Below are 57,671 nucleotides of genomic sequence, written 5' to 3'. Positions count from 1 at the left end.
CTGGACGACGTCGCCGCGGCCAAAGGCCGGCACCAGACCAAGCGAAACGGCAAAGACAAGGATCAGCAGAATGCCAACGACAAAACTCGGCAGGGAGACACCGATAATGCTCACGAACTGCAGGCCCTCCGAATACCAGCGGCCGCGATGGATCGCCGTCAGAACGCCGAGCGGAATGCCGATCAGCAGCGACAGGACCGTGGCCACCAGAGCCAGTTCGATGGTGGCAGGGAAACGTTCGGCGATCAGCGTCATCACGTCCTGGCCGTTTCGGTAGCTGATGCCGAAATCGCCTTGGGCCGCGTTGACGACGAAGCGCACATACTGGCTCAGGAACGGATCGTTCAGACCGAGCTTTTCGCGCAGTTCGAGCCGGTCGGCCTGCGACATCTGTTCGTTGGCCATCAGTTCGACCGGGTCGCCGGCGAAACGAAAGATCATGAAGGCCATCAGCGCGACGGCAAGCATGACCAGTACGGCATTAGCCAGCCGCTTGATGAGAAAGACAATCATTGGGTTTCCCGCTCAATGAGAAACCCCGACAGAGCAGGCTCTGCCGGGGCAATGTGGGCTCAATCACCGATACGGGTCAGCCAGTGGCGCGGCTTGTTGTCGGCGCGGATGGTGACGTCGGTCACTTCCTTGGACATCGCCCATGCCATCGGCTGCTGATGCAGGGGGATCATGATGACCTGATCCTTGGCAAATTTCAGCGCTTCGGTTTCGATTGCCAATCGCTTGTCGCGATCCATTTCGACGGCGGCCTTCTTCACCATCGCGTCGAGTTCGGGATAGGACCAGCCGCCATAGTTGGCGACGCCGGCCGCACCTTCGCGGGTCGAAAGCACCTGGATCAGGATCGAATAGGCATCGAGCGTCGGCTCGTTGGCCCAGCCGATCATGAAGGCGTCGGACTTGCCGCCGGCGCGCTTCGGCGCCTGCACAGCGCGCGGACCGATATCGAGCGTCGGCTTGAGGCCGACACGCGACAGCATCGAAACGAGCGCGCTGCAGACGTCTTCCTCGTTGACGCTTTCGTCGTTCATGCAGACGAGCGTGAACTCGGTGCCGACAGCGCCCGCTTCCTCCAGCAGCTTCTTCGACAGTTCCGGATCATAGGCGGTCGGCACGTCGAGTTCGGCGCTGTAGCCCGGGATTTCCGGCGCGACCATGGTGCCGGCCACGTGCGACTTGCCGCGCATGACGCGCTTGAAGATCAATTGCCGGTCGATCGCGTGATCGATCGCCTGGCGGACCTTGATGTCGTTGAAGAAGTTTTCGCGGCCGTCAGCGAGCTTGTCCTTACGGTTGAAGACGAGGTGGATCGTGCGCAGGTCGGAGCGCTCGACAACCTTGATGTTCGGATCGCTCTTCAACCGATCGAGATCCTGCACGGGCGCGCCGTCGGTAAGGTCGATCTCGCCCGACAGGAGGGCGGCGACGCGGGTCGCGGCCGACGTGATCGGCGTGAATTCGATGCGATCGAGATTGTGCTTCGGCGTATCCCACCAGCCGTTATTCTTGACGAGCACGGTCTTGCTGTCCGGCACACGCGCTTCAACGATGAACGGCCCGGTGCCGTTGGTGTGATAGGTGGTGTAACCCTCGACCTTGCCGCCGACATCGGTCGGCAATTCGGATTTGTTCTCGATCAGCCAGTCCTTGTCGAACATGAAGATGTTGGTCATGTCGTTGAGGAACAGCGGGCTCGGCGAATTCACTTCGATGTCGACGGTGTAGTCGTCCACCTTCGTCGTGGAGACATAGGCCGGAATGTTGCCGCGCAGGGGCGACGTCGGGTGGCTGACGCGTGCCATCGAGGCAAGGACGTCGTCGGCGGTAAAATCGGCGCCGTTCTGGAACTTCACGCCCTTGCGCAGGTGAAAGCGCCAGACCTTTTCGGAGACCAGTTCCCACTTGGTGGCGAGTGCCGGCTCAACGACGAATTCCGGCGTGTAGCGCGCCAGGCCCTCATAGACGTGATTGAGGAAAGCCAGGTTCGACGTGCTGCCGTAGGAATATGGGTCGAGCGAGAAGATATCCCGCGGGCTGCCCCAGCGCAGCGTTTCGGCCGATGCCGTCGAGGCGAGAAAGGCGAATGCCAACCCCGCAAGGAGATGCTTTCTCAGTTTCATGTGGTTCCCTCTGTTTTTCTCATCCGTCGCCGTGCCGACCCTGTCGGTCCGCGATCCCTCGATCGCTGAGGCTGACAACGCTAGATTTGAAGTTGTTGGCGTTAATGTCAACTATTTTGTCGACAATTTTGTTGGCAAGAATTAGCGAATGCCGTTTTATGGGGAAAAGCGGAGCGAATTCAGCGGCTTTGAAGCGGCGGCCTCTTGCAGACCTGACGCGCGAAGCGGGTTGCCAGCCTACTTTTCCCGGCAGGGTGCCGTTAACGAAAGGCACGATGGGCTGAGCGAAGAGCCATCTCGGCAGACCGCATGCGGCCGCGAAACAAAAACAGCCCGCCCCGCCATGGTCGGATGACCGGACGGGACGGGCTGTAACTCGTTCGAAACGGCCGAACGATCGCGAATCTCGGGCTGGCTCAGCTTTCGCGAAAAGCTCGACTGACCTGATCCATCAGCGGCTTGATGAAATAGGACGCAACACTGCGCTCGCCCGTGGTAATGAACGTTTCGACCGGCATGCCGGGCATCAGGGAGACATTGCCAAGCCTTTGGATCTCTTCCGGCGTGATCGCGATGCGGGCGACGTAGAAGCTTACACCGGTCCGTTGGTCGACTGACACGTCAGCGGACACCCGTTCGATCGCGCCAAAAATTTCCGGCGTCGTCTTCTGGCTGAAGGCGGAGAAACGCAGGATCGCCCTCTGCCCGGAATAGACCTGATCGATATCCTGCGGCGCGACCTTGGCGTCCACGACGAGCTTGTCGATGTCCGGCACGATCATCATGATCGGCTCGCCCGGAGCGACCACGCCGCCAACGGTGTGAACGGCGAGCTGGTGCACGATGCCGTTCTGTGGCGCAACGATATCAACACGCTTCAGCTGATCTTCGGCCGCAACCTTGCGCTCGACATACTCGCCGATCCGGGCATCCATTTCACGCAGGTCCGTTCCGACCTCTTCCGCCCATTGCTCGTCAACCTGAATGATTGCAGCGATGTCTCGGCGATCTTTTCGTGCACACCGGCGACGCCGGCCAGCAGCCTGCCCATCTCGCCGTCGATATCGGTTGCCTGGCGCTCGAGCGTGCTGAGACGGCTCTTTTCCATCAGCCCTTTGTCGTGCAGGAAGGTGTAACGACCGAGTTCTTCTTTGATCAGGATTCGCTCGCGGCTGCTGGCGGTCCGCTCGGCCTCCATGCCGCGGATCTCGTCGTTCAACTGCTGCACGCGCCGCTCCAGTTGTCGCTTCTTGCTCTCGCGCACATCCCTGCGGCTTTCGTAGAGACGTTGCTCAGCATGCATCATCGCAGCAACGTCCGGATCCCCAGCGCGCGACACGAGCGTTTGCGGGAAGGCATTCCTTCGTGCCGATCGATGATGCAAAAGAGATCATCGACGAATATGCGATCTGCCTGGCGGAGCGCCGCCATTTGCCGCTGATCCGCGGTTTCATCGACGAGGCAAGCCGCCTGTTGCCCGACGTTGGCGAGACGTTTCGCATGCCGCTTCCTTCTCAGAAAGCTATAGCAAAAACAATCAACTCGGCGTCATCTATGACACAATAGATTAAAACTTCCGTTCGTTGACGTAACGGTAGCCTCAGAGCTTGGCGGCAGCGCCGAAGCCCGTGAGAAAAGACGTCAGATTGTCGGCCAGCGCATCGCAGAGATAGCCGCCCTCCTGAACGATGGCCGTCGGCAGGCGCAAGTCGGCGATCGCCGCGCCGATTCTTGCAAAGCCTGATGTCGACACCGACAGGCCACCGAAGGGGTCGCCCTCGAAGGCATCGAGGCCGAGCGCCACCACCAGCGCGTCCGGCGCGTAGGCGCGGATCCGGCGGAAGGCGACGTCGAGGGCCGCAAGGAATTCGGCGTCGCCGGACTTGCGCTCCAGCGGCAGATTGAGGTTGTAGCCAAGGCCGGACCCCTCGCCACGCTCGTCGGCGTGTCCCCAGAAGAAGGGGTAGAAGCGCACGGGATCCGCATGGATCGAGACCGTCAGCACATCGGCGCGATGATAAAAGATACCCTGCGTGCCGTTACCGTGATGCAGGTCGATATCGAGGATCACGACACGCGCCGCATTCGACAGAAAGCGCTGCGCCGCAACGGCGGAATTGTTGAGGAAGCAGAAGCCGCCGGCGACGTCGGCAAAGGCATGATGTCCGGGTGGGCGGCAGAGCGCATAGGCGGCGCGATCGCCAGCCATCACGGCGTCAACCGCATCGACCGCGCTCCAGGCGCTCCAGCGCACGCTCTCCCAAGTTTCTCCGGAGATCGGACATGCGGTGTCCGCCATGTGATATCCGGCCTGCCCCACCGCGGAAGCCGGGTATCTGCCATCACGAGCCAGCGGGTGAATGTTCGGGATCACTTCTTCAGAGGCTTCGGCGATGCGTTGCCAGCGGGCGTAGATATGCTCGAGGAAATCGAGATACTCGGGCGTATGCACCGCGGCAATCGGGCCAAGCCCGTGATCACGCGGGCGAAGCATCGTGCATCCGGCGTCGCGAGCGCCGATCAGCAACCGCTCGACCCGCTCGGGCTGCTCCGGGTTCGGCTGCGGCGCACCACTCGAAAGGAAAGCCTTCGGATCGTGTCGCTTCTGTTCCTGCGCGTAGAATGCTTTCATCGTGTCTCCAATTCCTGCGTCGTCAAACATTCAGCCTTCAGCGAGCGCCACGAAGGCCTCGCCATAGGCGGCATGCGCGCGATCTTTCGTCTGCCAGATGATGCCGAGACGCTCGTAAAGGCGCTGCGCCGGCACGTTCTCTCCGTCGACTTCCAGCCGCAGATAGTCTCCGCCGCGCGCCTTGGACCATGTCGCCACTTCGCGAAGCAGGCGCTCGCCGATACCAAGGCCACGGAAGCGGTCATCGACATACAGGTCCTGCACGAAGACGCCCGGCCGCCCGCGCCAGGTCGAGAAGATCGGAAAGAACAGGCAAAGGCCGGCAAAGCCTCCATCCACCTCGGCAATTAAACTGCCGAAAGCAGCGTCCGGACCGAAGCCGAACCGGCGGTAGTCGTCCACTGAACAGGTGACTTTATCCGCCATATCGAGCCCACGCCCCATCGCCAGGATCGCCCTGTGTATGGCGCCGGCGTCCTCGATTTTACCCGCTCGAATGCGGATATCCGCGATCATGCTCTGCGTCGTCGTCACTTCTATCCCCTTTCACTGCCGGCGGCCGACGACCGCAGGCAAAGCGTGCCCGAACCGCCGGCGTCAGAATGCCACCTGATCTCCGCCTTTGAGGCCGAGAAGATCACGCGCCTCCTTAGGGCTGGCAACCTCCAGTGACAAGGCGTCGAGAACCGTGCGGATACGGTGAACCTGTTCAGCGTTGCTGGTCGCAAGTTGACCGCGGCCATTGTAGAGGCTGTCTTCCAGTCCCACACGCACGTTGCCGCCCATCGCCGCCGCCATGGTGATCATCGGCATCTGATGCCGGCCGGCGGCAAGTACCGAGAACGAGTAGTCGTCGCCGAAGAGCTTGTCGGCGATCCGCTTCATGTGCGTCAGGTTTTCGGGGTCGGCGCCGATGCCGCCCAGAATGCCGAAGACGAACTGAATGAACAGATGGCCGGAGACCAGTCCACGGTCGCGGAAATGCGCCAGCGAATAGAGATGGCCGACGTCGTAGCATTCGAATTCGAACCGCGTTCCGCATCCCTGACCCAGCCGGGTGAGGATGAACTCCATGTCGGCAAAGGTGTTCTTGAAGATCGAGCTGCGGGTCGCCTCCAGCAGTTCCGGCTCCCAATCGTGTTTCCAGGTGGTCGGTTTGTCCAGCGCCGGAAACAGGGCAAAGTTCATGGATCCCATGTTGAGCGAGCACATTTCCGGCTCAGCGCGCAATGACGCCGCCAGGCGATCTTCAAGCGCCATCAAGGACGAGCCGCCGGTAGAGATGTTCACGACGGCGTCGGTCGACTGCTTGATGCGCGGCAAAAACTGCATGAACAGCGAAGGGTCGGCGGACGGGCGTCCGTCAGTCGGGTTTCGCGCATGCAGATGCAGGATCGAGGCGCCCGCCTCGGCCGCTGCGATTGCCTCTGAGGCGATCTGGTCCGGCGTGATCGGCAGGTGGGGTGACATGGTCGGCGTGTGCACCGAGCCCGTCACCGCGCAGGTGATGATGACCTTCCTGCGCGACGTCTTGGTTTTCGTCATGATGTCGATCTCAGCGGTTGGCGGGAAGGTTGAGCTCGTCGGCAAGCTGCTCGAGCACGTCGCCGAGGATGGCGACGATCTCGCCAATCTGCTCCCTGGTGATGATCATCGGCGGGCAGACCAGGAAATGATCGCCTTCGACGCCGCCCCGGGTGCGGCGGGAATAGATAATCAGCCCGCGCTCATAGGCGAGATCGACGACCCGCTGATGCGCGTTCAATTCCTTCGGCAGGGGCTTCATCGTCTCAGCGTCCGAGACGAACTCGGCTGCGAGCAGCAGCCCCTTGCCCCTGACATCACCGATGAACGGGAAGCGCTCGGAGAGCGCGACCAGTTCGGCCTTGAGCGCGTCGCCCATAGCGGCTGCATTGTCGATGAGGCCGAGCCGATCAATCTCGTAGAGCACCGCAAGCCCGGCAGCGCAGGCAAGCGGATTGCCGGCATAGGTGAAGCCATGCTGGAAACCGCCGGCGTCGAGCACCGGCTGAACCAGCCTCGACGGCGCGGCCATGGCGCCCAGCGGGCAATAGCCGGAAGCAAAGCCCTTCGACAGCGCGATCAGATCCGGTCTGCAGCCCCAATGGTCGCCGCCGAGGAATTTTCCGGTGCGACCGGCTCCGCTCATGACCTCGTCGTGGATCAGCAGAATACCGTATTTGTCGCAGATTTCGCGGATGCGCTTGTAGTAGCTGTCGGGTGCGACCAGGGCGCCGGTCGACGCACCGCCAATCGGCTCCATGATGAAGGCCAGCACGCTTTCAGGGCCTTCGGACTGGATCCTGTCTTCCAGCATGTCGGCATATTTGATGCCGCGTTGCTCCATCGAGAGATTGTCGCGATCGAGATAGGCGGTCGGCGCCGGCACTTTCGGCATTTCGCGCATCATTGGCGAGAACGGATCGGAGAACGCCGCATAGCCGGTGACCGCCAGAGCGCCGAGCGTGCCGCCGTGGTAGGACGGGAAACGGGAGATCACCTTCCAGCGATCCTTCTGGCCGGTCGCAACCGCCCATTGGCGGGCGAGCTTCAGGCAGGATTCGACCGCTTCGGACCCGCCGGAGACGAAGAAGATCTTGTCCATGCCTTCGGGCAGCTTTTCGGCAGCGCGACGGGCCAATTCTTCCGCCGGTTCGTTTTCGAAGTGAAGGCGATAGGCGAAGGTCACGCGATCCATCTGCCGTTTCATCGCCTCGAGCACGTTGCGATTGCCGTGGCCGATATTGACCACCATCGCACCGCTCGAACCGTCGATTACCCGACGGCCATCCTGGTCCCAGAGGTAGATGCCCTCGGCCCGGTCGACCAGCGGCCGGCGAAGACGCGACTGGTAGAACAGGTGTGAAGCGGGCCGTTCGTTGGAAGCTGTCGTCTTGAGCATGTCCGGTCTCTGTCAGCGTTTGAGGTAACGGTTAAGAACATTGGCGGTGACGCGCTCGACCATCGCGTCGCCACGTTTCAGGGCTGCTACCCATTCGCAGCTGCCGGCGTGGAACACCTCGCCCTTGCCGCGCGGGAAATTGACGATCATGCCGCAGCCGCGCTTGATCCGATCGACGGCCACCTCGTCGGCATCGCCGATCAGCGTTTCGGCGACGAACTTCGCGTCCGCGTCGGAGAGGAACTGGTCGTCGGCGGGAATGTCGGCACTCTCTTCCTTCAGCGACGACATGCCGAGCGCCAAAATTTCCAGGCCGTCCGGGGCGCCGCTATCTGGCGTCGCTTCCGGCAGGCCACCCCGGATGACGTAGTCGAGGCCGTCGACCTCGTAGCCGAAGGCATGACCTTCCGCCCCGAGGATGTCGCCATAATAGATGCCGGTTCCGGCAAAGGCCCAATGCTCCGGCCGGTAGACCGGGAAGCCGCGGGCGCCGCGCGGGGCGCAGCCGCCCCAGCCGACATAGAGCCCACGCGTGGCATTGAGCCCGAAGGTCGAGGCGCCGGGGCGGCCGATCTCCGCCGCTTCCCAGGAACCGGAGGTTCGTGTCGGATCGGCGGAGCGGTAGGCCGGGTCTTCGGCGCGCGAACGATATTTGTAGCACACCTGCCGCTTGCCGCCGTCCTCCAGGCGCGTCTGCCACATGAAGTTGCCGGCAAAGCGCGCGGCATGGCCGCCCCGCTCGACATAGGTGTCGACCGCGTCGCGCATCTCCCAGGTCCAGTATTCGTCGTGACCGACGAAGACGACGCAATCGTAGCCGTCGAGGATTTCCGGGTTGAAATGCAGTTCGTGCTGGCTGGCGAGATCGACGGCATAACCTTCACGCTCGGCCCAGCGGAAGAAATGGCTGTCATAGCTCGCCCAGCCGGAAGAGGCATATTTCTTGGAGTAGCCGTTGGCATAGGCCCATTCCATATGCGGGTAACGTGGCGCCACTGCCATCGGCGAGTAGATCTCGAGCGGCACCCGCGGCGCATCGGCTGGCAGCTCTACGAAGCCGCGGCAGAACGGCCGCTCGATGCTGACCGTCGTTGCATACTGGTCGCGGTTTGGGCCGGTGATGCCCTGGTAGTGGTTCGAGCCACCCCAGGTATTATAGGACGTCCAGGATCCCGTCGCCGCCACCTGCAGTACGCGACCCGGCTTGCGGCCGGCCTCGGGACGGACGATGAAGAGGTGGTGACAGCGAGTGGGCGCCCCGTCGCGGCCTTCGGCTGTCAAGGTGATGCGATAGGCACCGGAGGACCAGTCCTCGCCCACTTGGAATTCAAAGGTCGTCTCCCAGCCGCAGCCGACCACCGAGCATTGATCCGGCGTATCCTGCCACCGCGCGGCGATGCCCTGCCGCTTCACAACCGCCGTCTCGACGGCGCCGTCGCGCACGATTTCCAGCCAGAACTGGGCTGCGGTCGAGCTTACCTGAAGCCGGACGGTTGCACCCGGCGGGTAGGCATAGGCGTCGGTGCAACACCAGATTTCGCCACGCTCGCCGTCCATTCCGGGGTATTCGTAGTAGTGGCCGAGCACCGCCTCGCGGCGCTGCTCCGGCGTCAGCCCGAAATCGGGGAACTGATTGCTGGTCGTCTTCATCGCATCCATCACGCCGCCAGATACTTCTTCAAGAAGGCCCGCGTGCGCTCCTGTTTCGGCTCGCGGAAGATTTCACCCGGTGCGCCCTGCTCGACAACGACGCCGCCATCCATGAACAGCACGCGGTCGGCGACCTCACCGGCAAAGCGCATCTCATGCGTGACGATCAGCATGGTCATGTGCTCGGCAGCGAGCTGCTTCATTACCGCATTGACCTCGTCGACGAGCTCGGGGTCGAGCGCCGAGGTCGCCTCGTCGAAGAGCATGACCTTCGGCTGCATCGCGAGCGCCCGGGCAATGGCAACCCGTTGCTTCTGACCGCCGGAAAGCCGCGAGGGATAGGCATCGACCTTTTCCGCCAGCCCGACTTTCGACAGGAGCTCGACGGCAAGCTCGCGTGCAGCAGCCTTCGCCATGCCCTTCAGGATGATCGGCCCCATCGTGACGTTTTCGATCACCGTGAGGTGCGGGAACAGATTGAAGTGCTGAAACACCATGCCCATCTGCTGGCGAACCGCATTGATGTGGCGCTCGAAGGCCTGACCGCGCAGGTTCTGGTTGACCTGGACACCGTCGAGCCAGACCTCACCGCCGTTGAGCGTTTCGAGATGATTGATCGAGCGCAGGAGCGTGCTCTTGCCGGAGCCGCTTGGGCCGATGATGGCGACGATCTGGCCGCGGGAAACCGACAGGTCGATGCCCTTCAGGACCTGAAGTTCGCCATAGGCCTTGCGGGCACCCTTGACTTCGACCATGGGTCGCTGGGCGGTCATCGTGATACCTCCACGTTCTGTTCGACCCGGCGCAGACCCGCTTCGAGGACGAGGTTTAGGATGTAATAGAGTGCTGCGACCGTGATGTAGAACTCGAACGGCCGGAAGGTCTCGCTGATCGCGAGCTGCGCGGCGTGGACCAGTTCGGCAATGCCGATGATCGACACCAGTGACGATTCCTTCAAAAGCACGATCAGGTTGTTGCCCATGGCCGGAATGGTGTTGCGCACGGCCTGCGGCACGATGAAGTAGCGCAGGGTCTGAAAGCGGCCGAAGCCGAGGCTGCGCGCACCTTCCGTCTGGCCGACGTCCACCGCCACGATACCGGCGCGCAGAATGTCGGCGTTATAGACGGCGAAATGCAGGCCCAGGCCAATGATGCCGGCGACAAGTGCCGGAATCTTGAAACCGAGCTGCCCGAGCCCGTAGTAGATCAGGAACAGTTGCAGGAGCAGCGGCGTGCCCATGAAGAGCCACATGAAGGCGCGCACCGGCAAAGCCACCGCCTTCGGCGCATAGAGCACAACCAGGGCGAAAACGACACCGAAAACGAAGCTGATGGCGGCGGCCGAGACGGTAAGGACGACAGTCCACCAGACTCCCATCCAGAGGATTTCGGCATAGGGCGGAACGACGCTGAAATCGAGACCTTGCATGTGCGCCTCTCCCTCAGGCTATGTCGTAGCGCCGGTCGATGAGATCGACCATCCGCGCGACGACATAGACGATGAGCATGTAGAGCACGGCGGCAACGCCGAAGATCTCGAACGGCTTGTAGGTCGAGCCGATATAACGCTGGGCAGTGTAAGTGAGCTCGACCACGGATATCGTCGATACCAGCGCCGACCCTTTCACCAGAGCCACGGCATTGACGCCAAGTGGCCGGATCATCAACCTTGCCGCCTGCGGCAACACGACCTTGCGCATCGTCTGGAACCGGCTGAAGCCGATCGAACGTGCAGCCTCGGTCTGGCCGCGATCGACCGACAGGATCGCGCCGCGAATGGCTTCGGCCATATAGGCGCCGATGTTGAGGCCGAGCCCGATCACGCCGGCGGCGAAGGGTTCCAGGTTGATGCCGATCTGTGGCCCGCCGAAATAGAGGACGAAAAGCTGGATCAGGCACGGCGTGCCGCGAAACAGGCTGACATAGGCGGAACCGAAGGCGCGCAAAGGCAGAGAGCGCGACATCTTTGCCGCCGCCACGAGAAAGGCGACGACAAGCCCGAGGGTCAGCGAAAGTACCGATATCTCGATCGTGATCCACGCCGGTTCCACGAAGAACGGGAAGACGCGCTGCAGCAGCGAAAAGTCCATTGGAAAACTCCGGGGGGAGAAAGCGACGGTCTCCGGCCGCGACCGTCAGCGGGCGGCCGGAGACGTTAGAAGCGAGGGACTAGCGAATGTCGCTGCCGACCCATTCCATGGCGATCTTCTCGTAGGAGCCGTCTGCCAGCATATCCTCGAGCGCCTTCTGCATCGCAGCCTTCAGTTCCGGGTTGTTCTTGCGGATGGCGATGCCGATGGCGACGCTGCCGCCTTCGATGTCTGGCGTTTCGAGCCGACGGACCTTCTCACCGGTTTCCTTGACGGCAACCATGACAGGAATGTTGTCGACGACGATCGCATCGACGCGGCCGCTCTTCAGTTCCATCATCAACTCGGGCAGGCCCTTGTAGGTGCGCACGTCCCAGCCGCCCTGTTCTCGGGCCCACTTCTCGTGGGTTTCGCCGAGCGTCACGCCCAGCGTCTTGCCCTTGAGTTCGTCGAGTTTCTGAACGGCGGAGCCTTCGGCGACGAAGACGGCGCGGCCGGCATGATAGTACGGGCCGACGAAATCGACGACCTTCTCGCGCTCCGGCGTGATGGTCATGGAGCCGACGACCGTGTCGTATTTGTTGGCGAGCAGGCCCGCGATGATGCCGTCCCATGCCGTCGTTACCAGCGTGCCCTTGACGCCGACGCGTTCAGCGATCGCCTGGCCGATCGAGGCGTCGAAGCCGACGACCTGGTTCTGTTCGTTGACGAAGTTGAAGGGCGGATATTGCCCGCTCATCGCGATCTTCAGTTCGCCCGCAGACTTCACGGCTTCGAGGTCGTCGGCGCGCGCCGAAACTGCGGAGAAAGTTGCGGCAATGGTCAGGGTAGCGGCCAAAAGGCCGGAGAAAATGGTCTTCATGAAATGTTCCTTGCTCCTCTGGACGAATGCGCCTTCTTGTGCGCTTGGGACGGGCATCGAGGCGCCTTCCGAATTTCATGATTGCCTTTGCATCAGCATTGCGCAAATAGATAATGGGAATAGAGGGCATAGATTTCAGGAATGGTAACACCTCGATCTGAACGGCTCGTGTGGGAGCTCGACTGGAACCTTCTGCGCACCTTCGTGGTGATCGCGGAGGTGAAAAGCATTACGCGTGCGGCGGAGCGGCTGAACCTGAAGCAGCCGAGCGTCAGCAACGCGTTAAAACGGCTGGAGGACCGGGTCGGGCGCCGGCTCGTCGAGCGCGACGCGACACGCTTCGACTTGACCGAAGTCGGCCAGCTTCTCTACGAGCAGGCGGTCGAAGTCTTCGGGACCATTTCCCAGCTGCCGCAACTGGTGCGCGGGGTCAGCGACGATGTGACCGGGCATGTGACGATCGCCGTCGCGAGCCATGTGGTGTCGCCGATCTTCGACCGCGCACTGATGGAGTTCCACCGCAACTATCCGCGCGCGACGCTGAACATCTCGGTGGCCGCAAGCGGCGAAGTCACGCGCCAGGTGCGGGAGAAACGGGCTTCCTTCGGCCTATGCCTCGTCAGCGTGCGCGACCCGGCGCTGGATTATCTCCTGGTCTTTCGAGAGTTCTTCGGCTTCTTCTGCGGGCCGCACCACCGGCTGTTCGGGGCGAAGGGTTTGAAACTCGGCGACCTCAAGGGCGAAACGTCCGTCTCGTTTCATACCGATCATATCGCCGACGCACTGCGACCCGTTGCGCTTCTGCGCAGCGAAGCCAAGCTTAACGCCAATGTCGTTGGCGTCTCCTCCAGCCTTGAAGAGGTTCGCCGCATGATCATAGCGGGCCTCGGCGTCGGTCCTTTGCCGCTGCATGTGGCGCGCCGCGACGTGGCCGATGGTGTGCTGTGGCGGCTGCCGCCTTATGAAGCACCGCCTGCCATCGACATCTTCATGCTGACAAATCCCGACAAGGCGATGAACCGCGCCGAAAAGGCCTTGATCACCGGGCTGCAGATGCTGATCGCGGAAACCCCGGTCGAAGAGCGGATCTACCCGGACTGACGAACCGTCGGCCAATGACAGATCACGCTTGAAGCAATGCTTCTGCACGGGCGCGAGCCGTCGGCTCCAAAGCCATTGCCGTGCGCGCCGAAAGATCGAAGCGAACGGTCACGGTTCGGTTGACGGCATGGACAACGTCATCCAGCGTGCCCGACATGATCTGCTCGAAGGTCACCGAGGAACGACCAAGCTTGACGACCCGCGAACGGATGGTGATCAGCGTGCCGGCCTTCGTTTCGTGCTTGTATTCCACTTCCGACCGCACGTCCGCCCAGCCCTTGACCGGCTCGCTTTCAACATCGAGCCCGGCAATATGGCCGAGCAGCTGGAAGCTCGCATCATCGAACATCGCCGCATAGTGGCGGACGTTCATGTGCCCCATCGTGTCGCACATCCACGGATGCGCAACGCCGACATAGGTGGTCAAAGGCTGGCTTGGCATCTGCGGACCTCGCTGAAGGATATGTCTGGACGAAACGGCTGAGAGATAGCGGATGACAAAGCCGCCTGTCCATGCCGTGCCCTCGCCAACTGCTCCTGCGAGCGGCTCAGACAGGTATGGAAATATCGGTGGGTAAGGGCCGGCCACGCGAACACACCCCCTAGGCGCTCACCTGCGACCTCCCTAGGCTGCGCTCCCCAGACGAACTGGGAAATCTGCAAGGAGCATGATCGTGAAAGTATATCTGGCCGGGCCCGAGGTGTTCCTGAGCAATGCCGTGGAGATCCAGGCGCGCAAAGCCGAACTTGCTCGTGCCGCCGGCTTTACGCCGCTCGTGCCCGGCGACCTGGAAATTCCGCCGGCTGAAACCAAGCATGCCCGCGGCGTCGCCATCTACGGTGTGGATGAAGGCATGATGCTGGCCAGCGACATGATCATCGCCAATCTGACGCCGTTTCGCGGCATCAGCGCCGACGTCGGCACGGTCTTCGAGCTCGGCTTCATGTGCGGCCGTGGCCGCCATGTCTATGCCTACACCAATACCTCGCGAAGCTATTATGACCGCATCCTCCACGGCCATTACGGTGGCAAGGCCGCGATGCGCCCGGACGGCCGCATGGCTGGACCGGACGGCTTGAGCATTGAGGATTTCGACATGGCCGACAATCTGATGCTCGATGGCGGCATTTTGGCGCGGGGCGGAACCTTCGTGAAGCGCGAGGTGGCCGAAGCCGACCGCCTGACCGACCTCGAGGCATTCAAAGAGTGCCTGGCGATCGCCGCCAAGCGTCATCTCAGCTGAGTAATCGCCTTCGCTCAGTCGACCGGGCAAGGCCAATTGGCCGGAATGGATAGCCCGGCCGGCAGTTTGGTGGCACTGTCGCCGCATGTCAGGTTGACCTGCTCCTGCTCGAGCCCGGTCGCGGCAGACAGGTCCACACCTTCGATACGCGTCAGGAACATGAACGCATCGGTGAAGTCGATCGGGCCTTCGAAGGTGGAGCCGCTGAATGTGGCGCGCGACAGGTTGGCCATCGGGAAACGTGTGCCCGTCAGAACCGCCTTCTCGAAATTGGCGCGCCCGAGTTCGGCCTTCTCGAAGTCGGCGCCCGTCAACTTGGCGCCGCTGAAATTCGTCCGCTGCAGCTCGGAACTATTGAAAGAAGCGCCTTCCGCCGAGATGCCGGCGAAACTGCTTCGGTAGGCCTCGACCTTGGCGAAATTCGCCTTGTCGGCTCTGGCGCCGGCCAATGACGAACGCACCAGTGTCGCCTTTTCCAGGTTTGCCGCCGTAAGATTGGCGTCCCTCAGATCCGTCAGGGTAAAGTCGGTACTGACGAGATTGCCACCCTCGAGGTCGATGCCACCGAGCATCAATTGTTTCTTGTTGCAATCGCTCCAGTCGACGCCCGGCGCCGACGTCCCCTTGCAGTTCGCGGCATAGGCAAGGTTTGAGAGGGTGAGCGTCACCAGGAATGCAGACAATCCGATGGCCGAACGCTTGCCGCAGGCGCGCACGACGTGTTTGATCCCGACTGTGTCGCCGAACCCACCCTCCCCGGTTGCGACAGATGAACGAATGGGCTTTGGCTTGGGGATCTGCATGGCGCTGCTCCACGGCCCTTAACGTGGACCGGTTCTGTTGCATTTCTCATTTGCGCGCCTCGGCGGCGAAAATAGCCGCAGGATGGCGCGTCACGGCTTAAGCGTATGACATTGTTGCTGTTCGCGCAAATGACAGCCGCGCGATATGGCAAACAAGATTCGCGCTGATGACAAGAGACTGAAACCTATCTGTCTCGACGGCCACGCGCGTCACGACGGGACATTGGCCACCCGGTGCGCACTCAAGACAATTGCAACCGCGTGTCTGCAATAAGCGCCCGGTTCTGAAGTCTCCGGGTAAGTTGAACGTCCAGAAGCTCCCAGGTTTTTTGCAACAACGGAAACGGCGCAACCGTTTCTACCGCTCTCCACACCGATGCGGAGGCGACGAGCAAGCTGGCCCCGCTACGAGATACAGCAGCTTGCGCCAATGTATGAAAACATGCAATATCCATACAATATTGATTTGAGGTGGTGCCATGACCAGGGACGCATCGGATACAACCTGGCTACCGGCGATCCGGAAGGCAAACGGACCGCTCTATATCGCCATTGCCGACGCCATCGCCGCTGATATCGCCGAAGGTCGCCTGTCCGAAGGCACGCGGCTGCCGCCCCAGCGCGCGCTCGCCAGCGCCTTGGGCATCGACTTCACCACGGTGAGCCGGGCCTACAATGAGGCCCGGCACCGCGGATTGGTGGAAGGGCGCGTCGGCCAGGGTACTTATGTCAAGGCGCGAAGGATGAAGGGTCTGCAGCCGGCAGCCGATGGCCTTGTCGACATGAGCATGAATCTGCCGCCGCTTTTCGACGACGCCGCACTGACGATGCGGTTGTGGAGCGACATCAGCAGCCTGCAGGGCGAACACGGCCTCGACCTGTTGATGCGGTATCAAGCGGCAGGCGGCGCACTGCACAATCGCGCAGTCGGCGCAGGCTGGCTGCGACCGCGCCTCGGAGAAATTCCGCCCGAGCGCGTGCTGCTCTGCGCGGGCGCGCAAAGCGCCCTACTCGCAGCGATCAGCAGCCTTGTAAAGCCTAGCGAGGCGATCGCGTCGGAGGCCATTGCCTATCCCGGCCTGCGGGCGCTCGCCGCCCATCTCGGCATCGAACTCATCGGTGTTGCCGTCGACAGAAATGGTATGATTCCAGAGCAGCTTGAAGCCGTTTGCAGAAGCAGAAAATTAAAGGTGCTTTATTGTAATCCCACGCTTCACAACCCGACCACATCGACGCTGTCGCTTGAGCGCCGCAAGGCGATCGTCGCCATTGCGCGCAGCCATGGCGTGACGATCATCGAGGATGACGCCTATGGCGCGCTTCCAGTTTCTACGCCGACACCATTGGCGGCCCTTGCGCCGGATCTCGTCTACCACGTCGCAGGTCTCGCCAAGTGCCTGTCGCCGGCGTTGCGGATTGCCTATCTCGTCGTTCCGGATCGCCAAAGCTGCGTTCGCCTGGAGGGCGCGATCCGGGCGACGAGCGGCATGGCTCCTCCCTTCAATGCCGCGGTTGCGACACGCTGGATCGAAGACGGCACAGCAGGCGAAGTCCTTAGCGCCATCCGCCATGAGGTGACGATCCGGCAGGCGATGGTCAGCCGCTTGCTGCCAAAGAACATTGTTCAGACGAACCAGGAAGGCTTCCACCTGTGGCTACACCTGCCGCCACCCTGGACGCGAGGCGATTTTTCCGGCCGGTTGCGGGCATCGGGCATCAGTGTCGTTGCCAGCGATGCCTTCGCGATCGGTCCAGCGCCGGAGGCGGTGCGCCTCGGCCTTGGCGCCGCCCGAACGCACGAGGAGTTACAGCGCAGCCTGATGACGATTACGGACCTGCTCGAGCAATCCCCAACCGCATCAAGCCTCGTTGTGTGAGCCCTTGCGATTGCCGCCGGCGAAATTGTCGCAGCAATGTATGCATACAATAAATTGACAATGTATGGTTTTGGGCGCTTTAATCCCTGCAGGCCTGAGGCGGCACGCAACGTCCGTCGACCGCACCCAGGCATATCAGCAGGCGCACTGGCAAAGGCTGCGCCGCAGACGCCTGAAAGGAACGCATATGTCTTCGGATCACGATTGGCCTCCCATTCCCCCGATGCAAACCGGCCTGCGCGGCCGTTGTCCGCGATGCGGCCAGGGGCATCTGTTCGAAGGTTTCCTCAAGATGCGCAAAAAGTGCGAGGTCTGCGATCTCGATTACTCCTTTGCCGACCCGGCTGACGGCCCCGCCTTCTTTGTCATTTGCTTCGGCTGTGTGCCGAGCGTCCTGCTCGGCGTCTGGCTGGAGGTGCAGTATAGCGCGCCGCTGTGGATGCACCTTCTGGTGACCGGCCCATTCATGTTGCTGACGTGCATTCCACCCCTTCGGCCACTCAAGGGATGGCTGGTCTCAAGCCAGTTCTTCTACAAGGCAGAGGAAGGAAAGCTGGTGCGCAGGCAGGTGGAACCACCGCTCGCCCCGACCCAATAGGGGTCGGTCGCCGGATTGACGTTAAGCATCAGATGGTCCGCCGTGGCGGCGGGGACGAATACGAACACGGCGCAGGCAATGCCCGCGCCTTGTTCGGTTGGCCCTCAATGAGGCTGAGCGATACGGCATGGGCCCTACCGTCAAAGCCGTTGGCTCGCCTCATGGCGCTGAGCCGTCGGCCACGGAACGGCCGCCGGGGGCGAGGCATCTGCCAGGACCGTGCACTAATACATAATTCTTTAAATCGGAATCGATTTAAGGAATTATGCAGCGATTCAAAGTGTTACAGCGACCTTGGCGCGTCTTAAAAGACGCGCGGCGCTGTATGCCGGCCCGTTCCCCTCAATCTCAGATCATTGCACTGCCGGGGTCGGTTCGCCGAGCGAAAGCATCAGGCGGTTTGCCCAGTTGAAGAAGGCGGCGCCGTGGATGACGTCGGCGATCTCGAGTTCGTCGAGGCCGGCTGCAGAAAGCCGTTCGATGTGGTCGTCACCGAATGTGGGTGGCGTCGCCGTCAGCGCCACCGAGGCCGCAACGATCGCGTTCCAGCGTTCACCGAGATCGGCATTCACACCCTCATCAAGCAGCTTCTGCACGTCGTCGCCACGCTTGGAATGGTGCGAGGCGAAACGTGAATGCACGGAGGCGCAGAAGATGCAGCCGTTCGACCGGGACGCGGCCGTCGCTGCAAGTTCGCGCTCGGCACGCGGCAGGCCCGTGCGGGTGTTGTAGAAGATATCCTTATCCGTCTTCGTTCTCGCTTCGAGAACCGCGGGATCGCGAACGAGCAGGCGGAAATAGGGCGACTTCGCCCGCGATGGCTCGACGAGGCCGACAAGATGCGCCTCCGTCAGGTCGTCCTCCGCAAGCGGCTCAAGCCACGGCGTCCAGCCGATCTCGGCCTGCGTGAACTCGACGGGGCGATTTTCGATCGTAGGCGTGATGATGTGGTCAGTCATGAAAAACGTCCTTCTGAGGCTCAGGCGGCTGCACGCCTGTTGGATGCGGCCAGCAGACCGAGGCCGGCGATCACCCGGATCTGGAACGCGACGAATGAGACGAGCTGCGACAGCGTCACGATACCGTTCGTCGTCCAGCCGGCATCAAGGAGCGCCTGCAGCGCCTTGGGACTTGCGTCGCGCAGGTGGAAGACAAGCAGATGGGCATGTTCCAGCGCTGCGGCGAGCTTTGCTCCAAGCGCTTCGCGACCGGCGTTCGACACCTGGTAGATCGGGCCGGATGCATCCTCGACGCTCAAAGGGCCGGCTGGATATTGCCCATAGGGCCCGACGGCCTGGGCTGCGCCGATCTCGGCCTTCAACACCTCGACCGGCCAGCGGTTTGCTTCGCTTTCTTGCAAGGGACTGACGTAGAACTCGAAGATATCCGGTTGCCGATGCAGCCCGGCGACGAAGCTGGCGATTGCCTGGCGTTCGACCAGCGAAACATCGCCGAGATCGTCGGGTTCAAAAAGTGCGAGATAGCTCTTCTGCGCCTGCTCGCGCGTTTTCGGACGCAGGGTGCGGATACGATCGAGCGATGAGCCCGGCTTGATGCCGGCCAGCAGATCGATGATATCGGGTGTCGATGTGGTCACGATAAGTCTCCTTCCTTCAATTCCGCGGCGTTGCAGGCGTCGCTGCAGCGATTGACGCGGTCAGCCGACAGCTCCGAGACGGCGGGGTGCGAATTTTTCCTCCGGTGCCCATCCGAGCGCCGGCGCGACCCTGGTCGCGATCAACTCGATCGAGCGCAGGATCAACGGGTGCGGCGGATCGATGGAGTGCACCTGGAAGACCAGGTCGGTGACGCGATTGAGGGTCGTGTCTCCGCGAAGGCTTTCGATCACATCGTCGGGCGTGCCGACATGGACATCGAAGGCGGCGATCAGCTCGGCGAGCGAATTGCCGGTCGGCTTGTGGCCCGCTGCAATCAGCCGTTCCGCGCCGCGGTGCAAGCCGATTTCGGCGAGGCGCAATGCCTCGGCGCGGCTGTCGGCCACGAAGAGACTGCGGGATCCGAGAATTCGGGGCGCGCGGTCCCGCGGCAATGCCGCGAGATAGGCGTCGATGATCGGATTCTGAAGTTCGGCGAGTGGCGCATCCGGGCGCGTCGGGGGGCGGGGCTGGGTGCGGGACAGCATCAGGCCGTCTCCGGCGCGTCCTGCCCTCTGCCCACCGGCGACCGAGAATGTCGCCTGCCAGATCCGGTCGAGCAATTGCGGTGCCGTCGGATAAAGCTGGTCGCCGCCCGCAAGGCTACGCCCCGCCCAGGCATCGAGAACCATGCGCAGATGCCGCGCAAAAATGTCTCCGCGCTCGGCGCTCTCAAGACCGAACGCCGTAAAGGACGACGGTGTGCCGCCGGTGCCGAAGCCGATTTCGACACGACCGCAGGAGAGAAGGTCGAGCACCGCCGCATCCTCTGCGACGCGGATCGGATTTTCGAGCGGCAGGGTTATGACGCCTGTGCCGAGCCTGATCCGCGACGTCTGCGCAGCCACATGCGCCAGAAAGACGAGCGGCGCCGGCAGGCCGCCTTCGTCGGCATGGAAGTGGTGCTGGGCCACCCAGGCGGTATCAAAGCCGAAGCGTTCGGCGGTGGCGATCTGCTCGGCCGCATAATGATAGCGCGCGCCGGCGGGAACGTCGTCGAGGAGACGCGTAAAGAACCCAAGTCGCTTACGTGGCGTCGTCTTTGTCATTTTCTGTCCTGTCATTCATTCCCGCGTCGTCAGACGAGGGCTGCTCGATTTTGTCCGGGAATGGCGTTGATGAGATCGCGGGTGTAGTCGCTGCCCGGCCGTTCGAAGACGTCCTCGACCGCTCCTCCGTCGACCAGACGGCCGTCCTTCAGCACGGACACCGTGTCGGAGATCTGCCGCACGACCGCGAGGTCATGAGATACGAACAGGTAGGTCAGCCCGAGATCGCGCTGGAGTTCGTCGAGAAGATCGAGGATGCGAGCCTGCACCGTCACGTCGAGCGCCGAGACTGCCTCGTCGAGGACGACAACGTCGGGGTCGAGCACGAGTGCGCGCGCGATGGCCACGCGTTGCCGTTGGCCGCCTGAAAGTGCATGCGGACGGCGACTGAGGGCCGCTTCCGGCAGGCCAACGCGGCTGAGGATCGCCCGGGCCTTCTCTTCGCGCGCCGGGCGGGCGAGCCTTCCAAAATTCAACAACGGCTCGGCAACGATATCGAACACTGTCTGGCGTGGATCGAGCGAACCATAGGGGTTCTGGTAGACAAGCTGGATCTTGCGCCTGAACTGACGCAGTGTTTCGCCGCGAAGCTGCGAGAGATCGGTGCCGTCGATCTCGATGCGACCCGCCGTCGGTTTCTGAAACCCGACGATGGCGCGAATGCTGGTGGTCTTGCCGGAACCCGATTCACCGACGATGGCATGGGTGGTGCCGCGGCGGACCCGGAAACTGAGGCCGTCGACGGCACGAAACGGTTTGCCATCGCCGTCCGGCCGCACGAAGTCCTGCACAAGGCCATCAACGATGACGACGTCGTTGTCCGAAGGCGCAGCCTTTTCGCGGGCGGTCGCCGGAGTTTTGCGGGCAACGGCCGAGAACGACGGCGCGTCGGCAATCAACTGCCGGGTGTACGCGCTGCGCGGTGCGGCCAGGACAATTTTGGTCGCCCCGAGCTCCTGAACCCGCCCGCCCTGCAACACGACAAGCCGGTCGGCGCGGTCAGCGGCAACACCGAGGTCGTGCGTCACGAGCAGCACCGAGGTGCCGAATTCGGTGCGCAATTCATCGATCAGGTCGAGAATGCGTCTCTGGACCGTGACATCGAGCGCGCTTGTCGGCTCGTCGGCGATGATGAGCTGTGGCTTCAGCGCGACAGCGATGGCAATCAACACGCGCTGGCGCATGCCGCCCGAAAGCTCATGCGGATATTGCCGCACCCTGAGCGCAGGTTCGCTCAGCCCGACGCGCTCCAGAAGTGAAATCACCTGCGCTTCCAGAGCATGACCGCTTGCGGCGCCATGGATCCGAAGAATCTCGCTGACCTGCGCCCCGATCGTCTTGACGGGATTGAGCGAGCTTGCCGGATCCTGCGGCACCAGACTGATCTTGGCGCCTCGCACGACATCGAGCTGGCGATCCGACCAACGCGCAATGTCCGTGCCGTTGAGCTTGATGCTGCCGCCATCGATGCGGCCGTTGGCCTGGAGCAGACCGATGATCGACTGCGCCGTCGTCGTCTTGCCGGAGCCTGACTCGCCGACCAGGGCGACAACCTCGCCGGGCTCGATCCGAAACGAAACATCGTGAACGGCACGGTGATGGGCGATGCCGTCATGGTAGGAGATCGACAGGTTCTCGACTTCGAGCACCGGCGGGGATGCAGCGGCTGACGTACTCATGCCGCCACCTTGCCGAAGGATTGGCTGACGCGATTGGCGGCCAGAACCACCAAGACAACGACGACGCCTGGCGCGGTCGTCAGCCACCAGGCCGTTGAGATGTAGTTGCGGCCCTCAGCAATCAGCAGCCCCCATTCCGGTGTCGGCGGCGGCGCGCCGTAGCCTAGGAATCCAAGGGTCGAGATCTGCAGCACCGCCGAGCCGAACTGCAACGCCGCGATGCCAAGGACAGAAGTCAGCGAATTCGGCAACACATGCCGCCAGAGCACAGCGGAGAATGTGCCGCCGCTGCCGAAAGCCGCCTCGACATAATCGCTGCGCCGGACACGCACCACTTCCGAGCGTGCCAGGCGCGCAAAGCCGGCAACCGAAGTGAGGCCAACGGCAATCGCCGCATTGACCGTGCCGAAGCCGAGCAAAATGATGACGCTGAGCGACAGTAGCAATGGCGGGATCGACAGCAACACGTCGACAAGCCGCATGATCGCGTCGTCAAGCCGGCGCCGGACCGAACCAGCCACCACACCGAGGCCGATGCCGATGACAAGACCAAGGGCAACGGCGACGAAGGCGCCGGTAAGCGAGTGGACAGCGCCATAGACGATGCGGGCGTAGAGATCGCGCCCGAGCGCGTCGGTGCCCAGCAGATGGCCCGCATCCGGCCGCCGCAGCTGTTCACCGCCGACCCCTTCGAGCGGGTTGTAGCTGGTGAAAAGCCACGGGGCGACTGCCCAGAGGAAGGCAATACCCAGAACCAGCCAGGACAAAACGAGGCCCGGCGGCAACCGGCGCATGAGGAGGGGCAGCGACAAGCGCCTGCCGGTCCGCTGCCCGCGCCCTGACGCGATGACGTCGTCGTGGATCGTGTCGAAGGTAGTCATGCCGTGGCTCCTGCTTTTGTCCGAAGACGCGGATCGAGCACAGGAAAGAGCAGATCCACGATGAGATTGATGACGACGAAGGCTAGGGCCGAGAGCACGACGATTGCCTGGAGCACGGCAGCGTCCTGGCTGCCGACGGCCCTTTCCGTCAGTCCTCCGATACCGTTGAGGCCGAAGACCGTTTCGGTGACGACTGCGCCGGCGATGAGCTCGCCGAAGAGCACGCCGGCGATGGTCAGCGTCGGCAGCAGCGCGTTCTTGGCAACGTGTCGCCACAGGACCCAGTGGCGGGTCGCCCCCTTGGCGCGGGCAACCGCAACGAAGGGGCGTGTGAGCACGTCGTCGATGTTGCGCACCAGCACCTGGGCAAGCGGCGCGGAGATCGGCACGGCCAGGGTGACGACGGGCAGGATAAGCTCCTGCCAGGGACCGGGATTGATGACCGGCACGAGTTTCAGGCGAAAGGAAAAGATCTGGATCAGCATGATTCCGAGCCAGAAGGTCGGGATCGAGATGAAAAGCGACGGCACGGACTGGAGCGCGCCGCGGAGCCAGGCGAAGGGCGTGAGGCTCGATACGAAGGCGATGGCAACAGCAAGGACAGCGGCAAGAACGAAGCCAAGCGATGCGAGTTTGAGCGTCGCCGGCAGGTGCGCCGCAAGCATCGTGCTGACGGGAACGCCGGCTTGAACGGAATAGCCGAAGTTGCCGGTGAAGAACTGGCCGATCGTCTGGACATACTGCACCCAGATGGCACTGTCGGCGGCATAGGAAGCCCGGATATCGGCAATCTGCTGCGGGTTGAGCCCGAGTTCCGGGTTCTGAAACTTGATGAGGATGGCGTCACCGGGCATCGCCTGAAGCAACACGAAGGAGATGGTGAAAGCCGCCCATAGGACGAACAATGCCTGCCCCAGGCGATTGAGCAAATATCCGGACATTCGCCGTTCCTCTGCTTGGTCACATTGCGAAAGCCGGCCACGGCGATGCGCGTGGCCGGTTTGGCCAGTGTCAGTGTTCGGCAAGCCAGGTGCTGTAGAAGCTCGGTCGGCCGACCGCCTCGAAGGCGATACCCTGGACATAAGGCGCCCCGGCAAAGGCTTGCGGCTCTTCAAAGATCGGGATCGCATAGGCCTGGTCGACGACGTAGTCCTGCACCTCGCCGGCAATCGCCAGCCGCTTCTGACGATCCGGTTCCGAGGCAAGCGCCTCGAGCAGACCGTTCAGCTTGTCGTCGGCGAAGCTCTGCACCTTGTCGCTCTGTCCGCCCTTCTGGCGCAGGACGTCGCGGTTTTTCGGATAGTACTGGCTCTTGATCACATCAGGATCGGCGCGGCCGACCATGGCCGGCGAAACCGGCGTCTTCAACGGGTCGAGATCGTCGACGATCCTGCTGCCGCTGTCACCGGCAAGCACGGTCAGCTTGACGCCAAGCTTGCCCCATTGCTGCGCCACCAGCTGCAGCGTTTCCTTGTTCTGCGGCTGCGGCAGGGATTCATAGGCCGTCAGCACCAGTTCCTTGCCGTCCTTCTGCCGCAGACCGTTGCCACCGATCGTCCAGCCGGCTTCATCAAGAAGGGCCTTTGCCTTCTCGGGATCAAAGGCGAGCTTTGCCGAAATATCGCGGTAGCCGAGAGCGGTCGATGCGATGATCGACGTCGCCTGTGGGTAGTTGGCGGAAAACAGCGTCGTAACGATTTCCTTGGCGTCGGTCGCGTGCAGCAGCGCCTTGCGCACCTTCACGTCGGCGACGAGCGGATTGTCGGGCCGGAAGACGACGCTATTGTTCACGCCGCGCGTCGAGGGCGCGTAGATCTGATAATCCTGTGCCTCGACCTGCTTTTCATCATACGCCTGGACCTGCCGGATGAAGTCCGCCTGGCCAGCCAGCAGAGCGCCGATACGCACGCTATCCTCGCCGGTGATGATGTATTTGATGCCATCGAGATAGGCGCGACCCTGATGCATGAGCTTTGCCGGACCCCAGGCGTATTCTTCGCGCGCCTTCAGGTTCAGTTCCTTGCCGATGGTCTCGCTGTCGACGACGAACGGACCGGAGCCGATGATCTTGGTGGCATCCCCCAGCTGTTCGAACGGAAGCGCCAGCGTGCTTGCGGCGACGAGCCCGGAGCCGATCACCGACGTGCCCTGCAGGAAGCCCGGCGACGGTTTCTTGAAGTAGAACTTGACCGTCAGCGGATCGATCACTTCGCTGCGCTCGTAGTTGTTGATGACCTCAGAAACCGGCTGTTTCAGCTCCTTGTTGCCGAGCCCGAAGACGTCGTAGTTCTTCGCGACCGCGGCTGCATCGAGCGGCGTGCCGTCGGAGAAGGTGACGCCGGGACGGATCTTGAATGTGTACTCGGTCGCACCAGCATTGACCGTCCAGGATTCTGCGATCCACGGCTCGATTTCGAGCGTCTTCGGGTTCTGGTAGGTCAGCTTGTCGGTGATCTGATTGAGGATGCCACCATTCGGGTAAAAGCCGCCGGCCGGCGGATAGAGATTGGTATGGGCCTGCTGCTCGAGATAGATCAGCGTCCCACCCTTGACCGGGTCGCCCGCGCCCTCCGCAAAAGCGCTAGGCAGGAAAAAGCCGGAGGCGGTCAGTGCCGCCAGCGTCAGCGCGAGCCGTTTCAGTTTCGTCGTCATGGGAGCCTTCCTTTAGATGTCTGAAGGCTATCGTACGACCAATCGTCGGCTTATCAACTAAATCTAGTAAATTAATATACTATATGTTTCGAGCGAAGCGAAAGAAGCATCTCCGCCTCCGAGCCGATGGAGATATTTCTCCCGAGGCCGTTTCCTTGCCTTGTTTTGCTGGTCTCAAGTTGCCTGCGGATCAGGGCGCGGAAATAGAACGCCCTCCCATGCGCGAAACGCTTCACGAGCCATTGACAATTTGGCCATTATTCATTGAAAACTTTGCCAATTCCTTCCAAGCTCGAGATTGAGATAATCATGACAAACAACAAGGTTCTCGTCGTCGGCGGCGCCGGCTATATCGGCTCGCACACCTGCCTTCAGCTTGCGTCCAAGGGGTTCGAACCCGTGGTCTACGACAATCTGTCGAACGGCCATGAGGAGTTCGTCAAATGGGGCGTTCTGGAAAAGGGTGACATCCGGGACCGGCAGCGGCTCGATGAGGTGCTTGCGCGCCACAAACCGCGGGCGATCCTGCATTTTGCAGCGATGATCGAGGTCGGGGAGTCCGTCAAGGATCCGGTCTCGTTCTATGACAACAACGTGATCGGGACCTTGACCCTTCTGTCGGCAGCACTTTCCGCCGGCATCGAGGCCTTCGTGTTTTCGTCGACCTGCGCCACCTACGGCCTACCGGAAAGCGTGCCGATCGACGAACAGCACCGCCAGGCGCCGATCAATCCCTATGGCCGCACCAAATGGGTCTGCGAACAGGCGCTGAAGGACTATGGGCAGTACAAGGGCTTGCGCTCGGTCATCCTGCGTTACTTCAATGCCGCCGGTGCCGACCCGGAAGGGCGGATCGGCGAGTGGCACGAGCCTGAGACCCATGCGATCCCGCTGGCGATCGATGCCGCCCTCGGTCGCCGTGACGGCTTCAAGGTCTTCGGGACGGATTACGACACCCGCGACGGCACCTGCGTGCGCGACTATATCCACGTGCTTGACCTCGCCGATGCACATGTCCGCGCCGTCGAATATCTGCTTGAAGGCGGCGACAGCGTCGAACTCAATCTCGGCACGGGCACCGGCACAACGGTGAAGGAACTGCTGAGCGCGATCACCGAAGTCTCAGGCCGCAGTTTCGGCATCGACTATGTCGATCGCCGCGAGGGTGATTCGACCACGCTCGTTGCTAATAACGACAAGGCCCGCGAAGTGCTCGGCTGGGAGCCGCAATATGACCTGGCGGCTATTACGCGAACCGCCTGGAACTGGCATTCCCGCCGCAACCAGGGCGGTTGACATCAGGCACTTCGGCTGACCGCATCCCTGGCTTAGATGTCTAGGATGCCTGGCGCGCCCGGTTCAGAGGCAATCTGGAGCGGGCACGCCGAAGCAGCGGACGCTCGAGTATGAGATAGGCAACGACGCCGGCAATCGTGCCGACGGAGAAAGCGCAGACCAGAGTCAGCGCTGAATTCGTACCCATCATCGCAGCCGCCTTGACGATGACCGATATGGCGAAGGTGTGCCACAGGTAGATCGAGTAGGAGGCATCGCCGAGCAGGGTCGGCAACGCCCATTTTTGAAACCAGCCGCCGGCTTCAAGCGCAAGGGTGGCGACGACGAGCAGGACCGCCAGCGGGCCCAATATCCTTTCGTCAAACGGCAGGCGCAGCACGGCAAGCGCTGCAAATCCGGCTAGTGCCCCGAGGAAAAGCGCCATGCCGACGCGCGGTCCAACGACCCTGCCCCGCAACCAACATTCAGCGACAATCATGCCGGCGACGAATTCCAGGATGACGGGGCGGGTGTAGGTCAAGAGAAGCGGATTTTCGGTATCGATCGCAAGGCCGAGCAACACCAGCACCAGAAACAATGCCGCCATCATCGGCAGCCGGCGATGTCTCGGCAGCAGCAACGATGCCGCGAAGACGACGTAGAAGAACATCTCGAAATTGAGTGTCCAGCCTTGCACGAGCACCGGCCAGACCTCGCCGCTGCTCGGCGAGCGCGCCGGGATAAACGCCAGTGACGCCAGAACATGCTCGACCGTCAGCACGAGGTTCGGGAAGAGGCCGGCCCCCCCTCCCCCGATCATCACCATTGTGGCGAGCCAATAGATCGGCGCGATCCGGCGGAGCCGCTCCTTGAGGAACGATAGCGGCGCGACCGGGCGACGGTCGCTGATCACCCACATGATAAAGCCGCTGATGACAAAGAAGACGTCGACGCCGGCCGCACCGATCGCGAAATGATGGCCTGTCCGCTCCGCCGCATGAAACAGCACGACCCCCAGCGCCGCAAGCGCACGCAGATACTGAATGCCATGGATGGTTTTCATCGGCGTCTGGGCCATCAGAACCTCAACTGCGGATGGTGGCTCGCCAACACCCTGATTTCTGCGAGGCGACGCTCGCTGACGATGCGCCGGCCTTGCCTGATCGTCAGCTTGCCGGCCGCGAAGTAGAGCAGGAAGGAGCCGACGTGATAGGGATTCATGATGTCGATCTCGACGAAGGCTCGCACCAAAAGCAGCATGGCCACACCGAAGAGCACCGAGGATTCCGTGTGATGGTCAAAGGCCAGCAACCGCTTGATATGGCCGAAGACGGTGACCATTAGCACGGTACAAAGGAGTACGAGCCCGATTGCACCCGTCTCCACCATCGCCTCGATGAAGGTGTTGTGGAAATGGAAGCCCGAGCGGGTCGCGATGAAGAACTCCTCCCAGAGACGCTCTGGTTCCGAGAAGCCCTGAACCCAATAGGCCTGATAGCCCACGCCGACGAGAGGCGATGACAGCGCGGCCTCTATCCCCTGCTGCCAAAGATAGGTCCGCCCCGTGAGCGTCGAATCCTTGCCGAAGAGACCGAGAACAAGATCGACGCCACCGCCATAGACAGCGGCGATAGCGGTTACACCGCCCAAGACGACCGCGCCCAGGAACAGTCCCTTGCGATGACCGGGCGACAGCATGCCGACAGCGCGCATGCCGAGCCAGCAGCCGATGATGGCGACGGCCGTCAGGACCGACGTCGCCGACTGCGAGGCGAACAGCGAATAGGCCGATATTAGCCCCACGACCCCGGCGGCGGCGAGCCAAAGCCTGCGCTCACCGAGCGCAACCGGAGCGATGAAGGCGAAGTAGATCCCGAGGGACGCATAAAAGCCAAGCTGGTTCTTCGACGCAAAGGCACCGACGAAGCTAAAAGTTCCGTCCAGCGGATCGAGGTGGTAGACGCCGAACAGCAGCGAATAGGTGAGCACGATGCCGACACCCGCCAGTGCGCCGTGCACGAGCGTCCGGATGTCGATCGTGCGCATGGCAATCAGGGCGCAAATGACATGCGAGAGATATTGAACCCCGGTCCTTGCGGTCATCCCAGGTGCTCCCGACCAGAAGACGGACAGGCAGGCAAAGACGGCAAAAGCGAGGATCCAGATGTATTTGCCGTAATTGCCGAGCACCCTTCGATAGTCGACGAGGACCAGCGGCAGCCACAGCGCGTAGTAGACGAGGATCGACGCCTGCCCGAACCGAGAGGAATAGGCAAAGACGAAGAACGATATCGCCAGCGCAAACGTACCGTAGGCCTGGTTTCCACCAGGAGAAACGAGGCTTGCCTTGGAAATCCTCATCGCGATCCCTCAGAGCGTTTCCGGGTTAAACGGAGTCACAGAAACGCTCTATCTCCTTGTTTCTACGCATTTCCAGACGGAAAACCGCTTCGCACTTTTCCTGGAAATCTCTAGCGCATGGCTAGGTTGGCTTCGACCTTGATGACATCGCCTGGCAGAACCGGCGTGTTCTCGTCAGCCGCGATCTGCTGTGCCTTGCCGTCCTTCTCGCGGACGATCGAATAGCTGACGACCGCCTCCGACATGTTGTCCTTGGTCTGTGCCGCCTCGGCCGATTGCAATAGCGCCTCGGTCATAAGGTCGCGACTGGTGCCAAGCTTGATCGCAAGCGTATCGAGCTCTGCCTCGGTGTTTTGCAGGTCCTGGGCAAGCTGGGCATCCCAATCGTTGCGCAGGTTGGTATCGTCCTGGGTCGCCTTGCTGACATCCTGTTTTGCCTTCAGAGACGCCGTGTCGATATCGAGAACGGCTGATTGCAGCTCCGCCACGCGCTGTTCCAGCGCGAGCTTGCGCGCACTCAGCGCCAGTCCCTTTTCGGCAAGCCCCTCGATCTTGTCCCGGTCTTCGATCACCAGGTCCAATTGACGGTTCTGCGTTTCCGACTTTTTCGCCAGCGCCTGGATTTCGCTTTCGAGCAGTGACTTGAGATCGGCCAGCGACGCCAGCTGGCGCTTCTGTCTCTTGTCGCGCGAAACCATCAATGCAGCCTCGCTTTCGAGTAAGCCGGCGAGGTCGGGCGCATCCTTGAGCTCCTTGGGCAGCTCGATCTTGTCCTTGCCGGCGATCTCCGCCTGCAGGCGCGCGCGCCGGATCAAGAGCCGGTTGCGCTCGGAAACCTGCACGCTCGAATCTCCACGGGCATTGATATAGTCGCGTGCAAAACGCTGGCCGCTCTCCGAACGCCTCAAGCCGCCACCAAGGCTGATGGCCTTGAGCACCGTCAGATTCGGCGCATAGGGATATTCGCCAGGTTTCTGGATCTCGCCTGAAAGATAGACGGGACGATACTGGGCGAGTTCGACGGAAGCCGAGGGCCGGTCACGCAGGCCGAACAGTGTCTGCATCTTGACGCCGATCGCCTCGCTCATCTCGTTCGTCGTCTTGCCGGCCGCCGGCAAGTCGCCGATGAAGGGGATGGAGACCATGCCGGAGGCACCAACGGTATATTCGCCGCTTACCACCGACCAGTCGCGCACTGCGCCTTCGGCGGTTTGCCATTCGGCCACGCGGATCTTCAACTTGTCCATGACACCGAGATGGTACTCGTCAGCATGTGCCGGCAGCGCACCGAACACTGTTATGGCCGCCAGCATGGCGACCTTTAGGGAATACGGCTTGGGGAGGGAGATACGCGATCTCCCTTTGGTAACTTGATGTTTCATTAAAATTTCCCGGTTGCTGGTCGCCCGCGCCGGCGTCCGACGACTGAGGTCGTCAGGCTCCGTGGCGCAGCGTTCGTCAATAGCTGCCGCGAGAAAAGCAGACTGCGGGGATCGTCTTGACGACGATGGAGAAGTCGCGGATCAGCGACCAGTTCTGAACATAATGCGTGTCGAAGGCGACGCGAGCGGCATAGGAAACGTCATTCCTGCCGCTGATCTGCCAAAGACCCGTCAGGCCCGGGCGGGACTGCAGGTAGAACACAGCTGCAGCATCGTAGAGTTCGAGTTCGTCTTCGACGACGGGGCGCGGGCCGACGATGCTCATTTCGCCGCGCAGGATGTTGATGAGCTGCGGCAGTTCGTCGAGGCTGAGTTTGCGCAGCACGCTGCCGACAACGGTCACCCGCGGGTCGTCCTGCAGCTTGCGCGTTGCACGCCATTCCTCGTAGGCGGCGGGATTGTTGCGGAGATATTCCTGCAAGAGCCGATCCCCGTCCGCCCGCATCGTGCGGAACTTCAGGCAGCGGAATGAACGGCCATTATGGCCGATACGGCGGTGACCGTAAAAAACGGAACCGCCGTCGGAAAACTTGACGAGCATCATCAAGAGCAGGAAGAGCGGACTGAGAAAGGCGAGAGCCAGCGAAGCGGTGAAGATGTCGAAGCCGCGCTTCGAAATTCCTCCTACCGGACGAAATGCTCCCGACTCTGCGGTACTGTAAAACGGCGAATTGGCCGATCGAGTCGCAGACTTCATAGAGAAGACTCCATTTACGTTGGCGATTGGTCGGTCCCCTTGGGGCGCACTCGTATCCAAGAATGAGTGTATGGTTAGAATTTGTTTTTTAAAGGCGAAATGATGACCGGCGCCGTGCCCGCGGTTCACTGACGTATATCATCGATCGCGAATATGTAATATTTCCTTGATCCAGAAGATCATCTATTCATGGCGAGCCAAGTGGCTTCCGGTCGGTTTCGATGTAGTTTCCGGACAAACCGAAATTACTCATGAAAAAATTGACCTTACCTTGAACTAGTGATGTTTGCCTTCGTCTTGCGTCCGAAGATTTTCCCACTCTGTAAATTGAGATCCGTCAAATTCGCCGATGTATTTTGCGGCGCAGCATTCTTTTGCATTGCACGCGCAAAACGTTCACAATCGCGAATCTTGTAACAAAAGTTGATAACAAGAGGAGAGCGGGGCCAACTTCGAGACGAACGAAACAAGGCGAAATCCACGGAGGGTGGAATATCGAGCAACACATCTCGGCCCGTCAGGCCCCAACCGGCCTCGATATGGCCGCGGTGCAAACCGATTCCCTCGATCCGCCCCGGCCCGTCCAATCAACGGAATTTGATTGGCGGCGGCCTGTTCTAAAGGCGACATAAACATTTTCGGGGCTATAGCGGCTTATATTGCATCTGCGGTTATTGTCGGTTGAACCGAGGGATAACCGCCAATATATTGAAACTCCGTGGTTGGAAGGGCTTTAGCTCCGATGGAGACACCAACAACAGACCCGATGGCTAGGTAGAGCGATGTTCGCACCCCGTGTCTTTGCGAGCATGATTGGCGCTTTGACGGTGTTTGCCATCGTCACCTATCTGCTGAACGGTTCGCCGACCTCGACCCTTATTCAAACCTTGATCTGCGCAGTCCTGATGCAGGTTGGCTATTTCCTGGCTGTCGTTTTTCTCGTCTGGAAGAAGGCCCGCGAGCGCCAGCGGCAGGCAGCCGAGAGCGCACGTGCGACGACCGACGAAAAGCAGCCCGGCAAGGTTTCGACGGGGCGCTTGAACAGGTCAGGCCACATCAACCCCTGACGCGCGAAAGACGGCCTCCTTCTCCGCTGGCGATACCATCAACAAAAAAGTCAACGTTTTGACGCGGTTGCGACATGATCCCGTTGCATCGTGCAGCAAACCGGCAAGCAATACCGATGCCGGCCATGCCCGAGGTAACGCTGGAGGCCACAATGACCGCAGCTGCAAGGATGGACGTCTGTGTCATCATCGCCGCAAAAAATGCCGCCGAAACGATTGCAAGGGCCGTCGCCTCGGCCTTGGCCGAGCCCGAGACCGCCGAGGTCATCGTCATCGACGATGGTTCGACCGACACGACCGCGTCGGCCGCCCTGTCCGTTGCCGACGACACCGGACGGCTGAACATCGTGCGCTTCGAGAAGAATAGAGGACCGGCTGCAGCACGAAACCACGCGATATCGATCAGCCGCTCACCTATCCTCGCCATCCTCGATGCCGATGATTTCTTTCTGCCCGGCAGACTTGGCCAGCTCCTGGACGTTTCTGATTGGGATTTCGTCGCCGACAACATTGCCTTCATGGACGAGGCGGCCGCCGCTGATGCAGCGGACGAAGTGGACCGGTTCCAACCGGAGCCACGCCTTCTCGATCTCGCCGGCTTCGTCGAGGGTAACATCTCGCGCCGCGGCGTCAGGCGGGGAGAGATCGGTTTTCTCAAGCCCCTCATGCGGCGTGAGTTTCTTTCCACCCATCAGCTCGCCTACAACGAGACCCTTCGTCTCGGCGAAGATTACGACCTCTATCTACGAGCACTTGCCAAGGGCGCGCGCTACAGGATCATCCACAGCTGCGGTTATGCCGCCATCGTACGCGGCAATTCGCTGAGCGGCAGTCACCGCACCGAAGACCTGAAGAGGCTTTATGAGGCCGACCGGGCGATCCTTGCGGACAATCAATTGAGTGCAGAGGCGTCCGCCGTGATCCGCCGGCACGAACGCCATATTCGTGGGCGCTACGAACATCGCCATTTTCTCGACCTGAAACGCCAGGGCGGGCCGATCGCCGCCGTCACCTACCTGCTCGGCAAACCGGCAGCCGTTCCGGCAGTCGCCGGCGGGATCTTTGCTGATAAGACCGAGCGCATGACACGGAGCAAGCCCGATGCCTTGGCGGCGCTCGGCGGCTCGGGACGGCTGCGTTACCTGCTGCCGGCTTCCGCTGAATTGGGCTAATCGCCAGTGAAACGGCGCCCACTGGGGGCGCCGTTTCACCTCTACCTTCAGAGATAGTCGCGACGAACCGTCTCGAGGACATCGCGGAAGCGCACCTTGCGCTCGGCAAGAACACGGTCTTCACTCAGTTGCGGTTGCGCTCTGCTTGCCTGCCACAATGCCAGCGTCGACGGCGCCGCCAACAGCTGCTTGGCCGCTCCGCGTAGAAACGTTTGTCTAGGCTGCTTCGCGTCGACGACCAGGCCTCCATCTATCTGCCGGCGGTTCGGATCTTCGCCATAGGTTTCCGGTATGTCGAACCCCATGCCCCAGAACCGGGTGCCCTTGATCATCGCTTCGGCCCGACTGGAAACCGGGACATGGCGTGGGCGATAGGTCACCCCGACCGTGCGAGCCCAATCATTCCACTTGAAGCTGTTGATGCTGTTCGAGGTCGAGACCGCTACCCACGGAACGCGAAAGGCGTCCGCAAGGATGGCGCCGTGCATCGATTCCGCCACGATCAGCTCGGACTGAGCGATCTCCCGGATCACGGCTCCGGCCTCGCCGCGCGGGTCGATATAGTGCAGGCCGACAGTGCCGCAGGTCGTCGGCCACATGCCAGCAATCGCACTCTCCCAATGCGGCACGAAGCTGCGCTTGTGGATCTTGGGCAAGTTCTGGAACTCCGGCATCTCGGCAACCATCACGGCCGGATCGATAATACCGCGTTCGGGCTCGATGCCGACCTTTTCGGCTGTCAGCGGACCGCGCACACTGCGAATGTCCCATTCCGCCGTATCGCGCATATCCGGAAGCGTGCCATAGCCAAAGCCGCTGCCGAGCACCAGCTTTCGTATGCCATCGGGTAATAACGCTCGATTGAGCACCGTACCGACGCCGACGAGCAGGATGTCGTCATGGCTGTCGCGGAAACGAGGCAAGAGGAAATCCCAGAGCCAAAGATTGAGGTCGTCTCCGAAATTTCCGTGATGTGATTCCCAGTAATAGGGCTTCATAAGCGGTCCCTTCTCTCAAATGAAAATGTGTCCGGCGCCGCAAGCGGCGGGTCTGTTCCCTCCTCAGGGATGCTGTCTTCGTGATCAGCGTTGCGGTGATAGTTTGCCGACGGCCAGTTCGAGGGCGCTTTGCAGCAATTTCGGATCGCGCCATACCCAGCGCGCAAGGAGCCTGAATTGTGGTGCCTTCTTGCGGCGCAGCCGGCGTGCCTGGCTCCACAAGGCCTGACGGCGGGCCGTGTGCTGATAGGACCGGATCGAGGCGATTTCCGACGGTCGGCGTGAAAACCGGCCCTCGAGCGTTTCGAGTGCCACGAAGGTGTTGAACTGCTGCTGCAGAAACTCCGGCGAATCGTTGTCGATCGAATGGAAGATGTTGATGCCCTCGCCGCGTTCGGCGCCGGCCGCGTCGCAAAGCACCACGCGCCGGGCCGACAACACGCAATCGCAAAAGAACAGCACGTCCTCCGCTGCCAGCCGGAGTGCGGCGTCGAAGCGGATCGTCTCGAACAACGAGCGCCCGATCACCATGCAGGACAGATGCAGGAAGCTCCAGTTCCTCAACATCACGTTGGAAAGATCTGGAATCTCCACCACCAACGGGCTCTCCTGCAACCGAATGCAGGTATCGCTCTTCAGGAGATCGGCGACGCCGAAATGATAGTAGAATGCATCGCCGCCCGATATTGACGCCCAATAACAATCGGCATCGAATCGCGTCAGGCTTTGATAGGCATTCCTCAGGTGATCGGGCGTCCAGACGTCGTCGGAATCGAGGAATGCTACGAACTCCGCGTCATGTGGAACATTGTCGAGCCCGGTGTTGCGTGCGCCACCCGGCCCCTGATTGGATTGCCGCACGACAGTGATGCGCTCGCGCATGTCCTCACTAAGCGGCGCTAGTTCCTCATCGATCGAATAAGGAGATTGATCGTCGACGACCAAGATATGGAAGTCCTGAAATGTCTGGGCGAAGACGGACGTAAGCGCCCGCCGAAGGATGCCCGGCTCCTTCTGGTAGTAAGGGATAATAATCGTCAGCTTTGCCATCTTTTCGCCCCTGCGGTTTCTCTAGAAAGAGTCTTGCGTGGTCTCCTCCCACCGGGTCGCGGCCGTATGTCTATCGCTTGTCCTTTGTCACTCATCCTTTCAAAGGGCTCACGGGATGTTCGCCATGCCCTCAACCGTCAATGCCAATTCCGTCACCCGTAACGTCGGCTGGAGCGTGCTCTCAAAGACAGGCACATTCGGGCTGAAATTTGTCACCGTGCCTATTCTGGCGCGCATCCTGACGCCCGAAGAGTTTGGAACGGTCGCCGTCGCACTCACAGTCGTGCAGTTTCTGGCCATGATCGGCGGCGCCGGTCTGGCCTCCGCGCTGATCATTCAGCGCGACGAGGAAATGGAACTCGTCCATTCCGCATTCTGGGCGAATCTGGCGATTTCCATGCTGATGGCGCTTGGCCTTTTCGTCTTTGCTGCACCACTCGCAGCGATGCTGGGGGCGCCCGAAGCTGCCTATCTGCTTGAGATTATGAGCCTGCTCATTCCGCTGCAGCTCGGCGGCGATGTCGCCTATGCGCTCCTAGCCCGGCGCATGAATTTCAGCAAGGATGCCGCCTGGAGCATGATTTCGGAGACGCTCGGCGCTCTCGTCGCCGTCGCCATGGCACTTGCCGGGTTCGGTGTGTGGTCGCTCTTGGGCCAGCTGTTCGTCTCCGCACTGATTCGCCTCGCGGGGCTCTATGCCGTCTCCGGCTATGTGCCGCGGCTGGTCTTTTCATTGTCGCGCGTCTGGGCCCTAAGCCGTTTCAGTCTCGGCATGATGGGCTCCGAGATCGCCAATTTCATCACTTTCCAGTCGCCAATGGTGGTGATCTCCCGCTATCTCGGCCTTTCCGATGCTGGCGCCTATTCCGCCGCCAACCGTTTCTCCAGTATCCCCAACCAGATCGTGCTTTCGGCTGTTATGGGCGTGCTTTTCCCCGCCTTCAGCCATATGGGCGAGGATCGCGAGCGCCGGTCGCAGGCGTTGATGCTGAGCACGCAGGTCACCACCGTGCTGCTGGCTCCGATGATGTTCGGGCTGTGGGCGCTCGCAGAGCCGGCGATGCTCGTGCTCTTCGGCAGCCAATGGGCGGCGGCCTGGCCGGTTCTCGGACTGCTGGCGCTGTCCAAGGGTATCCTGACACCGTGCAGCACCTACGTGCCCTATCTCAAGGGTATCGGCCAGGGTGCGGTCCTGTTCTGGTGGGCGGTGATCCGGGCGGTTATCACCACCGGCGCAGTTGCCTATGCGGCCATCAACGGCTCGCTGATCGACGCGATGATCGCGCTTTGCACGGTCAACGTTCTGACTCTGATCGGGTATTCGTGGGTGGTCTTCCGGGCTGACCGTATGCCGTTCGTGAAAGGCTTCTTCGTCTCGACCCGGCCAATGTTTGCGGCCTTTGCCATGGCGCTTGCCGTGCGTTTTCTGCTTGAGCGATTCGGCCCCCTGGTTCCCAACGCCATCTTGCAGGTGCTGGCCGGCGCTGCCATGGGCGGCCTCATCTACCTTATCCTGATGGTTCTGACCGAGCGGAAATTGCTGATGAAACTATATCGGATGATCCGTCAGCGCGGCGCGGTGGGTGCCGCGCCAGAACCCGCGGAATGATAGGGGTTGGCGACGTCGGCAGTGCCTTACACTCGCCGCAATTCCCGCCGCCGCCGCCAAAAAACGCCGAATTGACAATGGTCAACGGAAAAAACTCTACAATCCTTGCTGGCGTTTGATCGCAATCAATTCAACCAAAGACTTCAGCTTATGAGAATATGAGCATGTTCCGCAAAATGCGACAACGGGTGCGCTTTTAAGGACTGCTGCGGTGAATTCGCGATCGATCTGAGGTGAATTCGAAATGTGGCGAATGCTGCATCGCAGCAAAACATGACTGATTCTTTTGTTGCAACGCCATATTTTCATCCACGCCCCTGCCCTAGCTTAATCGATGCGGGCTCTAGTCTGCTCTGTTGAAACGGCGCCGAAAATGGCGCTGGCAGATAGGAGTGACGGACATCGTGGCGATGGACGCGAACATTTCCTCGCGGATCAATCTGATGCGCATCATGCTGATCTCGGGCATCGTCTTCGTGCATGTGCCGCATGATCCGCAGACGAGCCCGTTCCTGGGAACCTATGGGTTCCTGGACTGGCTGCGCGTGTTTCTGGGCGACAGCCTGTTTCGCGTCGGCGTTCCCTGCCTCAGTGCCATCTCCGGCTATCTCATGTTCCGCCGAGGTCTGGACACGTTCGACTACAAGAAGACGCTTCGAACCAAAGCGCGCACGGTGCTGCTTCCCTTCCTCCTGTGGAACCTGGCCTTTCTGGCACTCGTCTATCTCGCGCAGCTTGGGAATATCGGCTTCGGCTACCTGCCGGATGTCGTCAATGCCACCCCACGGGAATGGCTGAGCCTTGCCTTCGCGCTCGAGGGCCTGCCGATCAACGTCCCGCTCTACTTTCTGCGCGATCTTTTGTTATGCATCCTGCTCTCGCCATTGCTGGCCTGGCTGATCAAGCGCTATCCGCTGCAAACTCTTGGCGTTCTGCTCGCCTATGCCGTGCTTCCGCTGCCGAATGGCGTCTTCCTGAAGAAATCGATCCTCTTCGGCTTCTGCACCGGTATCTATGTCAGCCTGCACCGCATCGACGCCAAGCTGCTCGACCCCTATGCCCGATCGATCGCCGCTATTTTCCTCGCAGCTGCTGTCGCGCTCTCGATCGTTCTTTACCAGACCGGTCCGGAGTTCCCTCTCTGGGCCGATATGCTGCGCGGCCTGACAGCACTTTCCGGCATCGTCGGTTCCTGGGCCGTTTCAGCACTTCTCGTGCGCACACGGTTCGGTGAACGCCTTGCGCGCGCCGGTGGCCTCAGCTTCTGGATCTTCTGTGCCCATTATCCCCTGCTCATCCTTTTCTGGATGGCCTGGAACCGCACCGAAATCACCGACTACCGGCTGTTCTATTTTACGATCCCCTTCATCACGATCGTCATTCTCGTCGCCGCGCATGGCCTCGCCAAGCGCCTGGCACCGGGCTTCACCGCCGTCCTGACCGGCAGCCGCACCGGCCCCTCCCAAGCCGATGCGCGCCCGGACACAGGTCGTCGCTCCGATTACTCGCCACAGCAAAGGACCTGACCATGAGATCAATCCGACCTCACCGCCTCGCCCTGCTCACGATCCTCGCCGCCGGCCTTGGCGGCTCCGCAATGGCACAGGAAGGTGCCACCGGCACATCGTTCCTGGACAACTTCGACACGCTCGACACTGCCCACTGGTATGTTTCGGATGGCTGGAACAACGGGGCGCACCAAAACTGCACCTGGTCGAAGGAGCGGGCGGCTGTCGTCGACGGCATCCTCGAATTGAAGTTCGAGGAAGGCAAGACGGGCGAGCGCAACTATGCCTGCGGAGAAATCCAGACCCGCAAGCGCTTCGGCCACGGCACCTACGAAGCCCGCATCAAGGCGGCCGACGGATCGGGACTGAATTCGGCCTTCTTCACCTATATCGGCCCCGCCGACAAAAAGCCGCATGACGAGATCGACTTCGAAGTGCTCGGCAAGAACCCGGCAAAGGTGCAGCTCAATCAATATGTGTCGGCCAAGGGCGGCAACGAGAAGCTCGCCGACGTGCCGGGCGGCGCCAATCAAGGGTTCAACGACTACGCCTTCGTCTGGGAGAAGGAGCGGATCCGCTATTACGTCAATGGCGAACTGGTCCACGAAGTGACCGATCCCGCCAAGATCCCGACCAACGCCCAGAAGATCTTCTTCAGCCTGTGGGGCACCGACACGCTCAGCGATTGGATGGGCACGTTCGCCTACAAGGGACCGACGGCGCTGCAGGTAGACCGGATCGCCTTCACCGCGCCTGATGAAAAGTGCCAGTTCGCTGAATCCGTCGCCTGCAAATTGAACTGAGGACGGCAGAACGCCGCCGCATCCGTGCATCGCAACGCCAAACGTTGCGATGCACGATTTCTTGAATCATGCTTGGCTCGGGCTGAGCAGGAAAACGGAAGTTTTCATGCTGCAGATACTTTATTTTGCGCAGGATCTGGCTGACCCCGCGGTTCGCCGCCGGATCCTGATGCTTACGGCGGGCGGCGCACGCGTGACGCTCGCCGGCTTTCGCCGTGGTGCGAACGCATTGGCGGCGATCGACGGCATCGACCCGATCGAACTCGGCACCACGCGCGATGGTCGCTTTGCCCAGCGCGTTGCAGCCATCACCAAGGCCTGCCTGTCTCTGCCCGCCAAGTTGCGCGCCATCAGCCGGCCCGACCTGATCATCGCGCGCAACCTCGACATGCTGGCCATCGCCAACAAGGCGGTTTCCATGTTCGGCGGCGATGTTCCCGTTGTCTATGAATGCCTCGACATTCATCGCCTGCTTCTGCGCGAGGATGTGGCCGGACGGGCCATACGTGCCAGTGAGGCCTATCTCGGACGCAATGCGCGGCTGCTGATCACCAGTTCTCCCGCCTTCGTCGAGCATTATTTTCGCCCGCTCTCTGGGCTGGATACGCCGGTCATGCTGCTTGAGAACAAGGTGCTGGAGCTCGGCGAGCGCGACAGCCCACAGGTCGCAGCAGTTACCACACCGCGACCGAACGGCCCCTGGCGGATCGGCTGGTTCGGCGCACTGCGCTGCCGCAAGTCGCTCGAACTGCTTTCGGCGTTTTCCCGTCGCATGGAAGGCCGCTTCGAAATCGTCCTTCGCGGCCGGCCCGCCCATTCCGAATTCGATGATTTTGACGGCTTCATTCGCAAGGAGCCGTACATGACCTTCCACGGTCCCTATCGCAGCCCCGAAGACCTCGGTGCGATCTATGACGAGATCGATTTCACCTGGGCGATCGATTTCTTCGAGGAAGGCCAGAACTCCAAATGGCTGCTTCCGAACCGGCTCTATGAGGGCTGCCGCTACGGTCGGGTTCCGATCGCCATGCGCGGTACGGAGACCGCCCGCTTCCTGGCAGTCCGTGGCATCGGTTTTCTGCTTGATGAAGCAGAGCCGGAGAACCTCGTTTCGCTTCTCGGAGCCGTCGATGCCGACCGCTACGCCGATGCGTCGGGGCGGGTTTCAGCCTGCAATTCCGATACCTGGGTCTTTGGCCGCAATGACTGCGAGAACCTCGTCAGGCGTTTGTCGGCAATCACATCGACGGCCCCGGAGCCCGCGACGCCGCTTTCCCACGCCCGTCAAAACGAAGGTGGTTTGTCATGAACACAACAGATCTGACGTCGACGCGCAGCCTGATCGTCATCCCCTGCCTGAACGAGGCCGAGCATATCGAGGCTCTGGTCGACAAGCTTCGCCCGTCGATCGCGCCGCTCAATGCGGTCGTCCTGATCGTCGATGGCGGCAGCACCGATGGCACCCGTGAAATCGCGGCTCGGCTGGCCGACGACGATCCGTCGGTCCTGACGCTCGATAATCCCCAGCGCATCCAGAGCGCCGCAATCAATCTTGCGATAGCCGAGTATGGCTCGTCCTTCGATTATCTTCTCCGCATCGATGCTCACGGCACCTATCCGGACGACTATTGCCAGAGGCTGGTCGAGGAAGTGACCGCAGCGGGCGCAGACTCCGTCGTCGTTGCCATGCAGACGGTCGGCTTCACGCCCTTTCAAAAGGCAACGGCCTACGCCCAGAATTCCAAACTCGGAAATGGCGGCGCCAAACACCGGCTTGGGGCTACCAGCCATTGGGCCGACCACGGACATCATGCGCTGATGCGGATTGCAGCCTTCACGGCAATTGGCGGTTATGACGAGAGCTTCAGCCACAACGAAGACGCCGAGTTCGACTATCGGTTCCGCAAGGCCGGCTACCGTATCTGGATGACCGACCGAACGAGCATGGTCTATTATCCCCGGGCAAAGATCGGGCCGCTGTTCCGGCAGTATTTCAGCTATGGCCGGGGCCGAGCCCGCAATGTGCTCAAGCATCGCGTCGTGCCAAGCCTGCGCCAACTGCTGCCGCTCGCCGTGGCGCCGGTGGCAATCGGCGCATTGCTTGCCGTCATCAACTGGATTGCCGTCGTCCCGGTCGTCCTCTGGGCCGCAGCCTGCATTGGTTACGGCGCCTGGATGGCACTTGGCCAGAAGAATCCTTACGGTCCGCTGGCCGCGGTTTCGGCCATGGTGATGCATTTCGCCTGGTCCGCCGGGTTCTGGCGCGAGTTGCTTGACCTTCGCAGCAGGCGGGTCGCACCATGACCGAGACAGCCACCGAAATGACCGGAGATGTTCGCGTCGACATCGCGGTCTGCACGTTTCGTCGGGCCGAGCTTGCCGAAACGCTGCGCTCGCTCGCTGCCATTGCGGTGCCCGGCGGGACGGCAATCCGCATCATCGTCGCCGACAACGACGTGCATCCAAGTGCGGCCGGCCTTGTCGACGCGCTGAGGCTCGAAATTCCCTTTGAGATTGACTATGTGCATTGCCCTGCAAGCAACATCTCGATCGCCCGCAACGCCTGCCTCGATAAAGCGCACGGCGACTACCTTGCCTTTGTCGACGACGACGAAACGGTTTCGCGTGACTGGCTGGTGCGTCTGTTGGAAACGGCCGCGGCCACCGGGGCCGAGGCGGTTCTCGGCCCGGTCCGCGCCGGGTATGACCTGTCCGCACCGTCCTGGATGCGGCGCGGCGATTTTCATTCGACGCGACCCGTGTGGGTCGGCGGCGAGATTGTGACGGGCTACACCTGCAACGTCCTGCTCGACCCCAAACGCCCGGCACTTGCAGGGCGGCGTTTCAACCTCGCGCTCGGCCGAACAGGCGGTGAGGATACGGAGTTCTTCACCCATATGCACGAGGCCGGCGGCCGTCTTGCCTATGCATCGGATGCCCTGGTCTACGAGATCGTGCCGGAAACGCGCGCCAGCTTTCGATGGTTGGCAAAGCGACGCTTTCGCTCCGGCCAGACCCATGGCCGTTTGCTTGCGCAAGCCGCGGCAGGCAGCGGCAAGGCGGTCGAGATCGCTCGTGCCGCGGCCAAATCCGGCTACTGCGCTACCGCCAGCCTGCTCTTCGTCGCCTCGCCGGTTGCCCGGTCGCGCTATGCTCTGCGCGCCATCATGCATGCCGGCGTCGTCAGCGGCCTTTTCGGCGTTCGCGAGCTTGAGCAGTACGGCACATCGGAAGTGGCGGCGCGATGACGAAAACCAATCCGGATGTCAGCTTTGTCATCGCTGCCTTCAACGCGGCCGATACAATCGCGCGCGCGATCGACAGCGCGCTTGCCCAGGAAGACGTCGAGGTCGAAGTGATCGTCGTCGACGATGCGTCGCCTGACGACACCGCAGCCATCGTCGCGGCCTTGGCCGATCCGCGTATCCGGCTGCTCCGGCTTCCAGCCAATCGCGGCCCGGGCGGCGCGCGCAATGCCGGGCTCGATGCAGCCCGCGGCGAATGGATCGCCATCCTCGATGCCGACGACACGGTTCGCCCCGCGAGACTTGCCCGAATGATAGCCAGCGCGCGTCGCGAAAGCGCTGACATCGCCGTCGACAATCTGGAAGTCCTGAACCTCGATGGCCGGCGCGAGCGGATGTTTGTCGATGCAACGCTCGAGAAGGCACCGATCCTCACCCTTGCCGCCTTCATCGAGTCAAACGTGCTTTTCCGCGCGACCTATAATTTCGGTTACATGAAGCCGATCTTCGAGCGCCAGTTTCTCGAGCAGAAGCAGCTGCGCTTCAGGCAAGATATCCGTATCGGCGAAGACTACATCCTGCTGGCCTCGGCCCTTGCCGAAGGCGGGCGCTGCGTTGTCGATCCGTCCGCCGGCTATCGTTATCACATCCGCAAAGGCTCCATCTCCCGCGTACTTGAACTGCGCCATGTCGATGCGATGATCGCCACTGACGCCGACTTCCTCAGCACCCACGCCATCGACGCAGGTGCAATGGCAATGCAGCGCAAGCGCAGCCGCAGCCTTTTCGAGGCGCGCGCCTTCCTGCAACTCGTTGAACACATCAAATCCAGATCGCTGGGCAGCGCCGTCAAGACGGCGCTCTCCAGCCCGCGCGCGCTCCGGCATCTCCGGATGCCGATCGCCGCGCGACTGCGCCGCCTCGTTGCGCCGCTGTCGCGCTTGAAGCCCGCCACGATGACAGTGGCGGCTGAACGATCCACCTCGGGCAAAAGCCCTCACACAAAAAAAGGATAATGCCATGGACCGTATCAGAACTGTCAGAAAAGCAGTTATTCCGGTTGCCGGCAACGGCACGCGTTTCCTTCCCGCGACGAAGGCTGTTCCGAAAGAGATGCTGACCATCGTCGATCGGCCGGTTGTGCAATATGCTGTCGACGAAGCCCGCGAGGCCGGCATAGAGCACATCGTCTTCGTCACCAGTCGGAACAAGCAGGCGATCGAAGACCACTTCGACGACACGCCCGAGCTCATTTCGTCGCTGACGCGCTCGGGCAAGAACGCCCAGATTTCCGAACTCGAGAGCATGTTGCCCAAGGCCGGCTCCGTCAGCTTCACCCGGCAACAGGCGCCGCTCGGCCTCGGCCATGCTGTCTGGTGCGCACGCGACCTGATCGGCGACGAGCCTTTTGCGCTGCTCCTGCCCGATATGCTTTCCTATGGCGCGCGCGGCTGCATGGCCGGCCTGATGGATCTCCATGGTCAAACCGGCGGCAATGTCGTCGGCGTCGAACAATGCGCGCCGGAGGATGCCTCCAAATACGGCATCGTCGGCAAGGGAGCGAGTGTTCCCCATGGTTTCGCGGTCACCGAAATGGTTGAAAAACCAAGGGCGGGAGAGGCGCCGTCGAACTTCTATCTTAACGGCCGCTACGTTCTCCAGCCCGAAATCTTCGGCATTCTCGCCCGCCAGCAGCGCGGTGCCGGCAACGAGATCCAGCTGACCGATGGCATGCTGAAGCTTTCCAAGGACCAGCCGTTCCACGCCCACCCCTATGATGGCCGGACCTTCGATTGCGGATCGAAGCAAGGGTTTATCGAGGCGAACGTCGCCTTTGCGCTCGCCCGTTCGGATATCGGCGACCTGGTCTACGAATCCGTCAGGGACATGGTTTTGTCTCACGAAGGCCGCATCCGCGCGGCATAAGCCCGGTTCCGGCGCCCCGAATAGGGGGCGCCGGCCGATAGACTGTATGGAAACGGACAGAGCGACCCAATGAAACAAAGAAGTCTACCGTTCAGTAGCGTCTTGCCCCGGGAAGCCGAGGAATCCGATGGCTTCATCGATCTCGACCGGCTTTTTTCGGTGGCCGTTCGCCGCGGCAAGACAGTCGGGCTCTTCGTTGCCCTGTTCGTCGTGCTCGGCGGTGTCTACCTGCTTTTCGCCACGCCGAACTATACGTCGATGACCCAGATCCTGCTCGACGAGAACCTCTCCAAATACGCCGAGGAAGAGGCTTCGCCGCAAAACAGCCAGTTGCTCGACACGCAGATTGCAAGCGCCGTCGAGATCCTCAAATCCGGTGAATTGGCGCTGCGCGTCGTCGACAAGATCAACCTTGCCGATAACGACGCGATCCTCAATCCGCCACGCTCACCTTTCGCGGTGGTCAAGGACTGGATGAAAACGATCACCGGCGTGTTTGCCGGCGGTCCTGAGGTAACGGAAGAGGCTGCGCGCAGTGGCCGGCGACAGAAGGCCGCCGCACTCATCCAGCAGGGCCTCGCCGTCGAACGCGTGTCGCGAAGCTCGGTCGTCGCACTTTCCTACCGCTCAAGCGATCCGCAGCTGGCGGCACAGGTGGTGCGCGCCTATGCCGATTCCTACCTGACCGACCAGTTGAACGCCAATTTCGAGGCAACCGAAAGGGCGTCCGTGTGGCTGCAGGAGCGCCTGGCCGACCTGAGGCAGCGATCGCAGGTCGCTTCGCTGGAGGTGGAACAATACCGCACCGACAACGGGCTGACCTCGGCGCGGGGCGAGCTTATGTCGGAACAGCAGCTCGCCGACCTGAACAGCCAGCTCATCATCGCCCAGGCCGATACGGCGACCGCTTCGGCCCGCTACAAGCAGTTCCAGGCCATCGTCGAACAGGGCCCGGAGAAAGCCGTCGACAACGCGACGATCTCGTCGAAGGATGGCGACAACTCCGTCATCCGTGATCTCAGGACCCGCTACCTCTCGGTCGGCAAGCGCGAGCAGGAAGTGACCCAGAGCTTTGGCGCCGACCATCCGCAGGCCGTATCGCTGCGGACCGAGAAGAACGATATCGGCCGCCAGATCTACCAGGAACTCCAGCAGCTCGCATCGAGCTATCGCAATGAATATGAGGTCGCGCGGTCACGCGAAGCCTCGCTGCGTGAAAACATCGAGGGAACCACCGGCCGGAACTCCGACGCGAACCGATCGCTCGTCCATCTGCGCGAACTCGAGCAGAAGGCGGCGGCGCTGAAGACGCTTTATGAATCCTATCTCGGTCGCTACGAGCAGGCGGCACAGCAGCGCTCCTTCCCGATCGCCAAGGCGCGGGTGATTTCCGAAGCGGGCGTGCCCGTTTCGCCCTCAAGCCCAAAGAAAACGATGATCCTGGCTTTGTCGGCCGTGCTCGGCATGATGGCAGGTGGGGCTTTTGCCGCGTTTCAGGAATTCCGCGAGCGGACGTTCCGTCTCGAAGGCGACGTGCGCACTATCCTCGGGCACCGGTCGCTCGGTTATGTCCCGCTGATCGGCCCACGCGCGCCGACAGCCGCGGACCACATGCGCGCCCGGCTGGTGAAGGACAAGGGACCACCCCAACCGATGCCGGAACCGGTGCCCTTCGAACGCGTCAGTCGCATCGTGCTCGACGCGCCGCGCTCCTCCTTTACCGAGACGTTCCGCAACGCCAAGCTCGCCTGTGACCAGATGCTGCATGGAAACGCCTGCCGTGTGGTCGGCATCGTTTCCGCCGTTCCCGATGAGGGCAAATCGATTGTGGCGGCCAATTTTGCCGCCCTTCTCGCCGCCAGCGGCAAGCGAACGCTGCTGATCGATGCGGATATCCGCAAGCCTGGCCTGAGCAAGATGATCACCCCGGCGCCGAAGACGGGACTTGTCGAAGCGCTGACCGGAGAGACATCATGGCCGGCCGGCATCAAGATCGACCATAAGACGAAGCTTGCCATCTTCCCGGTCGGCGGCGAAGCCAGCAGCCACTACCCGCATGACAGCCACGAGCTGCTCGCCTCGCAGGCCATGGCGGACCTCATCGAGAATGCGCGCAAGTCCTTCGACTATGTGATCGTCGACCTCGCGGCCCTCGCCCCTGTCGTCGATGCCAAGGCGTTTTCGCCGCTTGCCGATGGTTTCCTCTTTGTCGCCGAATGGGGCCGCACACCGTCACGGCTCGTGCGCGACCTGCTGCACGCCGAACCGCAGATCAACGCCAAGATCCTCGGCGTGATCCTCAACAAGACGGACATGCGCGAACTGGCGAAATACAGCGATTTCGGCGCCGCCGAACACTATCGCCACCGCTTTGAAAAATACTACGTCGACAACGCTGCGACCCAACGCGAAGCCGAGCCGGTCTGAACGGTGGGAGCCCAACTCGCTTGGGCTCTCTTAATCCTTCCAGAACAGCGGCGTCAGAACGACCAGAACGGTCAGGATCTCGAGACGCCCGAGCAGCATCATGATCGACAACAGATAGAGCGCCGGATCGGACAAGGTGGAGAAGTTTCCGGCCGGGCCGATGATCGGGCCAAGCCCTGCACCAACGTTTGAAAGCGCCGTCGCGATCGCCGACGCCGATGTCAGCAGGTCATAACCAAAGGCGCCCATGGCCAGGCTGCCGAAAGCCCAGATCATCATATAGGCCGTAAAAAACAAGAAGACTGTCCGCTGCACGTCGATATCGACCAGTGCATGGCCGTAACGAACCGTATGGATCGCGTTCGGGTAGATGAGCTTGTAGAGGCCGGCCCGAATGGAATTGAAGACGATGATGAAGCGATAGGCTTTCATGCCCCCGGCCGTCGATCCGGAACATCCACCCATGAAGGTCGCGGCAAAGGCGAGCGCGACGATGAAGTCGCCCCAAAGCATGTAGTCATCGCTGGCAAAGCCGGTCGTCGACAGGATCGACGATACGGTGAAGAACGAATGCGCCAGGGCTTCATGGAAGGCGACACCGTTTTCCAGCCGCTGAAAAAGGCTGGCGGCGATCGCAAGCACCGTGAGGTACGACAGGAACACGATGATCTGCGGATCCTTCAGTGTGTCCAGTCGCCCGCGCACGATGAAGATGATCAGCACCGAAAACGGCAGGCTGCTGACCGTCATGAAGAACGTTGCCACCCACAGGATCGGCAGGCTGTTGAAATAGCCGAGCGAGGCGTCATGAGTGGAAAAGCCGCCTGTCGCGATCGTCGACATCGCGTGATTGATCGCGTCGAAGCGGTTCATTCCGAGATAGCCGTAGATGATGGCGCAGGTGACCGTCAGGACGATGTAGATCAACACGAATGCGCGCGTGAAGGTGACGATGCGCGCGAACGGTTTCTCGGTGGTATCGGATGATTCCATCTTGAAGAACGAAAGCCCGCCGACGCGCAGATACGGCATCACGAACAGGCCGAGCGCCACGATCCCGATGCCGCCGAGCCAGTGCAGCAGCGAACGCCAGACGAGGATGCCCGGCGGTGCGTTGTCCAGGCCGGCGATGACGGTCGAGCCCGTCGTGGTGATGCCCGAGACAGATTCAAACAGCGCCTCGGCAAAATCGAGATTGACCGACGACAGCCAGAAGGGAACGGCACCGACGAACGAGACGACGAGCCACAGCAGGTTGACGAGGAGAAAGCCCATCTTCCGGTTGAACACCGGTGGTCCGCCTTGCGTTGCCGCCACCGTCACAAGCGAGAGGCTGCCCATCAGGCACGCCGAGACGGCGAAGACCTTCCAGTCTGGATGGCCGAAATAGAGATCGACCAGCGCAGGGATGAACATCGTCAACGAGAGATAGAGGCCGACCTTTGCGGCAATGTTGATGGCGGACTGGTAAATGGTCGCGTTCAACGGTCAGTCGCCCCGGTCTTGGCTGTCCTCATGTCCACTCGCGCTGTGCGAGTCGCTGTCACCTGCCATCATTGCCGGGATTAGCGGCCGGCGCCGACAAACGCAAGTTCGACACCGCGCGCGCCAATCACGACACGTTTTGCGCGATCCTGACGATCGCTGTGGATCAGACGCCCGATCCCGTGATCGTCGCGCGACAAGTCATCACCTTGACTCATTTCTGCGTGTAAAGCCTCGTTGTACGGACGCACCGCAATCTTGAGCAAAGAAATGACCCCCGCGCGATTTACCCAATGCCTGCTTGCCCTTCGCTGGACACCCATCAATCTCGCAAGCGCCCTTCATTGCAATCTGGCGTGGATCGAGGCGATGGAAACGGGCGACGAAAAGGTACCGGCGGAACTGGCGATCTGGCTCGAAACGCTGGCCACGGCCCATGAGACGCTGGGCATCCCCGTGGCCTATCGCGGCAAGGGGCTGGAGCCGGCGACCAGCCGCGCTGCGCGGCGCTAGCAATCGCCGGCGCCGAGTTTGGCTGCAACGCAGAATTTCCGCGCGGCGATTGCGCGTGTTCGGCTTCAAAGAGCTTCGCGGCAGCAACATCGCAAGAGTTGTTCAGAGCTCGGGCCGGAACGTGGTGTATCTTCGGGCACGGCGCCAGCTTAAAAAGACCGCTTCCGTCACTGCCGCTAAACCCGCGTGATTTGATACAAGAGAAATGGTCCCGGCGTTGATACACCGGCTCATCGTCAAGTGCAGTTCTGCGACTCCCTACAACTCGATCTGGTAAGCGCATTCGCCTCAGGGCGGTCGTGTCGAAGACTGCCGCTTGATCGGGAATATGCGCTTCGATGCTGTAGATCTGAATAATTTTGACGGGCCGATCGTGTCAACTTACGAGGGCGAATTACCTACTTGTTCTGGCTAAGGACACCCTATAGCGGTGGACTTCGTGCCTGGTCGATCGCTCGGCGCTGGCGCTCCGCGCTTGCCTCCTCTGCTTTGTAGGCACCGGTGACGCGCTGAAGCGCGAGCAAACGATGGCGCATTGCGTCAAATGCGGCCCGCTGCGATTTCGGCACCATTTTATTCACGTCCCTGTCGCCGCGGGCGAATGCTCCCGGTCCGAAACGTGCATCGAGCGCCTTGCAGACGGTCGTGAACTCGGAACGGATATCCGGATTAATCGCCCGAACGTTCCAAGCCAGATGCTTCGCATTCTTCTCTGTCTGTCTCGTCAAGCGACGGAGTTCGCTCTCGGCTTCTTTGGTCAACCCTGGTATAGCGACACTCATGCGGCTTCGTTCAGCGCTTACTGCCAGCAGCTCCGCCTCGTAGGCGGCAGTGTAGGAGCGCGCCATGCCGCGAATGCTGGCGGTGGCAGTATTGAGGGACTGCAATGCTTCCCGGCGCTCTCGTCCCTCTGCCAGGAGCCTGTCCCAGAGCCGGTCCGAGCCACGCAATGCGCCATAGGCGGCGGGATCGGCGACAACGGCATGGACAATGCGCTCGGGGTCGATCTTCACTGCTATAAGGCTTTCGATCGTCGCGACCGCGGCGGCCGGATCGCGCCAGATCCGAACTGCATCCCGGCCGAATACGGCCCTCTCCTGCCGGTAATGCTCGGCCTCCACCGCCCTGAGCCGCGCCTCATCCTCCACACCGTTCTTGAATTCGGTTACAGCTGGCAACATTGGCAAGCGCCCGACCGCATACTGCGGGGCATATGCTGCCGGAGCGATGAGTTGGGCGGGCTTGCGTTTTTCGATCATGCGCTGCTGTGCCGCAAAACGTCTAACGACCGAAAATAGCGCAGTCAGTTCGACCTTCGTTTCCTCCACCATGCTTTCCGGCATACGCATCGCCGTGTCGCGCTTAGCGAATCCATCTGCCTTATCGGAAAACGCAAGCCACCCGAACCTACGGGTTAGGGCCTCGTCGATGGCCTTGACCTCTTGGACAACTGAGCGATCTTCCGTGGCGATCCGGAAAGCGGACCGAAAAGCGCCATCGCCCCCTTTCTCCCCGGCTGCTTCGATCTCCAGAAGTCGCGCTCTTGCATTTTTTGAAAGTGCCGGAACGGAGAAGCCCATATGCAATCTGCGCATTCGCTCGCGGTTGAGGAAGCGTCCTTCTTGTCTGCGAAACTCTGTCGCACGAGCTCGTGCCAAGAGCGCGAGCTCTGGCACAGCTGACAATGCCGCCGCTCTCTCTTTCCTGGCCGCTAGACCGTCGACAAGGTTATCGGCGCCACGCAGGTTCCCGAGTGCTTTCGGCGTCCGAGCAAGCCCGTCTGCAATCAGCTGCGGATCCTTGGCGGTATTCGAGGATTGTTCGTTTAACCGCGCAAGCGCGGCTACCGGATCGCGGTAAATCCGCTTGAGCAAAGGCATGATGATTGCCCCCCGCTCCGCCCAGGCAGATGATGCGAGATGCGCAAGACGTGCATCCTCCTCGAGTGTCCGCGAGAACGAAATCGTTGCCGGGAGTAATTCCGGATCACCATCCCTACGGATCTTAGTAGGCTGGCGCGTGGCGGCACCACTGCTTGCCTCAATGCGTTCGGATTGATCAATCGCCGTATCAAGCGCGGCGTTGGCACGCTGCCATAGCCGGACCACACGACCACGCTGATCGGAAACCCAACTCAATGTCCGAGTGGCTTTCTCAACCAGACTCCAGCCGGACACAACCTCAATCCCGCGGCGCTGCGCGAAGTCGTCTGCCAGTGATCGGTATGCATCCTCCGTCACGTAATCGAGCGTCGTCGTTTTTCTGCCCGAACGCGAGAGCCGTCTAACCAGCTGCAGGAATAGGTCCGGCAAACGGTTTTCTTTGGCAATCCGGAGTTGTCGGTCGCATGCCTTCTCGATCAAATCCGCCGTCCAGACGTTGCGCTCGACAACACGCACTTCGAAGCGCCTTATGCCAGCAGTGATGACCGGAACCTTGACCGTGACTTTTTCTGTCCCGTCCTTTCGAAGCATTACGGTATCGCCGACCTGCACTCCGCCATCCTTTAGCGCCTTCGGCAGGCTGACGCCCCACAGTCGATGGGTCATTCCATCTTCAATACTAAGATCGGCATAGGGGCTTGGACCTAAATCGTCTCGCGGTCGAAACTTCGCAAAACCTGTTTCGACAAGCTCGCCGGTAACCCCGTCTGTGTAGTCGGCACGCGGCGGTCTGTCGCATTCCGGCCTTCGCTGGAAATCCTCCGCCGCTGCATAAAGATCGGCGCGATCGCGGTGGCGGGTCATCGCGACATACGTCAGATGCTGGTCCATCATGCCGCTCGCCAGCACGAAGGCGCGATTAAAGGTCGAACCCTGGCTTTTGTGGATGGTGGCTGCGTAACCATGATCGACATTGCGATAGGTGTTCTCGGCAAAAAACACCTCGCGTCCATTGTCGAGCCGGACCGTGAGCAGCGCCGTCCCACTTCCAGCTGCCGTCGAGCGAACCGTCCCGAGCATGCCGTTCCTCACGTGCTGAACGGTAAGGTTCTTGGCATGTGGCGCGACGAACCGGGCATTTTCGAGAAAGATGATCCGGTCACCAACCGCAAATTCCCGCATACCGCGCTCGGTCAGGAACGGCCTGCCGTCCGACAACAATCCGTCCGTCGAAAGCAAATTGCGAATAGAACGGTTCAGCACTTCTACGTCGTCATTGGTATGTGCGAGCACAATCAATTCGTCACCACGAAGTTCGCGACCTTCCGCCTCCGCTTTCGCTACCAATTTGCGATGTGCATCTGTCCAGTCTCCGACAATGCGCTCGATGGCACCCTGACGAGTCTGGGCGCAAACGATATGTCCGCGTTCGCCATAAGCGGCAAGCGCAGCTTTCAGATCGCCGCGGGCAAATTGCTTGGAAGCAGTACGCGCCCATTCCTCTTTCTGCCGCCGGACTCCGGCCAGCTCCGCTGAGCTGATGCGCACGACAATCGCCCGGAAAGCCGCACCTGCCTGAATCGGCTGAAGCTGCATCGGATCGCCAATGAGCACAGCCTTTGCACCCGCATCCTCGATGCGTTTCAGCAAACTTCCCATCTGTTGTGACGACACCATTCCGGCCTCGTCTACGACCAGCACATCACCTTTTTTGAGGAGATCGTTTCCTCGCCCCCAGGCACACTCCCAGGAGGCGATGGTGCGGGCGCGAATGCCGGAGCTTTCCTCCAATCCCTCAGCAGCCTTGCCGGCGAGTGCCGCACCTACGACACGCCGCCCCTCCATTTCCCAAACGGTACGGGCGGCACTCAACATTGTCGATTTACCGGCGCCGGCCACACCGACGACCGCAGTAATGGCGCCACCGGCGGTAACATGCCGGACGGCATCGATTTGCTCTGCGGCGAGCCGAACAACTCCGGCAGAACTTTCGGATCCAATTGATGCAACGGCGGCGTCAACACAGGACTTCGAGACACCGAAGCCTTTCATCTTTGACAACTTAATTGCCACGCGTGCCATTTCATATTCGATTCTGACCAGAGCGCGCGTAGTGAACACCGCCGGCCGCTCGACTTTGCTGGTTTCGCTATTTAGCCGCTGCGGCTGCAGTATCACCAGATCGTCCGATGCCATCAGTCTGGCGCGTACATTGGCAAAGACGATCGGATCTTCGATATAACGATGAAGCGCGCGTGCGATGTCTCTCTCGTTAAATGTCGATCGCTCGCTGGTGAGTTGCTTGAGCAACAAGGTCGGATCATCCGTGAGCCGGTCGGCAATCTCATAGCGCCTGGCCAATGCCGTCGGTGAAAAATAAGTTTCGATGCCTTTACGAACAAGCGCAGCACGGTCTGGTCCGAAATGCCGCTGCTCCAATCCGCGAAGTCCTTGTTCATCGTAGGAACGACCATCAAGGTGTAAGTCGTAACCGGCAAGCGCTAGATGACGGCTTGCCGTTTCCGCCCAGGCGACCTTCCACTTCTTCATCGCATCCTTGTCGCCTGCCCACAGCCGATAGACGATTTTCCCCTCAGGTCGGTCGGGCGTTTTGACGCGTACCGGCTGACCGTCGTCGCCGAAGATCGCGACTTTCTTCGGCCCGAACCCCTCCTCGGCCAAAGGGCGTAGCGTTGCCATGATATGGATATGCGGATTGCCGTCCTTGTCGTGATAAACCCAATCGGCAACCATTCCTCGCGACGTAAGGTTCTCGCGCACAAAGTCGCGCACAAGTTCTATGTTCTCCTTGCGGCTTAATTCCACCGGAAGTGCGAGAATGATCTCGCGAGCAAGCTGCGCATCGCAGCGCGTCTCGAAACGGTCGACCGCGTTCCAGAGCGCCTTACTGGCATCAGCGATCGTGCGCCCATCTATGGCCGCCTTCAGCCATGCGGGGGTCTCGGCGGGCAAAGCAAGCTCTTCATGCACCAGCTCCGCAGCCCCGCCATAGTACCGGAATTCCTTACCGATCTGTTCGTCCACCATCTTGGTGCGATGACGATAGGCCGCTGCAGAGATGATGCTGCGGCCGGCACCCCGGCTGATCACCTGAGCCCTCACAAACATGATAGCCAAATTTGCTCGAACTCCTCTTCTAAACGCGTCGCAACCGCGACGTATATTGCGCCATTTGCCGAGAAGGCTGCATTCCTCAACGATTTTAGGTTCAGAATTTCATTTTCCTACCTCATTCCAAAGGATTTGACTATCATAAACATGATAGTATTATTGTGGCTCATCGCAGACAAAGGAAGGACGAGACGTGCGCGCAAAAACAACCATCTCTGAAATCGACGCTCAGATCGAAACACTGCGGGCGAGACGCAAAAGCCTGCTGGTTAAAGCCGGCGAGCGCTTCGCCCGGGTGGCGCAGAAAGCCGGCCTCGCCGAACTCGATATTCCCGACAGCGAGCTCGACGCCATTTTCGCAGAGATCGTCGCGCGATTTCGCGAAAGGGTCCAACAATCCGCTGGTCCAACCGCTTAGGCGGCTGGACCAGCGGATTGTATTTCTCGAACGGAAGCGGCAACGCAGGATGACGCAAGAGCGCAAGCGCGAAACCCGCGAGAAGATCATCCTCGGCGGATTAATCATCAAGGCAGGCTTAAGGAACGCCGATCGGGCGTTCCTGCTGGGCGCGCTGATCGAGGCGAGCCGGGTACCAATCGGGGCGGTGGAGCATGATCGGCTGTGCGCACTCGGTACGGAGGCCTTTCGGGCGGAGGCCCGCGCACTGACGAAGCTATAAGGAAAGGGTGCGGGATGACGGCGAAGCGACGGTTCAGCCCAATAATCCTGCTGGCAATCGTGCCAATAGCAGTGAGCGTTACGACACTACTTATCACAGCATACAAATGGCCGACGATGGCGACTATGGCGACTATGGTTGCGCCTGAGTATGCCTATTGGTTCATGCGTGCGTCGCCGATCCCCAATCTTTTCTTTGGACCGATTTCGGGGCTCATTACTGTGGCCGTCTTGCCTCTGCACCGGCGCAGACCGATCGCACTTGTCAGTCTGATCACGTTTGTCTGCATTGGCGGATTTTACGCTGTGCGGGAGCACGTCCGGCTGTCCCCCTTCGTTCAGTCTGGAGTGATCACCTGGGCAGCTGCGTTTTCCTATCTGGATCTCTATGCAGCCGCAGGCGCAGTCGGTGGTTTTGCCATCGTGGCGATCTCCGCCCGTATGTCCATATTCGTCGGCGGACCGGTCAAACGAGCCCGGCTTGGCACCTTCGGCGACGCTGATTGGCTGTCAATGTCAGCCGCCGCCACTCAGTTTCCGGCGGACGGCGAAATCGTCATTGGCGAGCGCTACCGGGTCGATCTGGAGACGATCCACAGTGTGCCATTTCGGCCTGACGACCGGTCAACCTGGGGGAAAGGCGGCAAGGCACCGTTGCTTACCTATAGGCAGGATTTCGATTCCACTCATATGCTGTTTTTCGCTGGCTCAGGTGGATACAAAACCACGAGCAACGTTATTCCGACAGCGTTGCGCTATACCGGACCGCTGATCTGCCTCGATCCCTCGACCGAAGTAGCGCCGATGGTTGTTACCCATCGGCGATCGAAGCTCAAACGAAACTGCATCATACTTAGCCCATCCAATCCCGCTTGGGGCTTCAACGTTCTCGACTGGATCGAAACCTCGAAATCCAAGGAAGAGGACATCGTCGCGGTTGCTCACATGCTTTTGTCGGAAAGCTCTCGGATCGAAACCTCGACGGGGTCATATTTCCAGAACCAGGCGCACAATCTTCTGACGGGTTTGCTGGCGCACGTCATGCTCTCTCCGGACTATGCCGGTCGACGCGATCTTCGCAGTCTGCGCCAAATCGTTTCCGAGCCCGAACCGTCTGTGCTGGCGATGTTGCGCGACATTCAGGAAACATCGCAATCGGCCTTTGTCCGCGAGACGCTGGGCGTCTTCACCAATATGACGGAACAGACTTTCAGTGGCGTCTATTCCACCGCGTCGAAGGATACACAATGGCTGTCGCTCGACGACTATGCCGCGCTCGTTTGCGGGGCGGCGTTCAAATCGGGCGATATCGTCAAGGGCGCGATCGACGTTTTCCTGAACATTCCCGCCTCAATCCTGCGCAGCTATCCGGGCATTGCCCGCGTCATCGTCGGTTCACTGATCAATGCCATGATCCAGGCCGATGGGGCCTTCGACCGCCGCGCACTCTTCATGCTCGATGAGATCGATCTGCTCGGCTTCATGCGCGTGCTCGAGGATGCCCGCGACTACGGCCGGAAATACGGCATCACGCTGATGTTGATGTATCAATCGGTCGGCCAGCTCGAAAAGCACTTTGGCCGTGATGGCGCGACCTCCTGGATCGATGGATGCGCCTTTGCATCCTATGCGGCGATCAAGGCGCTCGACACGGCCCGCAACGTTTCCGCTCAATGTGGTGAAATGACTGTTGAGGTCGAAGGCCGGTCCCGCAACATTGGCGGGAGCAGCTCCGACAAAGCTTCAAGGCGGTCAGAGAGTGTCAGCCTTCAGCGCAGACCGCTGATTATGCCGCACGAAATCATCCAGTCGATGCGCAAGGACGAGCAGATCATCATTGTGCAGGGTCACAGTCCGTTGCGTTGCGGACGGGCGATCTATTTCCGGAGAAAGGACATGAATGCGGTGGTCGAACCCAACCGGTTCGTCAAGGCAGCGGCGACTTGAACGATCGCTTTCTGTCGCCGCCCGACGATACGTCCGCAAGGTTGCGGTCGATGCAAGATAACGCACGGCCACTATTCTGGAGGCGGGCCATCGGCGTTGCGACGTACGAGTTCCTGACGTGCCGCTTCCAGTTCGACTTCGATCTGGTGGCGCTCCTCGGCGTCCGGGCAGTATTGCAATTCGGTGCGTTATCCTGACAGTCAATCGAAATTGTCACGGAGCCGGTCACGCCATGTACCTCGCACACGGGACGCAACTAATCGAGAGGCGGCTGCGCCGCCTCTCAGTTTCCGAAGTTGCTTTTATTTCGACGATCTATGCTTATCCTGAACGGCATAGTCCGGATGCAGTCGCCGAGTTTCGCCGTGGATGGCTCGGCCGGCGCGGACGGGGATGCCGGTTTCCTCTGTGATATCGCGCATTATCGGCGCTAGCGCGCCAAGTTCTTCGTCAGTCAATACGATCAACTCGGGATAGTCGACATAGACGCCGCTATCGTCGATGACCTTGCCCCGTTGAAATAATCCATTTTGAAGTAAGCTCTGGCCCATTGAGAGGACCAGGGAATGAAGCGCAACCGTTTCACGGACGAACAGATTATCGGCATTCTGAAGGAGCACG

The 57,671-nt window shown here is 61.1% G+C and carries 52 protein-coding genes and 1 pseudogene (1 of these 53 running past the window's edge); 21 read left to right on the top strand and 32 right to left on the bottom strand.

Features of this window, described 5'->3' with window-relative positions; translation table 11 throughout:
* The 4 genes from BC363_RS19645 to BC363_RS36010 all read right to left on the bottom strand — a co-directional run.
* Positions 1-513, bottom strand: the 5' portion of a protein-coding gene (locus BC363_RS19645) for an ABC transporter permease (RefSeq protein ID WP_065783587.1). The gene continues 459 nt to the left of window position 1, outside the view; the window shows 513 of its 972 coding nt (coding positions 1-513); it begins with the start codon at positions 511-513; its stop codon lies beyond the left edge, outside the window.
* Between the two features lie 59 nt (positions 514-572).
* Positions 573-2,135, bottom strand: coding sequence for an ABC transporter substrate-binding protein (locus BC363_RS19640; RefSeq protein WP_065783586.1), 1,563 nt, complete (start codon positions 2,133-2,135; stop codon positions 573-575).
* Between the two features lie 416 nt (positions 2,136-2,551).
* Positions 2,552-3,121 carry an HlyD family type I secretion periplasmic adaptor subunit gene (locus BC363_RS36015; RefSeq protein ID WP_244519912.1) on the bottom strand — a complete coding sequence of 190 codons (570 nt, stop codon included), beginning with the start codon at positions 3,119-3,121 and terminating at the stop codon, positions 2,552-2,554.
* Positions 3,013-3,441, bottom strand: coding sequence for a hypothetical protein (locus BC363_RS36010; protein WP_244519911.1), 429 nt, complete (start codon positions 3,439-3,441; stop codon positions 3,013-3,015). Before BC363_RS36010 ends, BC363_RS36015 begins: the two co-directional genes overlap by 109 nt.
* A 59-nt stretch (positions 3,442-3,500) precedes the next feature.
* Between BC363_RS36010 and BC363_RS36005 the strand changes: the two genes are divergently transcribed.
* Complete coding sequence (locus tag BC363_RS36005) at positions 3,501-3,701, top strand: hypothetical protein (RefSeq protein WP_083223507.1); 201 nt, start codon at positions 3,501-3,503, stop codon at positions 3,699-3,701.
* A 34-nt stretch (positions 3,702-3,735) separates the two neighbouring features.
* Here BC363_RS36005 and BC363_RS19630 read toward each other — a convergent pair whose 3' ends face one another.
* From BC363_RS19630 to BC363_RS19590, 9 genes are all read right to left on the bottom strand, one after another.
* Positions 3,736-4,767, bottom strand: coding sequence for a histone deacetylase family protein (locus BC363_RS19630; RefSeq protein WP_065783610.1), 1,032 nt, complete (start codon positions 4,765-4,767; stop codon positions 3,736-3,738).
* A 30-nt stretch (positions 4,768-4,797) separates the two neighbouring features.
* The gene (locus BC363_RS19625; RefSeq protein WP_348272167.1) at positions 4,798-5,301 is read right to left on the bottom strand and encodes a GNAT family N-acetyltransferase; all 504 of its coding nucleotides are present in this window, start codon (positions 5,299-5,301) and stop codon (positions 4,798-4,800) included.
* Between the two features lie 63 nt (positions 5,302-5,364).
* Entirely contained in the window at positions 5,365-6,312 is a 948-nt protein-coding gene (locus BC363_RS19620) for a 3-keto-5-aminohexanoate cleavage protein (RefSeq protein WP_065783585.1), read from the bottom strand.
* 10 nt (positions 6,313-6,322) lie between these two features.
* Positions 6,323-7,690 carry an aspartate aminotransferase family protein gene (locus BC363_RS19615; protein WP_065783584.1) on the bottom strand — a complete coding sequence of 456 codons (1,368 nt, stop codon included), beginning with the start codon at positions 7,688-7,690 and terminating at the stop codon, positions 6,323-6,325.
* 12 nt (positions 7,691-7,702) lie between these two features.
* The gene (locus BC363_RS19610) at positions 7,703-9,340 is read right to left on the bottom strand and encodes a N,N-dimethylformamidase beta subunit family domain-containing protein (RefSeq protein ID WP_065783608.1); all 1,638 of its coding nucleotides are present in this window, start codon (positions 9,338-9,340) and stop codon (positions 7,703-7,705) included.
* A gap of 8 nt (positions 9,341-9,348) precedes the next feature.
* Positions 9,349-10,113 (bottom strand): amino acid ABC transporter ATP-binding protein, encoded by a 765-nt coding sequence (locus BC363_RS19605; protein ID WP_065783583.1) that lies wholly within the window; start codon positions 10,111-10,113, stop codon positions 9,349-9,351.
* Positions 10,110-10,769 carry an amino acid ABC transporter permease gene (locus BC363_RS19600; RefSeq protein WP_065783582.1) on the bottom strand — a complete coding sequence of 220 codons (660 nt, stop codon included), beginning with the start codon at positions 10,767-10,769 and terminating at the stop codon, positions 10,110-10,112. Before BC363_RS19600 ends, BC363_RS19605 begins: the two co-directional genes overlap by 4 nt.
* Positions 10,770-10,782: 13 nt before the next feature.
* On the bottom strand, positions 10,783-11,430 hold the full coding sequence (locus BC363_RS19595) for an amino acid ABC transporter permease (protein ID WP_065783581.1): 648 nt from the start codon (positions 11,428-11,430) through the stop codon (positions 10,783-10,785).
* Positions 11,431-11,509: 79 nt separating this feature from the next.
* Positions 11,510-12,292, bottom strand: a complete 783-nt coding sequence (locus BC363_RS19590; protein ID WP_065783580.1) for an ABC transporter substrate-binding protein — start codon at positions 12,290-12,292, stop codon at positions 11,510-11,512.
* Positions 12,293-12,433: 141 nt separating this feature from the next.
* Here BC363_RS19590 and BC363_RS19585 point away from each other — a divergent pair, with 141 nt between their 5' ends.
* On the top strand, positions 12,434-13,393 hold the full coding sequence (locus BC363_RS19585; protein ID WP_065783579.1) for a LysR family transcriptional regulator: 960 nt from the start codon (positions 12,434-12,436) through the stop codon (positions 13,391-13,393).
* A 22-nt stretch (positions 13,394-13,415) separates the two neighbouring features.
* On the opposite strand, the gene BC363_RS19580 is transcribed toward BC363_RS19585, so the two are convergent.
* Positions 13,416-13,835, bottom strand: coding sequence for a thioesterase family protein (locus BC363_RS19580; RefSeq protein WP_065783578.1), 420 nt, complete (start codon positions 13,833-13,835; stop codon positions 13,416-13,418).
* 226 nt (positions 13,836-14,061) lie between these two features.
* On the opposite strand from BC363_RS19580, the gene BC363_RS19575 reads away from it, so the two are divergent.
* Positions 14,062-14,637 carry a nucleoside 2-deoxyribosyltransferase gene (locus BC363_RS19575; RefSeq protein ID WP_065783577.1) on the top strand — a complete coding sequence of 192 codons (576 nt, stop codon included), beginning with the start codon at positions 14,062-14,064 and terminating at the stop codon, positions 14,635-14,637.
* 14 nt (positions 14,638-14,651) lie between these two features.
* Here the strand turns inward: BC363_RS19575 and BC363_RS19570 are convergent, their stop codons facing one another.
* On the bottom strand, positions 14,652-15,440 hold the full coding sequence (locus tag BC363_RS19570) for a pentapeptide repeat-containing protein (RefSeq protein ID WP_083223506.1): 789 nt from the start codon (positions 15,438-15,440) through the stop codon (positions 14,652-14,654).
* Positions 15,441-15,919: 479 nt separating this feature from the next.
* On the opposite strand from BC363_RS19570, the gene BC363_RS19565 reads away from it, so the two are divergent.
* Complete coding sequence (locus tag BC363_RS19565; RefSeq protein WP_065783576.1) at positions 15,920-17,317, top strand: PLP-dependent aminotransferase family protein; 1,398 nt, start codon at positions 15,920-15,922, stop codon at positions 17,315-17,317.
* Positions 17,318-17,504: 187 nt separating this feature from the next.
* On the top strand, positions 17,505-17,915 hold the full coding sequence (locus BC363_RS19560; protein ID WP_053252046.1) for a DUF983 domain-containing protein: 411 nt from the start codon (positions 17,505-17,507) through the stop codon (positions 17,913-17,915).
* Between the two features lie 353 nt (positions 17,916-18,268).
* Here the strand turns inward: BC363_RS19560 and BC363_RS19555 are convergent, their stop codons facing one another.
* The 7 genes from BC363_RS19555 to BC363_RS19525 all read right to left on the bottom strand — a co-directional run bounded on the left by BC363_RS19555 (position 18,269) and on the right by BC363_RS19525 (position 25,831).
* Positions 18,269-18,874 (bottom strand): alkylhydroperoxidase domain protein, encoded by a 606-nt coding sequence (locus BC363_RS19555; RefSeq protein WP_065783575.1) that lies wholly within the window; start codon positions 18,872-18,874, stop codon positions 18,269-18,271.
* Between the two features lie 20 nt (positions 18,875-18,894).
* The gene (locus BC363_RS19550) at positions 18,895-19,512 is read right to left on the bottom strand and encodes a CMD domain protein (RefSeq protein ID WP_065783574.1); all 618 of its coding nucleotides are present in this window, start codon (positions 19,510-19,512) and stop codon (positions 18,895-18,897) included.
* Positions 19,513-19,572: 60 nt separating this feature from the next.
* A complete protein-coding gene (locus BC363_RS19545) occupies positions 19,573-20,619 on the bottom strand; it encodes a putative FMN-dependent luciferase-like monooxygenase (RefSeq protein ID WP_065783573.1) in 1,047 nt (348 codons plus the stop codon).
* 29 nt (positions 20,620-20,648) lie between these two features.
* Positions 20,649-22,298: an ABC transporter ATP-binding protein gene (locus BC363_RS19540; RefSeq protein ID WP_065783572.1), complete on the bottom strand. Its 1,650-nt coding sequence runs from the start codon at positions 22,296-22,298 to the stop codon at positions 20,649-20,651.
* Positions 22,295-23,179: an ABC transporter permease gene (locus BC363_RS19535; protein WP_065783571.1), complete on the bottom strand. Its 885-nt coding sequence runs from the start codon at positions 23,177-23,179 to the stop codon at positions 22,295-22,297. Before BC363_RS19535 ends, BC363_RS19540 begins: the two co-directional genes overlap by 4 nt.
* Positions 23,176-24,120: an ABC transporter permease gene (locus BC363_RS19530; RefSeq protein ID WP_065783570.1), complete on the bottom strand. Its 945-nt coding sequence runs from the start codon at positions 24,118-24,120 to the stop codon at positions 23,176-23,178. Before BC363_RS19530 ends, BC363_RS19535 begins: the two co-directional genes overlap by 4 nt.
* 70 nt (positions 24,121-24,190) lie before the next feature.
* The gene (locus BC363_RS19525; protein ID WP_083223505.1) at positions 24,191-25,831 is read right to left on the bottom strand and encodes a TIGR04028 family ABC transporter substrate-binding protein; all 1,641 of its coding nucleotides are present in this window, start codon (positions 25,829-25,831) and stop codon (positions 24,191-24,193) included.
* A gap of 309 nt (positions 25,832-26,140) precedes the next feature.
* Here BC363_RS19525 and galE point away from each other — a divergent pair, with 309 nt between their 5' ends.
* A complete protein-coding gene (gene galE, locus BC363_RS19520) occupies positions 26,141-27,127 on the top strand; it encodes a UDP-glucose 4-epimerase GalE (protein ID WP_065783569.1) in 987 nt (328 codons plus the stop codon).
* 40 nt (positions 27,128-27,167) lie between these two features.
* On the opposite strand, the gene BC363_RS19515 is transcribed toward galE, so the two are convergent.
* From BC363_RS19515 to BC363_RS19500, 4 genes are all read right to left on the bottom strand, one after another.
* Positions 27,168-28,169: an acyltransferase gene (locus BC363_RS19515; protein ID WP_065783605.1), complete on the bottom strand. Its 1,002-nt coding sequence runs from the start codon at positions 28,167-28,169 to the stop codon at positions 27,168-27,170.
* 14 nt (positions 28,170-28,183) lie between these two features.
* The gene (locus tag BC363_RS19510) at positions 28,184-29,467 is read right to left on the bottom strand and encodes an O-antigen ligase (protein ID WP_065783568.1); all 1,284 of its coding nucleotides are present in this window, start codon (positions 29,465-29,467) and stop codon (positions 28,184-28,186) included.
* Between the two features lie 110 nt (positions 29,468-29,577).
* Positions 29,578-30,780: a polysaccharide biosynthesis/export family protein gene (locus tag BC363_RS19505; protein WP_280137940.1), complete on the bottom strand. Its 1,203-nt coding sequence runs from the start codon at positions 30,778-30,780 to the stop codon at positions 29,578-29,580.
* Positions 30,781-30,925: 145 nt separating this feature from the next.
* Positions 30,926-31,606: a sugar transferase gene (locus BC363_RS19500; protein ID WP_065783566.1), complete on the bottom strand. Its 681-nt coding sequence runs from the start codon at positions 31,604-31,606 to the stop codon at positions 30,926-30,928.
* Between the two features lie 782 nt (positions 31,607-32,388).
* Between BC363_RS19500 and BC363_RS19495 the strand changes: the two genes are divergently transcribed.
* Together BC363_RS19495 and BC363_RS19490 are read left to right on the top strand one after the other, a co-directional pair.
* Positions 32,389-32,673, top strand: a complete 285-nt coding sequence (locus BC363_RS19495) for an exopolysaccharide production repressor protein (RefSeq protein ID WP_065783565.1) — start codon at positions 32,389-32,391, stop codon at positions 32,671-32,673.
* Between the two features lie 152 nt (positions 32,674-32,825).
* Positions 32,826-33,845: a glycosyltransferase family 2 protein gene (locus BC363_RS19490; protein WP_065783604.1), complete on the top strand. Its 1,020-nt coding sequence runs from the start codon at positions 32,826-32,828 to the stop codon at positions 33,843-33,845.
* A gap of 47 nt (positions 33,846-33,892) precedes the next feature.
* Here the strand turns inward: BC363_RS19490 and BC363_RS19485 are convergent, their stop codons facing one another.
* Complete coding sequence (locus tag BC363_RS19485) at positions 33,893-34,843, bottom strand: polysaccharide pyruvyl transferase family protein (protein ID WP_065783564.1); 951 nt, start codon at positions 34,841-34,843, stop codon at positions 33,893-33,895.
* A gap of 84 nt (positions 34,844-34,927) precedes the next feature.
* Positions 34,928-35,893, bottom strand: a complete 966-nt coding sequence (locus tag BC363_RS19480) for a glycosyltransferase family 2 protein (protein WP_065783563.1) — start codon at positions 35,891-35,893, stop codon at positions 34,928-34,930.
* Between the two features lie 124 nt (positions 35,894-36,017).
* Between BC363_RS19480 and BC363_RS19475 the strand changes: the two genes are divergently transcribed.
* From BC363_RS19475 to BC363_RS19435, 9 genes are all read left to right on the top strand, one after another.
* Positions 36,018-37,502, top strand: a complete 1,485-nt coding sequence (locus BC363_RS19475) for a lipopolysaccharide biosynthesis protein (protein WP_065783603.1) — start codon at positions 36,018-36,020, stop codon at positions 37,500-37,502.
* Between the two features lie 410 nt (positions 37,503-37,912).
* Complete coding sequence (locus BC363_RS19470) at positions 37,913-39,028, top strand: acyltransferase (RefSeq protein WP_065783602.1); 1,116 nt, start codon at positions 37,913-37,915, stop codon at positions 39,026-39,028.
* Between the two features lie 2 nt (positions 39,029-39,030).
* Positions 39,031-39,813, top strand: a complete 783-nt coding sequence (locus tag BC363_RS19465; RefSeq protein ID WP_083222493.1) for a glycoside hydrolase family 16 protein — start codon at positions 39,031-39,033, stop codon at positions 39,811-39,813.
* A gap of 106 nt (positions 39,814-39,919) precedes the next feature.
* Positions 39,920-41,122: a glycosyl transferase family 1 gene (locus tag BC363_RS19460; protein WP_065783561.1), complete on the top strand. Its 1,203-nt coding sequence runs from the start codon at positions 39,920-39,922 to the stop codon at positions 41,120-41,122.
* A complete protein-coding gene (locus tag BC363_RS19455; RefSeq protein ID WP_065783560.1) occupies positions 41,119-42,117 on the top strand; it encodes a glycosyltransferase family 2 protein in 999 nt (332 codons plus the stop codon). The genes BC363_RS19460 and BC363_RS19455 overlap by 4 nt, the downstream gene beginning before the upstream one ends.
* 17 nt (positions 42,118-42,134) lie before the next feature.
* A complete protein-coding gene (locus tag BC363_RS19450; RefSeq protein ID WP_139109972.1) occupies positions 42,135-43,061 on the top strand; it encodes a glycosyltransferase in 927 nt (308 codons plus the stop codon).
* Complete coding sequence (locus BC363_RS19445; RefSeq protein ID WP_065783558.1) at positions 43,058-44,074, top strand: glycosyltransferase family 2 protein; 1,017 nt, start codon at positions 43,058-43,060, stop codon at positions 44,072-44,074. Before BC363_RS19450 ends, BC363_RS19445 begins: the two co-directional genes overlap by 4 nt.
* Positions 44,075-44,078: 4 nt before the next feature.
* On the top strand, positions 44,079-44,984 hold the full coding sequence (locus tag BC363_RS19440) for a UTP--glucose-1-phosphate uridylyltransferase (RefSeq protein WP_065783557.1): 906 nt from the start codon (positions 44,079-44,081) through the stop codon (positions 44,982-44,984).
* A gap of 69 nt (positions 44,985-45,053) precedes the next feature.
* On the top strand, positions 45,054-47,411 hold the full coding sequence (locus tag BC363_RS19435) for a polysaccharide biosynthesis tyrosine autokinase (RefSeq protein ID WP_065783556.1): 2,358 nt from the start codon (positions 45,054-45,056) through the stop codon (positions 47,409-47,411).
* A 30-nt stretch (positions 47,412-47,441) separates the two neighbouring features.
* Here the strand turns inward: BC363_RS19435 and BC363_RS19430 are convergent, their stop codons facing one another.
* Together BC363_RS19430 and BC363_RS34530 are read right to left on the bottom strand one after the other, a co-directional pair.
* Positions 47,442-48,896, bottom strand: a complete 1,455-nt coding sequence (locus BC363_RS19430; RefSeq protein ID WP_065783555.1) for a TrkH family potassium uptake protein — start codon at positions 48,894-48,896, stop codon at positions 47,442-47,444.
* 80 nt (positions 48,897-48,976) lie between these two features.
* Positions 48,977-49,162, bottom strand: coding sequence for a hypothetical protein (locus tag BC363_RS34530; RefSeq protein ID WP_141690374.1), 186 nt, complete (start codon positions 49,160-49,162; stop codon positions 48,977-48,979).
* A gap of 4 nt (positions 49,163-49,166) precedes the next feature.
* Between BC363_RS34530 and BC363_RS19425 the strand changes: the two genes are divergently transcribed.
* Positions 49,167-49,409, top strand: a complete 243-nt coding sequence (locus BC363_RS19425) for a hypothetical protein (RefSeq protein ID WP_065783554.1) — start codon at positions 49,167-49,169, stop codon at positions 49,407-49,409.
* Between the two features lie 422 nt (positions 49,410-49,831).
* Here BC363_RS19425 and traA read toward each other — a convergent pair whose 3' ends face one another.
* Complete coding sequence (traA, locus tag BC363_RS19420; protein ID WP_065783553.1) at positions 49,832-54,430, bottom strand: Ti-type conjugative transfer relaxase TraA; 4,599 nt, start codon at positions 54,428-54,430, stop codon at positions 49,832-49,834.
* Positions 54,431-54,617: 187 nt separating this feature from the next.
* On the opposite strand from traA, the gene BC363_RS19415 reads away from it, so the two are divergent.
* The 3 genes from BC363_RS19415 to traG are packed head-to-tail and all read left to right on the top strand — an operon-like array spanning position 54,618 to position 57,050.
* Complete coding sequence (locus tag BC363_RS19415) at positions 54,618-54,842, top strand: TraC family protein (protein ID WP_065783552.1); 225 nt, start codon at positions 54,618-54,620, stop codon at positions 54,840-54,842.
* A 49-nt stretch (positions 54,843-54,891) separates the two neighbouring features.
* Positions 54,892-55,104, top strand: a complete 213-nt coding sequence (locus tag BC363_RS19410; RefSeq protein WP_065783551.1) for a conjugal transfer protein TraD — start codon at positions 54,892-54,894, stop codon at positions 55,102-55,104.
* 14 nt (positions 55,105-55,118) lie between these two features.
* A complete protein-coding gene (gene traG / locus BC363_RS19405) occupies positions 55,119-57,050 on the top strand; it encodes a Ti-type conjugative transfer system protein TraG (RefSeq protein ID WP_065783550.1) in 1,932 nt (643 codons plus the stop codon).
* Positions 57,051-57,352: 302 nt separating this feature from the next.
* Here the strand turns inward: traG and BC363_RS35515 are convergent.
* Positions 57,353-57,671: pseudogene (locus BC363_RS35515) on the bottom strand (hypothetical protein); the annotation flags it as partial.

Origin of the sequence: Ensifer sp. LC384 (assembly GCF_001695865.1) — a bacterium.
Taxonomy (GTDB): domain Bacteria; phylum Pseudomonadota; class Alphaproteobacteria; order Rhizobiales; family Rhizobiaceae; genus Ensifer.
Note: the sequence above shows the minus strand (reverse complement) of the source record. Positions and strands in the feature narration are given on the sequence as shown.

Excerpts from the sequence above, each read along its gene's own strand:
- BC363_RS19455 (WP_065783560.1), top strand. The coding sequence starts at position 41,119 with ATGAACACAACAGATCTGACGTCGACGCGCAGCCTGATCGTCATCCCC.
- BC363_RS19410 (WP_065783551.1), top strand. The coding sequence starts at position 54,892 with ATGACGCAAGAGCGCAAGCGCGAAACCCGCGAGAAGATCATCCTCGGC.
- BC363_RS19595 (WP_065783581.1), bottom strand. The coding sequence starts at position 11,430 with ATGGACTTTTCGCTGCTGCAGCGCGTCTTCCCGTTCTTCGTGGAACCG.
- BC363_RS19610 (WP_065783608.1), bottom strand. The coding sequence starts at position 9,340 with ATGAAGACGACCAGCAATCAGTTCCCCGATTTCGGGCTGACGCCGGAG.
- BC363_RS19560 (WP_053252046.1), top strand. The coding sequence starts at position 17,505 with ATGTCTTCGGATCACGATTGGCCTCCCATTCCCCCGATGCAAACCGGC.
- BC363_RS19495 (WP_065783565.1), top strand. The coding sequence starts at position 32,389 with ATGTTCGCACCCCGTGTCTTTGCGAGCATGATTGGCGCTTTGACGGTG.
- BC363_RS19510 (WP_065783568.1), bottom strand. The coding sequence starts at position 29,467 with ATGAGGATTTCCAAGGCAAGCCTCGTTTCTCCTGGTGGAAACCAGGCC.
- BC363_RS19525 (WP_083223505.1), bottom strand. The coding sequence starts at position 25,831 with ATGACGACGAAACTGAAACGGCTCGCGCTGACGCTGGCGGCACTGACC.
- BC363_RS19435 (WP_065783556.1), top strand. The coding sequence starts at position 45,054 with ATGAAACAAAGAAGTCTACCGTTCAGTAGCGTCTTGCCCCGGGAAGCC.
- BC363_RS19535 (WP_065783571.1), bottom strand. The coding sequence starts at position 23,179 with ATGACTACCTTCGACACGATCCACGACGACGTCATCGCGTCAGGGCGC.
- BC363_RS19545 (WP_065783573.1), bottom strand. The coding sequence starts at position 20,619 with ATGACAAAGACGACGCCACGTAAGCGACTTGGGTTCTTTACGCGTCTC.
- BC363_RS19570 (WP_083223506.1), bottom strand. The coding sequence starts at position 15,440 with ATGCAGATCCCCAAGCCAAAGCCCATTCGTTCATCTGTCGCAACCGGG.
- BC363_RS19585 (WP_065783579.1), top strand. The coding sequence starts at position 12,434 with ATGGTAACACCTCGATCTGAACGGCTCGTGTGGGAGCTCGACTGGAAC.
- BC363_RS19605 (WP_065783583.1), bottom strand. The coding sequence starts at position 10,113 with ATGACCGCCCAGCGACCCATGGTCGAAGTCAAGGGTGCCCGCAAGGCC.
- BC363_RS19445 (WP_065783558.1), top strand. The coding sequence starts at position 43,058 with ATGACGAAAACCAATCCGGATGTCAGCTTTGTCATCGCTGCCTTCAAC.
- BC363_RS19620 (WP_065783585.1), bottom strand. The coding sequence starts at position 6,312 with ATGACGAAAACCAAGACGTCGCGCAGGAAGGTCATCATCACCTGCGCG.
- BC363_RS36010 (WP_244519911.1), bottom strand. The coding sequence starts at position 3,441 with ATGATGCATGCTGAGCAACGTCTCTACGAAAGCCGCAGGGATGTGCGC.
- BC363_RS19505 (WP_280137940.1), bottom strand. The coding sequence starts at position 30,780 with ATGCTGGCGGCCATAACAGTGTTCGGTGCGCTGCCGGCACATGCTGAC.
- BC363_RS19590 (WP_065783580.1), bottom strand. The coding sequence starts at position 12,292 with ATGAAGACCATTTTCTCCGGCCTTTTGGCCGCTACCCTGACCATTGCC.
- BC363_RS19480 (WP_065783563.1), bottom strand. The coding sequence starts at position 35,893 with ATGGCAAAGCTGACGATTATTATCCCTTACTACCAGAAGGAGCCGGGC.
- galE (WP_065783569.1), top strand. The coding sequence starts at position 26,141 with ATGACAAACAACAAGGTTCTCGTCGTCGGCGGCGCCGGCTATATCGGC.
- BC363_RS19555 (WP_065783575.1), bottom strand. The coding sequence starts at position 18,874 with ATGACTGACCACATCATCACGCCTACGATCGAAAATCGCCCCGTCGAG.
- BC363_RS19425 (WP_065783554.1), top strand. The coding sequence starts at position 49,167 with ATGACCCCCGCGCGATTTACCCAATGCCTGCTTGCCCTTCGCTGGACA.
- BC363_RS19470 (WP_065783602.1), top strand. The coding sequence starts at position 37,913 with ATGGACGCGAACATTTCCTCGCGGATCAATCTGATGCGCATCATGCTG.
- BC363_RS19465 (WP_083222493.1), top strand. The coding sequence starts at position 39,031 with ATGAGATCAATCCGACCTCACCGCCTCGCCCTGCTCACGATCCTCGCC.
- BC363_RS19615 (WP_065783584.1), bottom strand. The coding sequence starts at position 7,690 with ATGCTCAAGACGACAGCTTCCAACGAACGGCCCGCTTCACACCTGTTC.
- BC363_RS19460 (WP_065783561.1), top strand. The coding sequence starts at position 39,920 with ATGCTGCAGATACTTTATTTTGCGCAGGATCTGGCTGACCCCGCGGTT.
- BC363_RS19515 (WP_065783605.1), bottom strand. The coding sequence starts at position 28,169 with ATGAAAACCATCCATGGCATTCAGTATCTGCGTGCGCTTGCGGCGCTG.
- BC363_RS19475 (WP_065783603.1), top strand. The coding sequence starts at position 36,018 with ATGCCCTCAACCGTCAATGCCAATTCCGTCACCCGTAACGTCGGCTGG.
- BC363_RS19580 (WP_065783578.1), bottom strand. The coding sequence starts at position 13,835 with ATGCCAAGCCAGCCTTTGACCACCTATGTCGGCGTTGCGCATCCGTGG.
- BC363_RS19540 (WP_065783572.1), bottom strand. The coding sequence starts at position 22,298 with ATGAGTACGTCAGCCGCTGCATCCCCGCCGGTGCTCGAAGTCGAGAAC.
- BC363_RS19500 (WP_065783566.1), bottom strand. The coding sequence starts at position 31,606 with ATGAAGTCTGCGACTCGATCGGCCAATTCGCCGTTTTACAGTACCGCA.
- BC363_RS19440 (WP_065783557.1), top strand. The coding sequence starts at position 44,079 with ATGGACCGTATCAGAACTGTCAGAAAAGCAGTTATTCCGGTTGCCGGC.
- BC363_RS19575 (WP_065783577.1), top strand. The coding sequence starts at position 14,062 with ATGATCGTGAAAGTATATCTGGCCGGGCCCGAGGTGTTCCTGAGCAAT.
- BC363_RS19485 (WP_065783564.1), bottom strand. The coding sequence starts at position 34,843 with ATGAAGCCCTATTACTGGGAATCACATCACGGAAATTTCGGAGACGAC.
- BC363_RS19490 (WP_065783604.1), top strand. The coding sequence starts at position 32,826 with ATGACCGCAGCTGCAAGGATGGACGTCTGTGTCATCATCGCCGCAAAA.
- BC363_RS19450 (WP_139109972.1), top strand. The coding sequence starts at position 42,135 with ATGACCGGAGATGTTCGCGTCGACATCGCGGTCTGCACGTTTCGTCGG.
- BC363_RS19640 (WP_065783586.1), bottom strand. The coding sequence starts at position 2,135 with ATGAAACTGAGAAAGCATCTCCTTGCGGGGTTGGCATTCGCCTTTCTC.
- BC363_RS19600 (WP_065783582.1), bottom strand. The coding sequence starts at position 10,769 with ATGCAAGGTCTCGATTTCAGCGTCGTTCCGCCCTATGCCGAAATCCTC.
- BC363_RS19530 (WP_065783570.1), bottom strand. The coding sequence starts at position 24,120 with ATGTCCGGATATTTGCTCAATCGCCTGGGGCAGGCATTGTTCGTCCTA.
- BC363_RS19565 (WP_065783576.1), top strand. The coding sequence starts at position 15,920 with ATGACCAGGGACGCATCGGATACAACCTGGCTACCGGCGATCCGGAAG.
- BC363_RS19630 (WP_065783610.1), bottom strand. The coding sequence starts at position 4,767 with ATGAAAGCATTCTACGCGCAGGAACAGAAGCGACACGATCCGAAGGCT.
- traG (WP_065783550.1), top strand. The coding sequence starts at position 55,119 with ATGACGGCGAAGCGACGGTTCAGCCCAATAATCCTGCTGGCAATCGTG.